This window comes from Pseudoalteromonas sp. SG43-1 (assembly GCF_014164415.1).
GTDB lineage: Bacteria > Pseudomonadota > Gammaproteobacteria > Enterobacterales > Alteromonadaceae > Pseudoalteromonas > Pseudoalteromonas distincta.
The window spans coordinates 346030-403700 of record NZ_JACJFD010000002.1 but is presented as its reverse complement, the minus strand read 5'-3'; the positions used below and the strand labels follow the sequence as shown (position 1 = coordinate 403700).

Annotated in this window: 45 protein-coding genes (2 of these 45 only partly in view); 30 read left to right on the top strand and 15 right to left on the bottom strand. The window is 39.7% G+C overall.

Going from position 1 to position 57671, the window contains the following annotated elements; translation table 11 throughout:
- From H5159_RS03905 to H5159_RS03880, 6 genes are all read left to right on the top strand, one after another.
- Nucleotides 1–522, top strand: the end of a protein-coding gene (locus H5159_RS03905) for a TonB-dependent receptor (RefSeq protein WP_182779755.1). Its footprint begins 2271 nt before the window's first position; the window shows 522 of its 2793 coding nt (coding positions 2272–2793); its start codon lies beyond the left edge, outside the window; it ends in the stop codon at nucleotides 520–522.
- Between the two features lie 104 nt (nucleotides 523–626).
- The gene (locus H5159_RS03900; RefSeq protein ID WP_182779754.1) at nucleotides 627–2120 is read left to right on the top strand and encodes a tryptophan halogenase family protein; all 1494 of its coding nucleotides are present in this window, start codon (nucleotides 627–629) and stop codon (nucleotides 2118–2120) included.
- Nucleotides 2120–3976 (top strand): glycoside hydrolase family 13 protein, encoded by a 1857-nt coding sequence (locus H5159_RS03895; protein ID WP_182779753.1) that lies wholly within the window; start codon nucleotides 2120–2122, stop codon nucleotides 3974–3976. Before H5159_RS03900 ends, H5159_RS03895 begins: the two co-directional genes overlap by 1 nt.
- Before the next feature lie 88 nt (nucleotides 3977–4064).
- Nucleotides 4065–5924 carry an alpha-amylase family protein gene (locus H5159_RS03890; protein WP_182779752.1) on the top strand — a complete coding sequence of 620 codons (1860 nt, stop codon included), beginning with the start codon at nucleotides 4065–4067 and terminating at the stop codon, nucleotides 5922–5924.
- On the top strand, nucleotides 5917–7416 hold the full coding sequence (locus H5159_RS03885; RefSeq protein ID WP_182779751.1) for an MFS transporter: 1500 nt from the start codon (nucleotides 5917–5919) through the stop codon (nucleotides 7414–7416). The genes H5159_RS03890 and H5159_RS03885 overlap by 8 nt, the downstream gene beginning before the upstream one ends.
- A gap of 9 nt (nucleotides 7417–7425) precedes the next feature.
- Nucleotides 7426–9840: a glycoside hydrolase family 15 protein gene (locus tag H5159_RS03880; protein WP_182779750.1), complete on the top strand. Its 2415-nt coding sequence runs from the start codon at nucleotides 7426–7428 to the stop codon at nucleotides 9838–9840.
- 250 nt (nucleotides 9841–10090) lie between these two features.
- Here the strand turns inward: H5159_RS03880 and H5159_RS03875 are convergent, their stop codons facing one another.
- From H5159_RS03875 to H5159_RS03865, 3 genes are all read right to left on the bottom strand, one after another.
- On the bottom strand, nucleotides 10091–11998 hold the full coding sequence (locus H5159_RS03875) for a S9 family peptidase (RefSeq protein WP_182715331.1): 1908 nt from the start codon (nucleotides 11996–11998) through the stop codon (nucleotides 10091–10093).
- A 72-nt stretch (nucleotides 11999–12070) separates the two neighbouring features.
- A complete protein-coding gene (locus H5159_RS03870) occupies nucleotides 12071–15256 on the bottom strand; it encodes a TonB-dependent receptor (protein WP_024596124.1) in 3186 nt (1061 codons plus the stop codon).
- A gap of 274 nt (nucleotides 15257–15530) precedes the next feature.
- Nucleotides 15531–16547: a LacI family DNA-binding transcriptional regulator gene (locus H5159_RS03865; protein WP_024596123.1), complete on the bottom strand. Its 1017-nt coding sequence runs from the start codon at nucleotides 16545–16547 to the stop codon at nucleotides 15531–15533.
- A gap of 290 nt (nucleotides 16548–16837) precedes the next feature.
- Between H5159_RS03865 and glk the strand changes: the two genes are divergently transcribed.
- From glk to H5159_RS03835, 6 genes are all read left to right on the top strand, one after another.
- Nucleotides 16838–17830: a glucokinase gene (gene glk, locus H5159_RS03860; RefSeq protein WP_002959751.1), complete on the top strand. Its 993-nt coding sequence runs from the start codon at nucleotides 16838–16840 to the stop codon at nucleotides 17828–17830.
- Nucleotides 17831–17868: 38 nt separating this feature from the next.
- Complete coding sequence (locus H5159_RS03855) at nucleotides 17869–18882, top strand: LacI family DNA-binding transcriptional regulator (RefSeq protein ID WP_002959752.1); 1014 nt, start codon at nucleotides 17869–17871, stop codon at nucleotides 18880–18882.
- Nucleotides 18883–19218: 336 nt separating this feature from the next.
- Nucleotides 19219–21069 carry a phosphogluconate dehydratase gene (gene edd, locus H5159_RS03850; protein ID WP_002959754.1) on the top strand — a complete coding sequence of 617 codons (1851 nt, stop codon included), beginning with the start codon at nucleotides 19219–19221 and terminating at the stop codon, nucleotides 21067–21069.
- A gap of 33 nt (nucleotides 21070–21102) precedes the next feature.
- On the top strand, nucleotides 21103–21723 hold the full coding sequence (gene eda / locus H5159_RS03845) for a bifunctional 4-hydroxy-2-oxoglutarate aldolase/2-dehydro-3-deoxy-phosphogluconate aldolase (RefSeq protein ID WP_002959756.1): 621 nt from the start codon (nucleotides 21103–21105) through the stop codon (nucleotides 21721–21723).
- Between the two features lie 9 nt (nucleotides 21724–21732).
- On the top strand, nucleotides 21733–22737 hold the full coding sequence (gene gap, locus H5159_RS03840; RefSeq protein ID WP_002959757.1) for a type I glyceraldehyde-3-phosphate dehydrogenase: 1005 nt from the start codon (nucleotides 21733–21735) through the stop codon (nucleotides 22735–22737).
- A gap of 205 nt (nucleotides 22738–22942) precedes the next feature.
- Nucleotides 22943–24067, top strand: coding sequence for a sterol desaturase family protein (locus tag H5159_RS03835; protein ID WP_024597617.1), 1125 nt, complete (start codon nucleotides 22943–22945; stop codon nucleotides 24065–24067).
- A gap of 79 nt (nucleotides 24068–24146) precedes the next feature.
- Here the strand turns inward: H5159_RS03835 and H5159_RS03830 are convergent, their stop codons facing one another.
- From H5159_RS03830 to H5159_RS03815, 4 genes are all read right to left on the bottom strand, one after another.
- On the bottom strand, nucleotides 24147–25469 hold the full coding sequence (locus H5159_RS03830; protein ID WP_259399086.1) for a leucine-rich repeat-containing protein kinase family protein: 1323 nt from the start codon (nucleotides 25467–25469) through the stop codon (nucleotides 24147–24149).
- A 41-nt stretch (nucleotides 25470–25510) separates the two neighbouring features.
- Nucleotides 25511–26224, bottom strand: coding sequence for a YebC/PmpR family DNA-binding transcriptional regulator (locus tag H5159_RS03825; RefSeq protein WP_002959761.1), 714 nt, complete (start codon nucleotides 26222–26224; stop codon nucleotides 25511–25513).
- A 258-nt stretch (nucleotides 26225–26482) separates the two neighbouring features.
- Entirely contained in the window at nucleotides 26483–28561 is a 2079-nt protein-coding gene (locus H5159_RS03820; RefSeq protein WP_182779749.1) for a M13 family metallopeptidase, read from the bottom strand.
- 240 nt (nucleotides 28562–28801) lie between these two features.
- The gene (locus H5159_RS03815) at nucleotides 28802–30580 is read right to left on the bottom strand and encodes an ABC transporter ATP-binding protein/permease (RefSeq protein ID WP_182779748.1); all 1779 of its coding nucleotides are present in this window, start codon (nucleotides 30578–30580) and stop codon (nucleotides 28802–28804) included.
- A gap of 101 nt (nucleotides 30581–30681) precedes the next feature.
- Here H5159_RS03815 and H5159_RS03810 point away from each other — a divergent pair, with 101 nt between their 5' ends.
- The 6 genes from H5159_RS03810 (at nucleotide 30682) to H5159_RS03785 (ending at nucleotide 36517) form a co-directional block, all read left to right on the top strand.
- Nucleotides 30682–31143, top strand: coding sequence for a hypothetical protein (locus H5159_RS03810; protein ID WP_182779747.1), 462 nt, complete (start codon nucleotides 30682–30684; stop codon nucleotides 31141–31143).
- Between the two features lie 108 nt (nucleotides 31144–31251).
- Nucleotides 31252–33090: a protein translocase subunit SecD gene (gene secD / locus H5159_RS03805; protein ID WP_182779746.1), complete on the top strand. Its 1839-nt coding sequence runs from the start codon at nucleotides 31252–31254 to the stop codon at nucleotides 33088–33090.
- Nucleotides 33083–34018 carry a protein translocase subunit SecF gene (gene secF, locus H5159_RS03800; RefSeq protein ID WP_182779745.1) on the top strand — a complete coding sequence of 312 codons (936 nt, stop codon included), beginning with the start codon at nucleotides 33083–33085 and terminating at the stop codon, nucleotides 34016–34018. The genes secD and secF overlap by 8 nt, the downstream gene beginning before the upstream one ends.
- 182 nt (nucleotides 34019–34200) lie before the next feature.
- Nucleotides 34201–34677, top strand: a complete 477-nt coding sequence (locus H5159_RS03795; protein ID WP_010555055.1) for a GreA/GreB family elongation factor — start codon at nucleotides 34201–34203, stop codon at nucleotides 34675–34677.
- A 404-nt stretch (nucleotides 34678–35081) separates the two neighbouring features.
- Nucleotides 35082–35843, top strand: coding sequence for a BRO family protein (locus H5159_RS03790; protein WP_182715336.1), 762 nt, complete (start codon nucleotides 35082–35084; stop codon nucleotides 35841–35843).
- 170 nt (nucleotides 35844–36013) lie between these two features.
- Nucleotides 36014–36517: an REP-associated tyrosine transposase gene (locus H5159_RS03785; RefSeq protein ID WP_182715337.1), complete on the top strand. Its 504-nt coding sequence runs from the start codon at nucleotides 36014–36016 to the stop codon at nucleotides 36515–36517.
- 139 nt (nucleotides 36518–36656) lie between these two features.
- Here H5159_RS03785 and H5159_RS03780 read toward each other — a convergent pair whose 3' ends face one another.
- Nucleotides 36657–37007: a zinc ribbon domain-containing protein YjdM gene (locus tag H5159_RS03780; RefSeq protein WP_182715338.1), complete on the bottom strand. Its 351-nt coding sequence runs from the start codon at nucleotides 37005–37007 to the stop codon at nucleotides 36657–36659.
- 293 nt (nucleotides 37008–37300) lie between these two features.
- Here H5159_RS03780 and H5159_RS03775 point away from each other — a divergent pair, with 293 nt between their 5' ends.
- From H5159_RS03775 to H5159_RS03765, 3 genes are read left to right on the top strand one after another with little or no spacing between them, the layout of a single operon-like run.
- Complete coding sequence (locus H5159_RS03775; RefSeq protein WP_182779744.1) at nucleotides 37301–38695, top strand: RimK family protein; 1395 nt, start codon at nucleotides 37301–37303, stop codon at nucleotides 38693–38695.
- 4 nt (nucleotides 38696–38699) lie between these two features.
- Nucleotides 38700–39812 (top strand): GNAT family N-acetyltransferase/peptidase C39 family protein, encoded by a 1113-nt coding sequence (locus tag H5159_RS03770; protein WP_182694986.1) that lies wholly within the window; start codon nucleotides 38700–38702, stop codon nucleotides 39810–39812.
- Between the two features lie 8 nt (nucleotides 39813–39820).
- Nucleotides 39821–40333, top strand: a complete 513-nt coding sequence (locus H5159_RS03765; RefSeq protein ID WP_182779743.1) for an MgtC/SapB family protein — start codon at nucleotides 39821–39823, stop codon at nucleotides 40331–40333.
- A 16-nt stretch (nucleotides 40334–40349) separates the two neighbouring features.
- Here H5159_RS03765 and H5159_RS03760 read toward each other — a convergent pair whose 3' ends face one another.
- Both H5159_RS03760 and H5159_RS03755 read right to left on the bottom strand, forming a co-directional pair.
- Entirely contained in the window at nucleotides 40350–41576 is a 1227-nt protein-coding gene (locus tag H5159_RS03760; RefSeq protein WP_182715340.1) for an EAL domain-containing protein, read from the bottom strand.
- Between the two features lie 88 nt (nucleotides 41577–41664).
- On the bottom strand, nucleotides 41665–42675 hold the full coding sequence (locus H5159_RS03755) for a GlxA family transcriptional regulator (RefSeq protein ID WP_138488986.1): 1011 nt from the start codon (nucleotides 42673–42675) through the stop codon (nucleotides 41665–41667).
- A 126-nt stretch (nucleotides 42676–42801) separates the two neighbouring features.
- On the opposite strand from H5159_RS03755, the gene H5159_RS03750 reads away from it, so the two are divergent.
- Both H5159_RS03750 and H5159_RS03745 read left to right on the top strand, forming a co-directional pair.
- Complete coding sequence (locus H5159_RS03750; protein ID WP_096792990.1) at nucleotides 42802–44709, top strand: beta-ketoacyl synthase; 1908 nt, start codon at nucleotides 42802–42804, stop codon at nucleotides 44707–44709.
- A 191-nt stretch (nucleotides 44710–44900) separates the two neighbouring features.
- Nucleotides 44901–45926 (top strand): energy transducer TonB, encoded by a 1026-nt coding sequence (locus tag H5159_RS03745; protein ID WP_039489859.1) that lies wholly within the window; start codon nucleotides 44901–44903, stop codon nucleotides 45924–45926.
- A 62-nt stretch (nucleotides 45927–45988) separates the two neighbouring features.
- On the opposite strand, the gene H5159_RS03740 is transcribed toward H5159_RS03745, so the two are convergent.
- Nucleotides 45989–47173: a DUF1624 domain-containing protein gene (locus tag H5159_RS03740; protein WP_182736477.1), complete on the bottom strand. Its 1185-nt coding sequence runs from the start codon at nucleotides 47171–47173 to the stop codon at nucleotides 45989–45991.
- Between the two features lie 148 nt (nucleotides 47174–47321).
- On the bottom strand, nucleotides 47322–47738 hold the full coding sequence (locus H5159_RS03735) for an MgtC/SapB family protein (protein ID WP_002960738.1): 417 nt from the start codon (nucleotides 47736–47738) through the stop codon (nucleotides 47322–47324).
- Between the two features lie 513 nt (nucleotides 47739–48251).
- On the opposite strand from H5159_RS03735, the gene H5159_RS03730 reads away from it, so the two are divergent.
- The gene (locus H5159_RS03730; protein WP_182779742.1) at nucleotides 48252–48626 is read left to right on the top strand and encodes a hypothetical protein; all 375 of its coding nucleotides are present in this window, start codon (nucleotides 48252–48254) and stop codon (nucleotides 48624–48626) included.
- On the opposite strand, the gene fghA is transcribed toward H5159_RS03730, so the two are convergent.
- Together fghA and H5159_RS03720 are read right to left on the bottom strand one after the other, a co-directional pair.
- On the bottom strand, nucleotides 48580–49422 hold the full coding sequence (fghA, locus tag H5159_RS03725) for an S-formylglutathione hydrolase (protein WP_182779741.1): 843 nt from the start codon (nucleotides 49420–49422) through the stop codon (nucleotides 48580–48582). The two genes, H5159_RS03730 and fghA, sit on opposite strands and share 47 nt — an antisense overlap.
- A gap of 72 nt (nucleotides 49423–49494) precedes the next feature.
- A complete protein-coding gene (locus H5159_RS03720) occupies nucleotides 49495–50616 on the bottom strand; it encodes an S-(hydroxymethyl)glutathione dehydrogenase/class III alcohol dehydrogenase (RefSeq protein WP_002960732.1) in 1122 nt (373 codons plus the stop codon).
- Nucleotides 50617–50750: 134 nt separating this feature from the next.
- Here H5159_RS03720 and H5159_RS03715 point away from each other — a divergent pair, with 134 nt between their 5' ends.
- From H5159_RS03715 to hflX, 6 genes are all read left to right on the top strand, one after another.
- Nucleotides 50751–51623 carry a LysR family transcriptional regulator gene (locus H5159_RS03715; protein ID WP_182694990.1) on the top strand — a complete coding sequence of 291 codons (873 nt, stop codon included), beginning with the start codon at nucleotides 50751–50753 and terminating at the stop codon, nucleotides 51621–51623.
- Between the two features lie 147 nt (nucleotides 51624–51770).
- Nucleotides 51771–52988 (top strand): lipoprotein-releasing ABC transporter permease subunit, encoded by a 1218-nt coding sequence (locus H5159_RS03710; protein WP_024595632.1) that lies wholly within the window; start codon nucleotides 51771–51773, stop codon nucleotides 52986–52988.
- Nucleotides 52981–53679 (top strand): lipoprotein-releasing ABC transporter ATP-binding protein LolD, encoded by a 699-nt coding sequence (gene lolD, locus H5159_RS03705; RefSeq protein ID WP_007375330.1) that lies wholly within the window; start codon nucleotides 52981–52983, stop codon nucleotides 53677–53679. The genes H5159_RS03710 and lolD overlap by 8 nt, the downstream gene beginning before the upstream one ends.
- The gene (locus H5159_RS03700; protein ID WP_182692978.1) at nucleotides 53669–54913 is read left to right on the top strand and encodes a lipoprotein-releasing ABC transporter permease subunit; all 1245 of its coding nucleotides are present in this window, start codon (nucleotides 53669–53671) and stop codon (nucleotides 54911–54913) included. The genes lolD and H5159_RS03700 overlap by 11 nt, the downstream gene beginning before the upstream one ends.
- Nucleotides 54914–55030: 117 nt before the next feature.
- Nucleotides 55031–55501, top strand: coding sequence for a DUF1456 family protein (locus H5159_RS03695; RefSeq protein ID WP_182694991.1), 471 nt, complete (start codon nucleotides 55031–55033; stop codon nucleotides 55499–55501).
- Nucleotides 55502–55828: 327 nt separating this feature from the next.
- Nucleotides 55829–57178 (top strand): GTPase HflX, encoded by a 1350-nt coding sequence (gene hflX / locus H5159_RS03690; protein WP_024595635.1) that lies wholly within the window; start codon nucleotides 55829–55831, stop codon nucleotides 57176–57178.
- Between the two features lie 142 nt (nucleotides 57179–57320).
- Here the strand turns inward: hflX and H5159_RS03685 are convergent, their stop codons facing one another.
- Nucleotides 57321–57671, bottom strand: partial view of an AMP-binding protein gene (locus H5159_RS03685; RefSeq protein ID WP_182779740.1) — the end only. The gene runs 1383 nt beyond the window's last position; 351 of the gene's 1734 nt are visible here — the last part of the coding sequence; the start codon falls outside the window, past its right edge — the gene reads right to left on this strand; its stop codon occupies nucleotides 57321–57323.

Here is a 57671-nt window from a genome sequence, read left to right as displayed (position 1 = left end):
GGTACTGGCAGTGGCAAAGTAAATGGCGGCGGCGGTGACCTATACGGTTACGAGATATCTCTAGCGTTACCATTTAAAATTTTCCACCCGTCTCTTGAAGGCTTTGGCTTAATTGCTAGTCATACAGGTATTGAATCTGATATTGAAGATGGAAATGGCAATGAGTACGAACTACCGGGTCTATCAGATAAAATTCAAAGCTTAACGGTTTACTACGAGATGAATGGCATGCAATTACGAACCAGCATGCGTAAGCGTAGTGACTTCAAAGGTGATGTTTACGGATTAGGCTTTAATACAGAGCAAGTGAATATTATCGGCGAAACAATTTGGGATATTCAGGCAGGTTATGACTTCTCTGAAGCAGGGGTTGAGAGCCTTGAAGGTTTATCAATTCAGTTCCAAGTTCAAAACTTAACAGAAGAGCCGTTCACATCGCTTTCTGGCGATAACGCGCTACAAGTTCGCGACTACCAAGATTACGGTCGCACTTACTTGTTAGGCTTTAGCTACCAGCTATAATAAAGGTTGTGTGTAGGAGCCCTTGTAATTTGTTTTACAAGGGCTTTTTTATAGCTACTTTATCAAACTTAACAAAGCTTTAAACTGTAAACGTGGACAATAATATGAAACCAATAAAACACGTCGTAATCGCAGGCGGGGGCACAGCAGGGTGGATAACAGCCGCCTTGCTTAATAAAGTGTTAGGTAAAGTAATCAAAATAACCCTTATTGAGTCAAGTACTATTGGCACTATAGGCGTGGGTGAAGCAACAATTCCGCCTATTATTCAGCTTAATAACGCACTGGGTATAAACGAGCAAGAGTTTATAAACGCTACTAATGCATCTATAAAACTAGGAATTGAGTTCGAAAATTGGAAAACCACCTCTCATAGCTACATGCATGCTTTTGGCTCATTTGGAAAAGACTTCCCCTTTTGCGATTTTTACAATTTTTGGGTAAAAGGGCACATTAGCGGTACAGAAGAAAGCTTATGGGATTTTTCTCTTAACTACCAAGCAGCTAAACAGCATAAGTTTGCACCATTAAATACCATACCTAACACGCAATTACCTGGCTTAAGCTATGCGTACCATTTTGACGCAACTTTATATGCCGAGTTTTTAAAAAAGCTCGCAATGTCACGCGGTGTTGATCATATTGATGCCAAAATAGAGCAGGTTGAACAATGCCCTCTATCAGGGAGTATAAAATCATTAACCCTTGATAACACACAGCAGATAAATGGCGACCTTTTTATAGACGCTACAGGGCAGCGCGCCTTACTCATAGAGCAAACCCTTAATACAGGTTTTGTAGATTGGTCTCATTACTTACCATGCGACAGCGCCGTTGCAGTGCAATCTCAAGGTACTAGCGAGCTAAAACCTTATACGCGTTCAATTGCACACAGCGCAGGCTGGCAGTGGCAAATACCGCTGCAAAGCCGAATAGGTAATGGCTTGGTGTACCGTAGCCGTTATTTATCTGACGATGCAGCAACGCAGTTATTATTAAATAATTTACCCGCTGAGCCCATTACGGCGCCACGTGTTATAAAATTTAAAACAGGACGGCGCTTAAAGCAGTGGCATAAAAACGTGGTGTCGGTTGGTCTTGCTAGTGGCTTTTTAGAGCCGTTAGAGTCAACTAGTATCCACTTAATACAAAGTGCAGTAACCCGTTTAATAAAGCTGTTTCCACACAATGGCATAAGCGAAACTTTAGTTACTGAATTTAATAAGCAAAGCGTGATAGAAATAGAGCACATACGCGATTTTATTATTTTGCATTACAAACTGACGGAGCGAGAAGATTCTGCTTTTTGGCGACAATGCAAGCAAATGGACATTCCTCACTCATTGGCCCACAAGCTCAAATTATTTAAGGAAACTGGCAAAGTAGTGCGCGAAAACGATGAACTATTTGCCGAAGTTGCTTGGCAACAGGTATTTATCGGCCAAGGCCTCATCCCCGATGATTACAACAGTATTGTTGACTCATTAAGCAGTGAACAACTAAACGACTTATTTTCTACATTAAAAACGCTTATTACCTCAACAGTAGATCAATTACCCACTCATAAAGATTTTTTAGCAAAAATTAAAAAGGCCTGATGATGCGATTTTTAAACACACTTTTACTTGTAAGTGCCTGTACTTTACCAACCATTAGCTACGCACTTAACGTTGAGCCTGCTAATTGGTGGGTTGGCATGAACAAAAATACCATAACCATCATGGTGCATAAGCAAAATATTGCAAACGAGCAAATTAAATTAGCTAAATACAATGGTGTTAAGTTAAATAAAGTAACCCGTACAGATAACCCAAATTATGTATTTTTAAATATTACTATTACTGATACCGCTAAAGCAGGAACGCTTGTGTTTAACAGCAGCGAAGCGAGTCAAAATTTTGAGTTTTCACTACTTGAACGTAATAAAAACAGCGCAAACCGCCAAGGGTTTACATTAGCTGATACGCTTTATTTAATTAACCCAGATCGCTTTGCTAATGGTGATGAGCAAAACGATACTGTCCCTAGCATGCTAGAAGTCGCTGATCCTACTACAAAGGGCGGGCGCCACGGTGGTGATATACAAGGCGTTATAAACGCACTTCCATATTTAAACGATTTAGGCGTAACACAGCTTTGGCTAACCCCAGTGCTTGAAAACAATATGCCTAATTATTCTTACCATGGTTATGCAATTACTGATTTTTATAAGGTTGACCCACGTATGGGCTCAAACCAGTTATATAAAACGCTCTCGGTAAAAGCAAAAGAGCAGGGCATAGGCCTGGTAATGGATATGGTTCTTAACCATTTTGGCTCTGAGCATACTTGGGTTAAAGATAAGCCAACTAAAGATTGGATTAACTTTAATGGCGAGTTTAAAAAAGGTAAAAACGCCACAAGCCATGCGCGCCAAACTATACAAGACCCACACGCGAGTGAATACGACAAGCGCCAGTTTAACGATGGTTGGTTTGTAGAAACCATGCCCGATTTAAATCAGCGCCAGCCACTGTTAAGTGAATACTTAATTCAAAATGCTATTTGGTGGATAGAATACGCCGATTTAAGTGGTATTCGTGTTGATACCTACTCTTACTCAGATAAAGCATTTTTGAGTGATTGGACAAAAGCCATAATGCAAGAGTACCCAAATTTTAATATTGTTGGAGAAGAGTGGACGTCTAACCCAGCTATTGCCTCTTACTGGCAACGTGGCAAACATAACCAAGATGGCTATACATCAAGCTTACCAAGCGTGATGGACTTTTCGTTGCAAGAGTCGGTAATTCAAGCACTAAATGAAGATGAAAGCTGGAATACCGGTTGGGTTAAAGTATATGAATCGTTAGCTAATGACTTTTTATACCCAGATACAGATAACATTATGGTATTTGCAGATAACCACGATATGAGCCGTGTTTATACTGAACTTGGCCAAGACGTAGCTAAAACAAAAATGGCGATGACGTTATTTTTAACCACACGTGGTATAGCGCAAATGTATTACGGCACCGAAGTACTATTGGATAACACCCCAAGTAAAGACCATGGTGATATTAGAATCGACTTCCCGGGTGGATTTGAAGGCCAAACACGTAATGCCTTTACCAAAGAGGGCTTAACAAAACAGCAAAAAGACATGCATAACACCATCAGTACGCTGCTTAATTTTAGAAAAAACAGCTCAGCATTAGATAAAGGAAAGCTTGTACATTTTACGCCTCAACAAGGGGTTTATAGTTATGTGCGTATTAGCGACGAGCAAACTGTGTTGGTATTTATGAATAAAAATACACAAACGCTACAAAAAAACATTGAGTATATGCAAGAGGTGATGCCTAACAGCACAACAGCATTTAATTTATTTACTCAAAAAACACAAAAGCTGGGCAAAACCATTGAATTACCAGCGATGAGCGCAACGGTACTCGTTTTAAAAACGCCACAATAGTAACTTGAATACGTATGCAGCAACTGTATGGTTGCTGCAGTAATCTTTAGTATAAAGTTAATAACAATACTGACAAAAAAGACACACAATGAAAAAATCAGTTTATGTATCCGCAGTACTTTGTAGTGCACTTATTGCTACAGGGTGTTCAGAAAATAACAAACCTGAACAACAGCAACCACCTGCACACACGCAAAATGAGCTTACCAAGCCGGTTGTATATCAAGTATTTACTCGCTTGTTTGGTAATACCGAAACAGCCAATGTTTCATGGGGCACTAAAGAGCAAAACGGCGTAGGTAAATTTGCCGACTTTAACGATGCAGCCCTAAAAGGCATTAAAGAGTTAGGCACCACACATGTTTGGTATACCGGTGTGTTACACCATGCGTTAGTGGGCGATTATACCGACTACGGCATTTCGCAAGATGACCCCGATGTAGTAAAGGGCCGTGCAGGTTCACCGTACGCAATTAAGGATTACTACGATGTTAACCCCGACTTAGCCGTTAATGTGACGAACCGCATGGGAGAGTTTAGCCAGCTTATTGAACGTACACATAGCCACGGCATGAAAGTCATTATTGATATAGTGCCTAACCATGTTGCCCGCAATTATCAATCACTTGGAAAGCCTAAAGGCGTTAAAGACTTTGGCGAACAAGACGACACGACTAAAGCGTACGATAAAAACAATAACTTTTTCTACGTACCAGGGCAGTCTTTTCAGGTGCCAACATCGCCAGAGTACAAAGTATTAGGGGGTAATGAAAGCCCATTAGCTGATGGCTTTTTTGATGAAACACCCGCTAAATGGACAGGTAACGGTGCCCGTGCACCAAAACCCGATATAAACGATTGGTACGAAACAGTAAAAGTAAATTATGGCGTAAAGTCTGATGGCAGCTACGATTTTGTTCAATTGCCAAGTGAATACAAAAATAAAGACTACCGTGCTCATTATGCATTTTGGCAAGATAAAGAACTTCCTAACAGCTGGTACAAATTTAGAGACATAGCACTTTTTTGGCTCGATAAAGGCGTTGATGGCTTTAGATACGACATGGCCGAAATGGTGCCAGTAGAGTTTTGGAGTTTTTTAAATTCGTCGATAAAAATGCAAAAAAGCGACGCCTTTTTGTTAGCCGAAGTGTATAACCCGCTAATGTACCGTGCGTATATTCACCAAGGTAAAATGGACTACCTTTACGACAAAGTAGGCTTTTATGACACACTAAAAGCCATTATGCAGGGTAAGCAAGCTGCTAATACTATTTTTGCAGCCCAAAGCCAAGTTACTGATATTGAAGCGCACATGCTGCACTTTTTAGAAAACCACGACGAACAACGCATCGCGAGCCCTGACTTTGCAGGTAACGCTGCGTGGGGTAAACCGGCTATGGTGGTTTCTAACTTAATGAGCCGCGCACCCACGTTATTATATTTTGGTCAAGATGTGGGAGAAGATGGCTCAGAAAACGCAGGATTTGGCACAGCTACACGCACCAGTATTTTTGACTACATTGGCGTGCCAGCGCACCAAGCATGGATGAATAATGGCAAGTTTGACGGTGCTAATTTAACACAAGAGCAAGTAGCACTTCGTGACTACTACAAAGCGATTATGTCACTAAATAGTTTACCTGCTGTGGTAGGCGGTGAAATGACTGAGCTTAGCGTTACAGGAAGTGAGCGAGTTGTAGGTTTTACGCGCAAACTTGGCCAACAAGCGCTGTACGTATTAAGTAACTTTAGTGAACAACCTCAAACAATTACGGTTAATTTATCAAAGGCACAATTAGCGGTACTTAGCGAGCACACTCAATTACATGACTTACTTGAGCAGCACAGCACCGAGATCACATCAGGGTCTCAAGGCGCAAGCTTCACACTCACACTTGATGCATTTAGCAGCGCAGTATTAACAAATAAGGCTAGCAATGAATAATCAAAATAATAATACCGATAAGCCAAATTTAAGTTTTTGGCAAATATGGAACATGTGCTTTGGCTTTTTAGGCATACAGTTTGGTTTTGCCCTGCAAAACGGTAACGTGAGCCGAATATTTCAAACATTAGGCGCACAAGTTGATGATATTCCCATTTTATGGGTTGCAGCACCGCTTACTGGTTTAATCGTACAGCCTATTATTGGTTACTGGAGCGATAAAACATGGGGGCGCTTTGGTCGCCGCCGTCCGTTCTTTTTTATAGGTGCAGTGTTAACAACGCTTTCACTATTTATTATGCCGCATTCACCAACGCTTTGGATTGCCGCTGGTATGTTATGGATCATGGATGCGTCAATCAACGTAACCATGGAACCGTTTAGAGCACTTGTTGGTGATAATTTACCAGAAAAACAACGCGCTACAGGTTACGGGTTACAAAGCTTTTTTATTGGTATTGGTGCGGTACTAGCCTCAGCATTACCATGGATGATGACCAACTGGTTTGATGTAAGTAATACCGCAGCGCCTGGGCAAATTCCTGAATCTGTTAAATACTCATTTTATTGGGGCGGGGTGGTGTTACTTGTTGCCGTGCTTTGGACCGTGGCACGTACTAAAGAATACAGCCCTGAGCAATTAGCGGCTTTTGAAAAGCAAAGCGCTCAACCTACTACCAGCAAACTGGTTGATATTAACTTTAATAAAGGCGCCATTATTTTTGTAGTGCTGGGTTTAGTAACCCTTGCATTAGTAATGGGCTTATCGCTTGAAAAAGAATTATACCTATTAGCTGGTGGTTTATTAGCGTTTGGTATTGTGCAGTGGATTGCAGCAGCGCTTAAAAGTGCTAACAAAACTCAAGGTGGTTTTTACCAAGTAGTACAAGATGTATTTACAATGCCAGAAGCCATGAAGCAGCTTGCCTGGGTGCAGTTTTTTAGCTGGTTTACTTTATTTGCCATGTGGATTTATACCACCGCAGCAGTAACAAGCTTTCATTATGGTAGTAGCGATGCAACCTCTAAAGCATTTAACGATGGTGCTGACTGGGTGGGTATTTTATTTGCCGCCTACAATGGCTTTGCAGCTATTGCCGCTATGTGTATTCCGTTTTTAGTTAAAAAAATGGGCTTAAAAGGCGCGCATTGTTTTAATTTATTGCTGGGCGCGTTAGGTCTTGCAAGCTTTATGTTTATTCGAGACCCTAAAATGTTACTTATACCTATGATAGGCGTAGGGTTTGCGTGGGCGTCTATTTTATCACTCCCGTATGCCATGTTAAGTAACGCACTACCGAGTAACAAAATGGGCGTTTATATGGGGATTTTTAATTTTTTTATAGTTATACCTCAGTTACTTGCCGCCAGCATTTTAGGGCTCATTTTACGCCACGTATTTTCTAATCAGCCTATTTACGCATTGTTAATTGGTGCAGCCTCGTTCGTTGTCGCTGCCGTTGCGGTAATGCGCGTTAAAAATTCAAATTAAGGACACACAATGAAAAAATATAACCTTATAACCGCCTCACTTTTAACGTTAGGTTTAACGGCTTGCGGCGCTCAAAACACAAGCACAACTAACGAAAGTACCACAGCACAGGTTACATCAGCCCCAGGCGCCCCAGGCGCAGAGCCTTTTTGGGCTTATGCGGGTAAAACAGGTATTGGCACGTCATACGAGCAATACCAAAACGGCCAATACAGTGATTCAGCTGCAACGGGCGATGTATCTAAGGTGTGGTTTTCAATTGCTAAAGGTATGATCACCGAAACCATGTTTGGGCTTATTCACCAAGCTCAAATAAAAGACATGCAATTTATAGTAACAGGTAAAGACTTTACCGTTAGTGAAGCTGATGATTTAGATGTCACCATTGATTACTTACATAAAGATGCACAAGGTCGCCCGTTATCGCTGGCTTATAAAGTAACAAGCACTGATAAACAAGGCCGCTTTAGCCTAGAAAAACACATATTTACTGACCCAGGTGGGCAAACCCTGTTTGTACGCAGCGTATTTAATACTGAGCTTGAAGGGTTAAAAGCATATGTGTCTGTTAATCCGTATATTAATAATAACGGGCTAGGTGACTTCGCTAAAACGACTGAGCAAGGCCTTGTCGCATGGGAAGACGATAACTATTTATCACTTCAATCAGCGACCTCATTTAAAGATAAAACAGTGGGCTTTACCGGTGAAAGCGATGGTATTAACGCACTTAAAACTACGCAATCTATAAATACACAATACATAAATACCGGCGATACAGCAGGTAATGTAAGCATGCTTGCAGAGCTTGGCGACATAAGCGCGAATACCACCTTTGATTTAGCACTTAGTTTTGGTAAAACGCAGCAGCAAAGTATAAAGCAAGGCGAAAAAAGCTTAGCAAAAGGGTACCAAGCGGTGCTTGATCACTATAACGGTAAAGGTGAAGCGCTAGGCTGGGAAGATTACCTACAAAGTCTCAAACCGCTCAATAAAATGATTGAACAAACAGCCGATAACGGTAAGCTTTTATACACCAGCGCCATGGTTCTAAAAGCACAAGAAGATAAAACACACGCAGGGGCATTAATTGCTTCTCTATCTAATCCATGGGGCGAAACGGTTTCGGCTAAAGAGGGCTCTACTGGCTATAAAGCAGTATGGGTGCGCGACTTTTATCAAGTAGCCATGGCCTTTATGGCACTCGGCGATACAGCCACAGCAAAAACAGCGTTTGAATACCTTGAAAAAGTGCAAGTAAATAGCAAAACACCAGGTAATAAAGGCGATACAGGCTGGTTTTTACAAAAAACGCACGTAGATGGTGAGCTTGAATGGGTCGGCGTACAGCTTGACCAAACAGCTATGCCTATTATGCTTGCTTGGAAGTTACATAAAGCCAATGTACTTAGTGATGAAGAGCTAAAAAGCTGGTACGGAAAAATGTTAAAACCCGCGGCTGATTTTTTGGTTGATGGCGGCCTTGCTAAAATTTTATGGAACGACACGCAAATTACACCACCGGCAACCCAACAAGAGCGTTGGGAAGAGCAAAGCGGTTATTCGCCTTCGACTACTGCGGCAGTAGTCGCTGGCCTTATTACAGCCAGTGATATTGCAACACTAAGTGGCGATGATACAAACGCAAAGCGCTACTTAGATACAGCTAAAAAATACAGCAGCGATATTGAATCGCAAATGTTTACCACTAAAGGTAACTTAAAAGGCGAGAATAGCGATGGCGAATACTTTATTCGTATAGGCCAAGATACCGATGCAAACTCAAACACTAAAATTAACGCTAATAATGGCCGCGAAGGGTTTAATAAAAAGCAAATTTTAGATGGCGGTTTTTTAGAGCTAGTACGCTATGGCGTACGCGGTGCAAATGATGAAAGCATCGTTAAAACACTACCTGAGTACGATGACGAAACACTAGAAGATAACCTACAAGTTAAATACAGCTTTAGCTTTGACGACGGCAGCGGCACATTTGCAGGCTACCGCCGCTATGGTAATGATGGCTACGGCGAAGATGAAGTAACGGGCACAAACTATGCCGAGGGTGGCAGTAATACACCAGGCCAACGTGGTCGTGTATGGCCGTTTTTCACAGGTGAACGTGGCCACTATGAAATAGCAGCAGCTAACGCAAACAACGCCTTTGATGATGCTAAACAAGCGCAAATTAAAAATAGTTATGTTAAAGGTTTGGAGCAATTTGCCAATAAAGGGCTAATGCTACCAGAGCAAGTATGGGATGGTGTAGGTGTAAATAAAGCTGGTCATGCGTTAGGCGAGGGCACAAACTCAGCAACGCCACTTGCATGGACACATGCAGAATACATTAAGCTTGTACGCTCACTCAGTGATAAACAAGTATGGGATTATTATCCAGTGGTTGGCGAGTCACTTAAAGACTAATATAAAGCAAGCTGCAGTTATTAAAAAGGCTTCTAAATAAATTTAGAAGCCTTTTTTACTATTCAGTTATTCTGTATTTAAACTAATATGAATCAGCAATAATACTTAATTATTTGTTGGTAATAACTAGATAACGAAATTTTTATCTTGTTATCAGTACGATTTTCTTACCTCAAAATAGATCACCTAATTAGGCGATTTGATATGAAGGGTGCTCTTCATATGAAATGAATGCCACCCTTTTATTACATTATTTGAGGCCACATTTATTATCAAACCAAGATAACAACTCTGTATAAAACTCTTTTTTATGATCGTAGAAAAGCGTATCAGAAAAGTGATCAGCATCTTCTAGCTCAATATATTTAAAGTCTTTTTTGTACTTTTCAAGCTCAGATACAAAGTCTCTACTGTGTTTTACTGGAACACGACTGTCGATATCGCCATGTACAACCAGTATAGGAATATTTACTTTATTTACTTGCTCTACAGGAGAGACACCAGTAATAGTAGGGCGTTGTAAGATACTTAAAAAGCGATTTTCGTTAAGAGTTGCATTGATACGACTTAAATCACTTACACCCGCACCGGCAACAACACATTTATATATGTTGTTTTCACGCATAGATGCAGCAAATGCAGCATAACCACCATAACTCCAACCAAATAAAGCAAGCTTATCTTTTGTTGCTAAACCTTTATCTATTAAATATTGTGCGGCGTCATCTAAATCATCTTGTTTTTTCAAGCCCCAGTTATTATCACCGGCTATCCAATGCTCCAAACCGTAACCTGTAGAACCTCGGTAGTTTGGTTGAATAACTACGTAACCATGATAGGCGAGTAACTGTGCCCAGTCATCAAATACAACAGAGTCACGAACCCAAGGACCACCGTGAGGGAGTACTATTGCGGGGTAAGGACCTTTAGTTGCAGGAATAGTTACGTATGCTTTTATTTTACGTCCATCTCTTGCTTTATAAGAGATATATTTAACGGTTCCTAATTTACTTTTATCAATAAACGGAAGGCGATCACCAATCTTAGTTAACTTCTGTTTATTAGTAACAATGTAATAGCTGCCAGGGTTATCGTCAGCAGATACTCTCACTACTAATACATTATCGTTATCAGAGCTACTGATGATTTGTACAAATTTACCTTTAAATAAAGACGCAACAGATTCGTTAAGTGCTTGTAGGTTAGGATCTGTGAAATAAAACTTAGGTTGCTTAGTTGTATAGCGAAAGCCTTGTAAGGTGCCGTCGGTATCAAGTATAACACCATCGGTATCTACAGACTTAAGACCAAATTGACGTTCAGAATACTGACCTGTTTTAATATTATAAATATAAATGCCAGTCGTATTTTCGCCTAAGTTGGCATTAACATAAACTTCGTTAGGGTTACCTTTCGCAAACCCCAAAATCTCAAAGTTTTCACGCTTTTTAGGACTAACTTGCTTAATTACTTTCCAATCATCATTACCTTTATCTCGGGCATAATAATCGATTGCGTTATCAGACTTATTCCAACCTTGGGCTATTCTTATTTCACCGTCGTAGTCAGAAACGAATGAGCCTGATACTTTTTCATTTCCGCGCATTACAGTAACGCTTCGTCCAGTATTAATATTAAAGCGCACTACATCTGGAATGTAGTTATTATTAATATCAACCTCTACTAATACTTCATCTTTTTTGTCAGGAAGTATATTTATTATATTAAATTGAACATTTCGTTTTTTCTTAAATGGTAATAGCCAGTCGCCTTTACCATCTGCATCGGTTATTGCAAACTTATTAACCCAGTATTTGCGACTTCCATCTTCTAATATTTGCCTAAACATAACGCCAAGTTTTTCATCGTTTAACCAGACGATTGAAGATATCAGCATTTTATCAGCGCCTAATCTTACAGGCTCTGCATCTAGGTTATTTGGATCTCTTATCTCAATTATATAGTCACCATTTTTAGTAGTCGCTCTTAAAATAGCAAGCTTCTTACCATCAGGTGATGCTACAACACTGCGTATAGCAGATGACATTGAGAAAGCATCAATACTGCTTACTTGTGCCGCATCTTCAGTTTCGCTATTAGCAAAAGAAGATAGGCCTAGTAGGGTTAATCCTACTAATATTCTTTTTTTAAATTTCATTTTTATTCCCTCAAAAAAAATGGCCTAAAATTTTAGGCCATCTGGATTGAATATTTACTCAGCCAATTCTAATTAAAAAGAAGCTGTAAAACTGATGTATGGGCTACGACCTGAAGTGTCATAACCAACACCTAGAGGGATATTAGTGTTTGAAAAAGAACCACTTGGATCTACTTTAGGAGGAGCTTCATTAAACACGTTACGAACACCAAAGTTCACTTTATAAGCATCGTTAGACCAAGTCATACCGATATTATGTACAAAGTAGTCATCGGTGAAGCCAACTGGGCGACATTTAAGTGCTTCACCGTTAGCATCAGTTAAACCACGACAACCTGCAGTGCCTTCTTCAAATTCACCTAAATCATCCTCATCTTCACGACCTTTACCGATGAAACGCGTTTCCCAGTTAAATCTAAAATCAGAGTATTTAAGTTGTAAGCGAGCGGTACCACGCCATTCCGGAGAATCTGGCTCGCCCATATTGTCATCAATAGTACCAAGCACGTCAAAAACTTGCTCTGTCATGCGAGTAGCTTGAAGATCTAGTGTAATACCTAGGTTTTCTTCTGCGATTACTGTATCTGTTTCAAAGTAGATATTGTAATCAAAACCTTTAGATGAGATTAAACCAATATTGATAAAGCTAGCATCAACTAAATCAATTTGACCATTTTCGTCACGTCCGATACGGCTACAGAAAGCATCATTACCATCAGCAGAATAACACTGACCAATACTGTAACCAGCGCTTGGCTCTGCAATACTATTCGTTACTTCAATATCAAAGCGGGTTAATGACATTGTTAAATCAAATGCATCAGTGAACGGTTGTTCAAAGATAAAACCGTATGTTTTAGCCACTGATGTTTCAGCACTAAGCTCAGTTGTACCGCCAGTTTCAATCTCAGCGCTGTAAGCTGCAGTGTATGAGTCAGTTCCATTTTGACCTAAACCAAGAGTAGTTGGATCAATACCTGATGCTTGACAAGCGTTTAGTACAGCTGTATCACGTGTTTCTTCTGCTGCATTATATGTAGCTGCTGAACCTGGGTTCAATGGGTCGATATTACGAGCATCTTCCGGAACAACACATGGATCGGCAACTGTATTAAAACCAGACGTACCGTTTAAGAAACGCTCGCGTAGGTTAGGTGCTCTGTACGAAGTACCTTTTGTTGCACGTAGAGTAAACCACTCAACAGGACGGTAAATTGTTTTAAGACTATAAGTTGATTCTGCATCGTAGAAAGATTCTTCAGAAACACGGCCAGAAGCTGTAAATGTAAGTTCTTCAGCGCCTTTAACACCTTTAAGTAGAGGGAATTCAACTTCTGTGAATATTTCCTTTAAGTTACGTGAGCCATCAGCGCCTTGGTCAGCAAAATAGCCCCATAGTAAGCCTTGAGATGCAGCAGCATTTGGATTTGATTCAATTTCATCACGACGATATTCAACCCCAACGATACCTGCAACAGTTTCGTTGTTCCATGGTAATGCGAAGAAATCACCACCCATGAATGCATTGAAAACAAACTGGTTTACTTTAGTTTCGATATCGCGGTCGATAAACAAGTAAGCAGCTTCTTCAGGTGAAAGCGTACCGCCACCTTCTTGATAAATACTATCTGCAAATAAATTAACAGGAACACATCCATCAGAACCGGTACCACAGGTAACAGTACCATCATCATTAAGAACAGCGGTTTCTAATGAGTTAATTAAGCGCTCTTCATCAATACCAACACGGTGGTCAGTACCTTTTGATGCGCTGTACGATACAGATGCGTCGTAGTACCAATTGTCTAAGCCGATGTTTTCAAACATACCAAGATTACCAGTAACACCAGTAACTAAGCGATATTGTGAAACTTCAACCTCAGTTTGATCACGGTCACCACGAATATTGATGATTGGCTGAACGGCTTCTGGTCCACCAGGGCCCACACCTAACACGCCAAAACAGTCAATACCGTTTGTTCCACAAGGGTTATATGGGTTTGATGCCGCTACTTGTTGGAATATCTGTGCACCTGGGCTAAAAATTGGTGATTTACGACTAGCGTATAAACCTTCGTAGTAGAAAGTTGTATCGTTATCATCTTGGAAGTTATATTCACCATTAAGCATTAGTGAAATACGTTCATTTTTACTTCTGTAATCACCGCTTTTGTAGTAATCAGATTGTTGGAAAGCGTATAGAGGGTCTTGGAAATCAACGTCACGGAAACCATCGCCGTTACCATCTACAAATACACCATCGTTGATACCATCGCCATCAAAATCGCCCGCTACCCATGAAGGTAAAAATCCTTCAAGACTTGATGGTACAGTTGATTCACTGAAGTTTGGAATACCAGTGTTTGTAAAGTCAGGTGTATAATAAACACTACCAAAGAAAGATGGTACGCTAATACGGTTTGTTAGAGGGAAAATGTCACATGAATCTTCACCGCTTGCTACAGGACCATAGCCACTGTTTCGGGTTACGATACTGCCATCTTCAGCTTCCCAAATACGCTCTTCACACCCTTTAACAAAAGGGTTGCCAGCTAAAGATTGAGATTTCTGTTCTGAATATTCAACACCAACGGTGATAAAACCATTATCCATGGTTTTGCCCCACATACCCGAAAGTACAGTTTCTTCACCGCCTTCACCTTTAGGTTGACGGTAAGATGCATCAAAAATAAAGCCTTCAACATCTTTTTTTAATATTACGTTAGCTACACCCGCTACCGCATCAGAACCATAAACGGTTGATGCGCCATCAAATAAATTCTCTACACGCTCAATCATTACACCTGGTATCAAGTTCAAATCAGGTGAAGTTGGCGCACCACCTACACCTGCGGGAGCCATTCTTCGACCGTTGATAAGTACAAGAGTACGCTCAGCACCTAAACCACGAAATCCGATTGTTGCGGCGCCTGGACCGTTATCTAGTACAAAACCACCAAATGTATTATCTATTTGAGCACCAGCCGCTTGGCTGGTTGACTGGAGCATTGAACCTGCATCAAATAAACCCATTTCACGAGATAAGTCACCGTTGATAATTTGAATTGGCGATGCATTTGAAAATTCAGCTTTTCTTATACGCGAACCTGTTACAACAATTCGCTCTGGCGCTTCTTCTTCTAGTTCAACGTCTGAGTTTAAGTCATTTTCCTGGGCTAGCGCGTTAGGCGCTAAGGCTACAGATCCTAGCAATAAAGAATATCTTATTGCATTTGATAGTGCTTTAGTTTTAAACATATGTAAATCCCTGAGATATTATTGTTATTTAAGCTATAAATCATAAATTAAACAAAGTGAAATATAGCATCACAATAAATTTACATTATTGAAACTAAATAGTAAATGCGGTTAATGGTGAGTAACTACGCAATAGGTGCTGAAACAGTCAGTTTTGGGCCTTAAAAGTGATTTTTTTCGCTAATTTTTTTTTAATTGTCTGTTTTTAAATGGTTTTCTTGTTTGTAAACGAATGTGAATGGATGTAATCGGCATATACATGGAAAGAGAAGGCTCAGCTTGACTTTCTAGGAATGAGAATAGGAGGCAACAGGGTGCTTTGAACTTCTTCACCACGTATCAGTTTTAATAGGTTCTCTACTAACATTTGCCCAGCAATAGTGGTGTTTTGCTCTATTGTAGTTAGTGGTGGGTTTACATAACTTGCAATGGCTATATTATCAAAGCCGACTACCGCAACATCTTTCGGCACGTTAATATTTGCTTCTTTAAGTGCGCGTATAGCCCCTATAGCAATTAAGTCACTTGCAGCAAATAAGGCGTTAAATTTAATATTATTAGCAATTAGTGAGCGTGTGGCGTGATAACCTGATTCTTCAGTAGATATAGCATTAGCCATTTTACGTTCATTTATTTTAACGTTGTTAGCCAATAGCTCATCTTTAAAACCCTGAAAACGACTAAAAAATTCGGGGCTGTGATCAGAAGCATCACCAATAAAAGCGCAATCAGTTCTGCTATGCGCAATAAAGTGCTCAGCGGCGAGCTTACCGCCACCGTAGTTATCACAACAAACAGTTAAATCGGGACGGTTATCTACCGTTGCACCCCAGCAAACAAACTTAGTGTTTTGTTCAAGTAAGGTGTTAAATTTTGGTTGGTAATCAATGTAATCGCCATACCCGAGTAAAATAATGCCATCAGCTCTGTGGCTGTCTTCGTAGTCTGCTTGCCAATCAGCACTGGCCGATTGAAATGAAACTAATAAATCGTAACCTTCTTTAGCGCAAGCACGGGTAATACTGCCAAGCATGGCTAAAAAGAAAGGATTTATTTGGGACTCGTCAGAAGTGGGATCTTCAAACAACAATAATGCAAGCGTACTACTTTGTTGAGTGCGAAGGTTACTCGCATTTTTATCAACTTTATAATTAAGCTTTTTGGCTATATCGAAAACACGCTTGCGTGTTTCTTCATTAACAAGGTGGCTGTTACGTAAAGCGCGAGATACAGTCGATTGAGATACCCCTGCATAGTGGGCAATATCAAATGAGGTAGCTTTACCTTTCATTGTTACAACTTAATTAAATTGATAAATAATTGTGTCATTTTCGTTTATTGATGAATAATTTCAAGCTTTTTGTGAATTAACGTATATTTTTATTGATAAATTCCTGACACCGGTGTCATAATGTCAGTGTTTTATCATTTTGTTGTCAAAACGTATTCGCTGTCTATATCTTTATAGGCAGCATTTTTTACTGTGATAGCTACTTTGAGGTGATAGCTCAAAGTATAAATAACAATGGTACACCATTGTAAAATAATAAGCATGAGTCGCTTAACAAAAGAGATAATACTATGAGCCCAAACGCTTCTGCCCAATTTGATCCCATCTTAGTTGCTGATGTCGGCGGCACTAATGCCCGCTTTGCTTTAATAACTGCTTTTAATGAACAGACTAACCAATTTATAATAGAACACATTAATATTTTTCCTAGTGCCAACTTTGGTTCTCTTGAAAGTGCGCTCGAGCAATACTTACAAACAGTCCCACATATTGCACCCAAACGCGCATGTTTAGCCGTTGCAGGGCCAATAAAAGCCGGGCAAGTGCATTTAACCAATTTAGGTTGGCATTTTAGCGTCAGTGAATTTAAAACTCATTTTGATTTACAGCAACTTGAAGTCATTAATGATTTTGCTGCCTTTGCTTACGCTGCACCTTACTTAGATCCTAAACAAAACGTCATTGTTAAATCAGGTCAAGCTGATGATAACGCAAACATTGGTGTTATAGGTCCAGGTACTGGTTTTGGTGCCGCGTGCTTAGTTAGAACGTCTCAATCTACCGCAGTGCTAAGTTCAGAAGGGGGGCATATATCACTTGCACCTGTTAATGAACTCGATACTTTATTATTGAATGAATTAAGAAAAGATCATCCCCATGTTTCTATCGAAACAGTTTTCTCAGGACCTGGCATAACGCATTTATACAAAGCAATGTCTGCGGTTAAGGGTGTAACAGCTAAAAATTTAGATGCCGCACAAATTAGCAGCCTTGCAAATAGCGGTGAATGTGACGTGTGTGATGCAACCTTAAACCAGTTTTGTGATTGGATTGGCAGTGTTGCTGGTGATTTAGCGGTTGTTTATGGCGCCTTAGGTGGATTATTTATTGGCGGTGGAATACTACCTCGTATGCAAGCGAGACTTCTTGAGAGTCGTTTTGTTGAACGATTTTCGCAAAAGGGTATTATGTCGCAGTACGCAGGACAAATCCCTGTAACACTCGTAACACAAGACAACATACCGCTTATTGGCGCTGCTGCGTGTTTACACAATAGCAAATAGGGCTTTGGTCTTACAGGTTGTATTTGGATAATGGACAGATGAAAAAAGTAACCATAAATAGTGTAGCAAGCCATGCAGGGGTTTCTAAAAAAACCGTCTCACGCGTGTTAAACAATGAGCCTAATGTAAGTGCCGCCACCCGAGAAAAGGTGCTTGCGGTATTTAAAGAGCTTGATTACACCCCAAATCCAATTGCACGAGGTCTTGCTCAAAATCGTAGCTTTATTATTGGCTGTTTATACGATAACCCAAGTAAAAGTTATATTACCCGAGTGCAAACGGGCGCCTTAGAAGCGTGTAAAGAAAATAACTATAATTTATTGATACACCCTTGTGAGTTTCGTGGTGAAGCACTTATAAATAATATTGAGCAATTACTACAAACTTCTCGATTAGATGGCATTGTGCTAACACCTCCTTTTGGTGACTTTGCTGAGCTTGCTTCTTTTTTAAAATCCAAAAAAATTCCTTATGCAAGGGTTGCTTCAGCTTTACTACAAGATGATTCAATTTCAGTGCGTAGTAATGACGAGCAAGGCGCATTTGAGATTACCGAGCATTTAATTAACCTCGGTCATAAGTCTATAGCCTTTATTAAAGGGCATCCAGATCACAGTGCCACGCAACAACGTTTTAAAGGTTACAGGCGTTCACTTGCAAGCCATGGTATAGAATTTGATGAGCGCTTAGTAGAGGAGGGTAACTTTAGTTATCACTCAGGTGTAGATAGTGCACGCAGCATATTAGATTTATCCCCTAGGCCAACAGCTGTATTTGCATCAAACGATTACATGGCGGCTGCCGTACTTAAATTAGCAACTCAGCGCCAATTAAAAGTGCCTGATGACATTTCAATAGCTGGGTTTGATAATGCGCCCATTGCACGTCATATTTGGCCCGGGTTAACAACGATTGCACAGCCCGTTGAAGAGATGACTAAACAAGCCGTAACGCAACTTATTTCACACATAGCTCAGCCACAAGAGCAGCCGTATCAGGTAACGCTTGAGTCGCGCTTGATTACACGCGAGTCTACCTCAGCAATAAAATAGTGAGTTTAAAACACTTTCACAGTAGCCCGAATATGAGTGACGCTTATTCGGGCTTTTTTTTACTCTGAACTTGCTAAAACATGCTTTGTGCCTAAAAATCAATTAGGTCATTATTCGGTCATGTTAAAATATTAAACTATTTTTGTTACCTGGGGTTGACACCGGTGTCATTGCTATGCGTTAATACAGTGACACCGGTGTCAGGGTTGTTGTGAGAGGCTCCCTGGTAGCGTACCTTTGAACGGGTAAATCAAAGATGCTCAGTACAGTTATTTACGTGGAGTCTGTAGTTGCTACTGAGCCTTTATCCTCTAACTAATAGAGATGAGTTAAATTATGTTACATCCTCGTATTCAAGAAGTTACCCAGCGCGTTATCGAACGCAGTAAAAATACCCGTCAAGATTATTTAGATCGCATTTCGCACGCAAAAAAACAAACAAGAGTTCGTGCCGGTTTAGGTTGCGGAAATATAGCCCATGTTATGGCTGCATGTAGCAGTGATGACAAAGCGCGCTTAAAGGCTGATGAGCAGCCAAATCTTGCTATTATCAACTCATATAACGATATGTTATCGGCTCATGTGCCATACAAAGACTACCCAGATTTAATTAAAGACATTGCAACAAAATACGATGCTACAGCTCAAGTTGCTGGTGGCGTTCCTGCAATGTGTGATGGTGTTACGCAAGGGCGTGACGGCATGGAACTTTCACTTTTTTCTCGCGATGTAATTGCTATGTCTACAGCAATTTCTCTTTCGCACGATGTGTTTGATGGCGTTTTTTGTTTAGGCGTTTGTGACAAAATTGTTCCTGGTTTATTAATTGGTGCATTGTCGTTTGGTCATTTACCTGTGTTCTTTTTACCAGCAGGTCCAATGCAATCAGGTATTCCGAATAAAGAAAAAGCACGTATTCGCCAAAAGTTTGCACAAGGTTTAGTGAGCCGCGAAGACTTACTTGAAGCTGAAAGTGCGTCTTATCACAGCGCTGGTACGTGTACGTTCTACGGTACTGCCAATTCAAACCAAATGTTGATGGAAATAATGGGCTTACACCTTCCAGGTAGCTCGTTTATTAACCCTTACACTGAGCTTCGCGATGGCCTTACAGGTAATGCTGTAGAAACTATGCTTAAGCAGCTTACGGATGATAAAGAAAGCCCTTGTTTAGCCGATGTGATCAGCGAAAAAACGATTATAAACGGTTTAGTAGGCCTGCTTTCTACAGGTGGTTCTACTAATCATGCAATCCATATTGTTGCGATAGCAAAAGCTGCCGGCATTCAGGTTACGTGGAAAGATATGTCTGACTTATCAGAAGTTGTACCACTTCTTACACGTATTTACCCTAACGGCTCAGCTGATGTAAACCACTTTCAAGCAGCAGGCGGTATGGGTTTCTTAATGCGAGAACTAGCAAGCGCTGGTTACTTACATACAGACGTTAAAACAATGCTTGGCGATGGTTTAGCACCATACATGACAGAGCCTCGTTTAGATAAAGACGATAGCTTGATCATGAGCGACTCAACTGGCCCAACTAAAGTTAAATGGGTAGATTGCCCAGCAAACTCGCACGATGAAGAAGTACTTCGTCCAGTGAGTAACCCATTTAGTAAGCAAGGTGGTCTGCAACTTCTAACTGGCAACTTAGGTAAAGCTGTTATCAAAGTGTCAGCTGTTGCTGAAGAACATCAAACCGTTACTGCTCCTGCAAAAGTATTTAGTTCACAAAGTGCTCTGCAAGATGCATACACTCGTGGCGAATTAAACCAAGACTTTATTGCCGTGCTAAAAGAGCAAGGCCCTAAAGCGAAAGGTATGCCAGAGCTACACAAGTTAACGCCAGTAATGGCAACGCTTCAAGATGAAGGCTTTAAAGTAGCCATTGTTACTGACGGTCGTATGTCGGGTGCATCAGGTAAAGTACCTGCTGCTATTCACTTAGCACCAGAGGCAGTAGAAGGCGGCATTATTGCTAAAATCCGAGAAGGCGATTTAGTGACGCTTGATGCGCCAAACGGAATATTAAAAGTACACGTTAGCGACGAAGAACTTGCTAAGCGTGAAGCAGAGCTTAGCCTGCCAAGTGCAACATTTGGTACAGGTCGTGAATTATTTACTGGATTTAGAAATATCGTAAGCAGTGCCGATTTAGGCGCGAGTGCTTTTGGACTTGAATAAATATTAGCCATACTGGGTAATGAGGAACAAGTAATGAGTATTGAAAAAATCTTAGCATCGGCACCCGTAGTGCCAGTGGTTGTAATCGAAAAATTAGAAGATGCAGCACCACTTGCAAGAGCTTTATACAACGGTGGCTTAAAAGCCTTAGAAATAACACTACGTACACCCATTGCTGCAGAAGCTGTAAAGCTAATGAAAGCAGAAGTACCTGAAGCCTATGTAGGTACTGGTACGGTAGTAGATAAGGCAAGTTTTGATCTTTCGGTTGCTGCTGGTGCAGATTTTATGGTGAGTCCAGGTGTGAGCGATGAGCTTATTGCTTTAGCTAAAACATCAGATATACCATTTTTACCAGGCGCTGCAACTGCAAGTGAAGTTATGCAACTTGCGTCGCATGGTTTTAAGTATTTAAAATTCTTCCCAGCAGAAGCTGCAGGCGGAACAGCTATGCTTAAATCAATCGGTGGCCCATTACCACATATTACTTTTTGCCCAACTGGCGGCATTAGCCTAGCAACTGCTCCTAATTATTTAGCGCTTAACAACGTTATTTGTGTTGGTGGTACGTGGATGCTAGATAAACAACTAATTGAAAATAAAGACTGGCAAGCAATTGAAGCGCTTGCTCGCCAAGCAAGTGAACTTAAATAGGAGTCTAAAATGATTAATGTAGCAATTAACGGGTACGGCCGTATCGGTAGAAATGTTTTACGTGCACTTTATGAGTCAGCTCAAAACAGCGAAATTAAAATTGTAGCAATTAACGATTTAGCACCAGCTAACGTAAATGCCCATTTAACGCAATATGACTCTGTTCATGGTCAATTTTCAAAAAAAGTAACACTTGAAAACAACACTATGCTAATTGGGGATGACGTAATTACGTTAACGCAAGAGCGTGACCCTGCAAACTTACCGTGGAAAGAGCTAAACGTAGATATCGTTTTAGAATGTACTGGTTTTTTCACTAAACGTGATGACGCCGCTAAGCACATTACTGCAGGCGCTAAAAAAGTAATCGTATCTGCTCCAGGTACTGGTTTAGATGCAACAGTAGTGCATGGTGTAAACAGCGACGTAATTAATGCTGACAGCAATATCATTTCTAACGCTTCTTGTACTACTAACTGTTTAGCGCCAATTGCAAAAGCAATTAACGACACAGTAGGTATTGAGCAAGGTAGCATGACGACTATTCACGCTTACACCAACGATCAAAACTTATCTGACGTTTACCACCCAGATTTATACCGTGCGCGTAGTGCAACTCAATCTATGATCCCAACTAAAACAGGTGCTGCGGCAGCTGTTGGTTTAGTATTACCAGAACTTGCTGGTAAATTAGATGGTATGTCGGTACGTGTACCTACAATCAATGTTTCTTTAGTTGATTTTACGTTTATCACTAAGCGTGATACGACTGCAGAAGAAATCAATGCAATCATGAAAGAAGCATCAACGGGTTCAATGAAGAGTATTTTAGAATATAACGAGCTTCCGCTTGTTTCTATCGACTTTAACCATAACCCAGCGTCGTCTATCTTTGATGCAACGCAAACTAAAGCCAATGGCAAACTAGTTAAAGTAATGGCTTGGTACGACAATGAGTGGGGTTTCTCAAACCGCATGTTAGACCAAGTTAAAGCATTAGGTCAGTACTTATAATTGACCTTGTAAAAGTTTAGCTTTATCCAACCAAGCCACGCATTGCGTGGCTTTTTTGCGTTTAGTTTATCTGTATATTTGCAATTCAAAATTAGAAGGGAACTATTTGTATTTTTTATACCCTAAATTTTGTTAATATGTGGGTGTGTAAATCAATGGAATTTCGTTGTATTTAATCAACTCAACGACGCAAGGAATAATAAAAATGATCAGAGCTCTATCGCGAAAAGTATTTCGCACAAATCATCTTCAGATAGGTGAGGGCAACATAAGTGGCTACATAGCCTGCTTTTTAGCAATACTGAGTTGCTTAGGCGTATTAGCGTTTCACTTTCCTGAATATTTAACCACACCAGAGCTGAGAAAAAGCTACAGCGTCGACTTTTTACGTCAGCTTATGTTTGCATCATTATTGGTCTCGGGCAGTTTAGGATTACTTAACTTTGTACGTAATACCAATAAGCGTTTAGGGGCTACAGCGTGGTTTTTTATTTTACTCGCTATTATGTTTGGCGGACCAAACGTTGAAGTAAACGAATTTGCTTCTGATACACCTTATATAGGGCTTGATTGGTTTATTTTAGATTTACTCGGCTCAACACTTATATTTATTGTGATTGAAAAGTTATTACCTCATCGTAAAGATCAAAAAATATTACGTAGCGAATGGCGAGGCGATTTAAACCACTTTTTTGTAAATCATTTAATTATTGGTTTTGTATTACTCGTTACTAACCACTTTGTGCATTATGGCTTTGGCTGGGCTGTATCATCTACAGTACAAGGTTATATAGAGCAAACACCCTTTATAGTGCAGTTGTTTTTAATAATACTCGTGGCTGATTTAATGCAGTATTGGGTGCATCGTGCCTATCACGAAGTCCCTTTATTATGGCGCTTTCATGGCGTACATCACAGTGCTAAAGAAATGGATTGGTTAGCGGGCTCTCGCCAGCATATTCTTGAAATACTCGTAACGCGCAGCTTAGTGCTCACGCCTATATTTGTACTTGGTTTTTCACAGCAAATAATTAGTTTGTACGTAATAATTGTGGGTTTGCAGGCTGTGTTTAACCATGCAAATGTGCGTGTGAAATTTGGTTGGCTAAAATATTTTATGGTTACACCGCAGTTTCACCATTGGCATCATGCGTCAGATAAAGCCGCGATTGACCGAAATTACGCTGCACATTTTTCGTTTTTAGATTATGTGTTTGGTACTGCTGTTAAAGGCCAAAAAGAGTGGCCACAAGCGTATGGTGTAGTCGGGGATTACATGCCCGTAGGTATGCTTAAACAACAGGTTTACCCGTTTAAGCGCACTAAATAAGTACGGAAAATCCGAATAAACATAAAATAAAAGCGAGTAAGATGTTACATTTTGCTCGCTTATATTATTAATATTAAATTTATTTTAGCTCTGCTAATAACTCAGTAAATGTAGGTCTTTGATTTAATGTAGGTTGCATGGCACATTTTGCCATATCGGACATTTTAACAAAGAGCTCACTTTGTTTATCATCGCCAGTTACCGTGCCTATTAAGTCTTCAATTAAACACCCTAATGCACGTACTTCAATTAACTCGATTTGCTTTTGTTGATAATCACTTAACATGGCTAAGTTTGTGGCTGCACCAAAATCACCAAATAATACATCAGCATCTTTGTTTATCATGGTGTTATGCGCATACACGTCGCCATGGCTTACTTTACAAATATGCAAGTGATGTAAGGTACTTACCATTTGCTGTGCAATTTTTAAAATAGCGTGAGTTGAGTAATGGCAATCATCATTAAAGGTATCACGAGTACAGGTTTCAAGGCTTGGAGGCAGGCCTAAATTAGCAAAGCTTTTATCTATTAGCTCCATTACTAAACCTAGCTGATCACTTTGCTCAATGTAGGCAAGTACTTGAATTAAATTAGCGTGATCGCCTGCTTGTAAGCAGCAATTTACTTCATCAAGCGGGTAGCCGTCGCTGGTAATTGCGCCTTTAAATAATTTAATCGCTACAGCACTTTCAATAGCTTGTGCTAAATGAATAACGCCCGATGCACCTTGGCCAATAACATGACTAAGTGTGTAATCGTTAAGAGACTTATTTTCTAAGCAGCTTTTTGTAAGGCACTGGGCTTTATTAAAATCGTTACCGGCAAACGCAAACCAAGCAAGTTTAGGCAATTCAAACAGCCAGTCGTCTACGTGTGTTAAGTTATTAGCAGAGAGCCTAACAAGCTCAAGGTTTTTACACTGCGCCATGCTACTTGGCAGTTGCTTAAGTTGATTGCCTGCAAGCGCAAGCTTTTTAAGCTGGGTATAATTACCAAAATCTTCAGGCAATTCGCTTAACGTATTATCGGTGAGTATTAGCCACTCAATATTTTTTGGCAGGCTGTTTAAAGCAAATTCAGAAATTTGGTTATCTTTAAACGCGACCATAATTAAAGCAGGGCATTTAGCGAGCACTTTAGGAATATGCTTAAACTGATTAAACGATAAAAACACACGCTTCAGGTTTGTTAAACAGGCAAATTCATCAGGTAGTGTTGATAAGTTATTATTTGATAAATCGAGAACTTCAAGCGTGTCAGCTAAGCTAAAGATTTCTTCAGGAAATGTCGTTAGCTCTTCTACCAATTGCAGGCGAGTAGCACCAACAAGTTTGCCACTTTTAAGCTCTTTAAGGGAGTTCATATTAATACCATGTTCTAAAAATGAAAAAGCCAACATAACTGTTGGCTTAAAGTCGTTCTAACTTACTAAATCGCTCTTTAGAATTGCGCGTTATGGTAAACGTTTTGCACGTCGTCGCAATCTTCTAACATTGCTAAAAAGCGTTCCATAACTTCAACGTCTTCGCCTTCAATCGGCGTTTCAATTTGTGGCACAAAGCTAATTAGGTCTTCGTCAAATTCAGTCACGCCCATTTCTTCAAGCGCTGTACGTGTATTGTTGTACTCTGTGTGAGGAGCAAAAACAGTAACTTTACCGTCATCTACTTCTACGTCAGTTACATCAACATCAGCCATCATAAGAGCTTCAAGTACTGCTTCGTCGTCATCACCGTCAAATACAAAAATAGCAAGGTGATCAAATAAATGTGAAACAGAGTTTTGAGCGCCAATTTTAGCATTTGCTTTGGTAAAACAAACACGTACATCAGCAAAGGTACGCTTGTTGTTGTCTGTTAAACAGTCAACAATAATCATACAGTTACCAGGGCCGTAACCTTCGTAACGTGTTGCTGCGTAGTCTTCACCGCCGCCGCCTTTTGCTTTGTCTATTGCGCGGTCAATTACGTGTGCTGGTACTTGGTCTTTTTTAGCGCGTTCAATTAAACGACGTAATGATAAGTTACCATCTGGATCTACACCGCCGTTTTTTGCACAAATATAAATTTCTTTGCCGTACTTAGAATAAACTTTAGTTTTAGCACCCGCAGTCTTAGCCATTGAATCTTTTTTGTTTTGGTAAGCTCTTCCCATCTGCGTTTCGCCTTAATATATGTAAATAATAGAATAAAATTATAATGCGTATTCTAAAGGTAAATGCATTCAAGGGCTAGTAAGTATTAAAACAGATTAAATCGGTAACGTTTAAAAGCCATGTAAACTGTATTTTATTAATGGGATCATCGAGGGTTCTAGACGTTGGAATTATATCTATTATGTGTAAATTTAATTCAATAAAAAAGCAACCTGTATAACAGGTTGCCTTACTAAGTAATAAAAAGTAAGTGTTACTTACCAAATACGTACACGCTCATCTTCAGGAAGGTATAACGCATCGCCTGGTTTTACATCAAACGCTTTGTACCATGCATCATGGTTACGCGGCGCTTGTGCTCTAAAGCGACCTGGGGCATGTGTGCCACCACGCAGTTGGTTAAGCATGCTTTGCTCAGTACGTTTTTCTTTCCATACTTGTGCCCACGCAAGGAAGAATCGCTGATCGCCAGTAACGCCGTCAATAACAGGCGCTTCTTTACCATTTAAACTGAGCTTGTACGCGTGATAAGCCATTGATAGCCCACCTACATCACCAATGTTTTCGCCAAGGCTATTTCGACCATTAACAAAATTACCTTCGATTGGCTCGTATTTACTGTACTGCGCAGCCAGTTGATCGGCTTTTTTGTCAAATGCAGCGCGGTCAGCATCAGTCCACCAGTTACGTTGCACACCGTTTTCGTCTGATTTTGAACCTTGATCGTCAAATCCATGACCCATTTCGTGACCAATTACAGCGCCAATACCGCCATAGTTTACAGCCGGATCGGCATTTGGATCGAAAAACGGCGGTTGTAATATCGCAGCCGGAAATACAATTTCATTAAACGAGCTATTGTAGTAAGCGTTTACGCGTTGTGGCGTCATGCCCCAGCGGTTACGGTCTGTTTTTTGTAGCTCTTTTTCAACACTTTCTGCATGAAAAAATTCACGCATGTTTTTCACATTACCAATCAAATCGTTTTTAGTAATGCTTAAACCTTCATAAGACTGCCATACATTGGGGTAACCAATTTTTGGTACAAATGCAGCCAGTTTAGCACGCGCATTTACTTTAGTTTCATCGCCCATCCATTCTAGGTTATCAATACGTTCAGCAAGGGCTGTACGAAGGTTTTCAACCAGCTCAGACATTTGTTGTTTTGACGACTCAGGGAAGTAACGCGCTACGTATATCTTACCAATAGCAAAACCAAGCGAACTTGTGCCTGACATTTCACTTATTGCACGTTTCCAACGAGGGCGAGGCTCTTGCTGTCCGTTTAGTTCTTTACCAAAAAAAGCAAAGTTAGTATTAAATACGTCCTCTGATAGTAAACCTGCGTTACCGCTAATAGCGTGATACGTTAGGTAGTCTTTCCATACTGCAATATCTTCTTGATTGATTAGCTCAATCATCGCTTTTATTGGCTCAGGCTGAGATACATTTAACTGAGGTACTTTATAACCTGTTTGCGCAAAATATAAATCCCAGTTAAAGCCAGGATAAGCAGTGCTTAAATCGGCACGTTCAACTTGGTTTAGGGTTAAGTCGCGATTACGGCGCTTTTCACGAGGCCAATGACCTTGTGCAATTTTGGTTTCAAGATCAACTATTGCTTGAGCGCGCTCAGCGGTATTTTCTACTCCTGCAAACTTAAGCATGTCAGCAATGTGAGCAACATAAGCTGTACGGGTTTTTACAAAGCGCTCAGCGTCTTCAAGGTAGTAAGAACGATCTGGTAAACCTAAACCACCAGCACCTAGTGACATTTCATATTTATTAGGGTCTAGGCGATTAAACCACATGCCGCCGCCAAAAGGGGCTTTATTACCGGTTAACCAAGACTTACCAAACATCTCAGCTAAATCGTCAGTTGACGCTATATCACTAATTTCACTTAACAATGGCTTAATAGGCGCTACACCGAGTTTATTAAGTGTTTCGGTATCCATATACGCATTGTAAAAATCAGCAACGAGTTTTTCTTCTGCGTTTAAATCTTTACGTGCGGCTATTTCTTCAATAATAGCTTTAACATCGCCTTCGCTGCGCTCAGCTAATCCAGAAAATGCACCATAGCGGGTTTTATCTGCAGGCATTTCGTAGTTGTCATACCAAGTGCCGCTGGCATACATAAAAAAGTCATCGCCTGGTTTCACGGCTTCGTTACGAGCTGTTAGATCAACACCAAAACTACCTAACTCTGCTTTTTCTGTCACTTTTGCTGTAGTTACTTTAGGTTGTTGCTCGTCTATTTTTGTTGTTTGCGGCTCTGAACAACCTGTAATAAATGTGGCAGCTAATGCTGCGGCAATTAAACTCTTTTTCATTACTTACTCCTGAGTATCACTGATTGAATTAAAGCAGCAGTGAATCATTTTTATTGTTACGAATATTTAACTTATCGATTGTTATTGATATTAATCAGACAAACAAATCTTTTGAGGTGAATCACCACAGTGCTCGATAAAGCTAATATAGGAGAAAAGAGAAAGGCTAATAGGTTCTATAAACGCTTTATTTAGCTCGAATACTTAAAAGTATCCGAGCTAAGAGGGGGCACACACTATTTATTTTTTATGCTGAAGCTCCCACATACGGGCGTATTCTCCGGCGAGTGTAAGTAACTCATCGTGCTTACCTTGCTCAATAATTTGTCCGGCTTTGAGCACAATAATGGTGTCTGCATCGGTAATAGTAGATAACCGATGAGCAATAACAATACTCGTATGGTTACTGGCAACCTCACGCATTGCAGCAAGTATTGCTTGCTCAGAATGAGAGTCGAGTGCAGATGTTGCTTCATCAAAAATTAAAATAGGGGACTTTTTCAAAATGGCGCGGGCAATGGCAATACGCTGTTTTTCGCCGCCGGATACTTTTAAACCGCGCTCGCCAACCAGTGTTTTATCGCCTTTATCAAGTGTGCCTATAAAGTCTTTTAAATGCGCCATAGCAATGGCTTCGTCAATTTCAGCATCGCTTGCTGATGGTCTACCGTAAGCGATATTTTCACGAATGGTGGTGTTAAACAGCACGGTGTCTTGCGGCACTATTGCAATGGCTTTTCGTAAACTATTAAGTGTTACTGAGTTTATTGCTTGATTATCAATACTAATTTCACCGGCGCTTACATCATAAAAACGATAAAGCAGTCGCGCCAATGAGCTTTTACCAGCCCCACTGGCACCAACAATAGCTACTTTGCTGCCTGCTTTAACACTAAAGCTAAGATTATTAAGAATAGGGCGATGCGCATCGTAACTAAAACTTACATTATTAAATGTTATTTCACCTTGGCTAATATTGAGCTCTTTAGCATTAAGTGCATCGGTTATTTGTGGTTTTTTGTTAAGTAGCCCAAGCATGTTTTCAAGGTCGGTTAGCGCGCGTCTTATTTCGCGGTACACAAAGCCTAAAAAGTTAAGCGGTAAAAATAGCTGAATCATATATGCGTTAATCATCACAAGTTCACCAATAGAGAGTGTACCTGAAACTACTTCTGTTGAGCCCAACCACATTAACGCGGTAATAGCACAGGCAATAATAAGTGCTTGGCCTGAGTTGAGTGCGAGCAACGACATTCTATTTTTTAAACGGGCTTTTTCCCAGTTTGCTAAAAAGGTGTCGTACGTTTTTGCTTCAAACTGCTCATTATTAAAATACTTTACAGTTTCATAATTAAGTAGGCTGTCTATGGCGCGGGTATTACTTTGATTGTCGGCAGCATTTGCTTCTCTAATAAATCGGTTTCTCCACTGGGTAACCACCACAGTAAAGGTAATATAAATAGCGACTGCAAGTAATGTAATAAGCGCAAACCAAACAGAAAACAACGTGCCAAAAATAATCGCAACGGTCAGTATTTCAAACAAAGTAGGTACAATGTTAAACATTAAAAAACGCATTAAAAAGCTTAACCCACTTGTACCGCGTTCTATATCGCGGCTAATGCCACCGGTTTGCCTATCTAAATGAAAAGCCAGTTCAAGCGAGTGTAAATGCTTAAATACTTTTAAACCAATATCACGCATGGCGTGCTCGGTTACGCGAGAAAATACAGCATCTCTTATTTCACCTAAAAATACGCTAGCAAAACGCAGTGCACCGTACATCAATAACAATAAAGCGGGAATAACTATCAGTGGGTTAATCGACTTATCTACAGAGTCTATTATTTCTTTAAGCGCCCAAGGCATTAAAAGCGTAGCACCTTTTGCGCCTATAAGCGCCATAAGTGCAATAAAAACACGGCCTTTAAATTTTGTAAGGTAGGGCCAAAGCGTTTTTACACTTTGGCGTAGGTTCATGGCGTCTGGTCGTTTTTCACTGCTTTGTCTGGGGCGCATTAGTGATCTCTGTTAAAACTAAATACTTAATTAATAAGCATTGTATTTTAAATGCTTGCCCTTATATACTACGCATCCCTTATTTTAGTTTTAAAACGTGAATGTTTAAATTTAGAGTGTTTTTAACTGCCTTTTTGCTACTTGCTGCACTTTTTAGTGTGCGGAGCAATGCTATGGGCGCCTCACAAAATTTAAATATTACTGTTAGTACGCAGGTTTCGCTTACTGATATTGCCGATTTAACTAAAATACAGCCTATTAGTAAGTCTGTAGATACTGCGCAGCATAAAAAAACGCATCAAACCGATTTTGACGCGCACCAACCAAGGTTAACTGCCAATAATTCATCATTGTTTTTGCACACTGTTCAAAGTGAGCCAGAATACGATGTGGTTTTTGAATTTTTTGCTCAAAATCTTGTTAGGCATATATTCTTACGACCAAGAGCGATTAATCCTATACAGCCTTGGTATACGCTTGTAACTAATAGTAAAAAGTCGCGCTTGAGTGGCTGGAAAGACGTTAATTTACTCTACAGAGCTGTAACTACCTACCACGCTTAATTTTCCTTATTTAATTTTATTAGGTTTTAACTTTTAAAGTTTTAGCCTGCAGATTAATTGTGCTTTTAAAAAGTACGTTGCTAGCTTTGCTGGCAATAAGGATTCAACATGTTAAGTTTTAAAAAAGACAAAAAACCGTCTACGGCTAAGTTCAAATTAAGCTATATAGCCATGCTAATAGTATTGGTTTTATTAGCTATCAGCGCATTACCAAATTTATACCCAAATAAATCGTGGTTGCACATCAGTGCTGCTCCGCACAGTGAAACGCAATCTTTACCGAGCACTAAAACGCTAGTTACTTTTTTAAATAACCAAGGGTTAGAGGTTGAGCAGGGTTTAGATAAGCAATCAACTATTAATGTACTTTTAAACGAGCCAACTAAAAGCGCTCAGGCACAAGCGGCTATAAAAGCGCAATATCCAAACACGCAAGTTAAAATTGTTGAGCATGCAACCAGCCCTACATGGTTACAAAATTTTGGTTTATCACCAATAAAGCTGGGCCTTGATTTAAATGGCGGTGTGCTATTTGTATTAGACGTAGATTTAGATAAAGCCGTTGATGAGCAGTTAGTCAGTGCGTATCAACAAGCTAAATCAATCATTATTAAGCAAAAAGCACATGGCGTAAAAGCGCAGCAAACTCAGCACGGGTTTGAAATAAACGCATTGCCTAATGCAACAGACAAGTTAACCCCCGTTATTGAAGAGCTACAAAGCCGGTTTGCTAATTTTGCCGTTGTAACAAGCAATAATGGCAGCGTTAAAACTGCCAAATTTAGTTATTCAGAGCAAGGCCGCAGCAGCTTTGATAAAGAAGTAATGGGCCAAACACTTACAACCCTTCGTTCACGTATTGAAGAGTTAGGCATTACTGAAGCGGTAACACTGCAACAAGGCAAACATCGCATTCGTATAGAGCTTCCTGGCGTGCAAGATCCAACCGAAGCTAAGCGTATTATTGGTGCAACAGCATCGCTTGGTTTTTATCAATTAAAAGAAATTGGCGGGCAAACATTTAATATGCAATCGGGCGGAAAGATAAAGCTCGATCCTGTGCCAATTTTTACAGGCGATCATATTAATAATGCAAACATAGGCCGCGACGATTGGGGTAAACCATTGGTACAGCTAAGCCTAGACGGCCAAGGAGGGGATGCAATGTCGGCGTTTTCAAAAGCCAATATTGGTAAGCCAATGGCGACGGTTTACTCTGAGTATTCTCAAAATGCTAAAGGTGAAGTAGTTAAAAAAAGCGAAGTTATTAATGTTGCCAATATTGCTCAGCATTTAAGTTCGCGTTTTAGTATTACCAATATGAAAAGCCAACAAGCGGCAGCCGATCTAGCATTGTTATTACGTGCAGGCTCGCTTACAGCACCCGTTACAATTGTGCACGAACAAACAATAGGGCCAAGCCTCGGCAGCGAAAATATTAGTAATGGCTTAGCCGCGCTTATGTTAGGCATGGGTATTACGCTTGCATTTATGGCGCTTTGGTATCGCCGTTTAGGTCTTATTGCAAACGTAGCACTTATATTAAATTTAACGTCGCTTGTGGGCTTAATGTCATTATTACCAGGGGTTGTGTTAACGCTTCCGGGTATTGCAGGTCTGGTGCTAACCATAGGTATGGCGGTAGACACTAACGTAATAATATTTGAACGCATTAAAGAAGAACGTCGCCAAGGCCGTGCACCATATCAAGCTATTCAAGAGGGGTATAAACAAGCCGCAAATACAATATTTGATGCCAATATAACCACCATGATCACCGCACTTATCTTATACGGCATAGGCTATGGGCCCGTTAAAGGTTTTGCCATTACACTCGCACTGGGGCTTTTAACGTCTGTATTTACAGGTGTGTACGTATCAAAAATATTAAGCCAAACGTTGTATTTAAAAATGGGTAAAAAAGTAGGAGAAAAAGCACATGCTTAACACTTTTTTGAAAGGTGAAAAGGGCACTCGTTTACGTTTTATGGGCATGCTTTTAAGCGCCATGTTAGTGTTGCTATCCGTATTTACGCTTACGCAAAAAGGTTTAAATTTCGGCCTAGACTTTACCGGCGGTTATTTAACTGAGTTTACAACCAGCCAAAGCGTTGAGCTAAAAGAGCTTCAATCGTTTATTGCTAAAAATCACAACGGTGAGTTTGAGCTAACCGCGCAAGGTAATAGCCATTTTCAATTAAGAGAAGCGCCAAGTGCATCAGCCACAGCTAATAGCCTTGATTGGCAAAGCGCTGTTACACAAAACGATGATATAAACGCACAAGTATTATCGTCAGCTTATATTGGCTCACAAGTGGGCGATGAGTTATTTGATCAGGGTTGTTTAGCCATGTTTGCTGCAATGATTGCGGTAATGATTTACCTTGCAGTGCGTTTTGAATGGCGATTAGCGGTAGGCTCTGTGGTTGCGCTAGTGCACGATTTAATACTCGTTCTTGGGTTATTTTCACTATTACAAATTGAGTTTAACCTGACCGTGCTGGCCAGCTTACTGGCTATTATTGGTTACTCACTTAACGACTCAATAATAGTGGGGGATAGAGTGCGTGAGCTTTTACGTGTTCAATCAAATAATGTACTTAGCCCAGCGACTATTATTAATAATGCGATTAAAAGCACACTAACGCGCACCTTAATAACGTCGGGTACCACACTTGCGACGGTTGCGAGCGTTTGGTTACTTGCAGGCGCACCACTGCAAGGCTTTGCTATAGCATTATTTACCGGCATTGTAGTGGGTACGTTCTCGTCTATTTGTATAGCGGCAACCTTGCCAGAGCTATTGGGCTTAAGCGCTAAAAACTACGAAGTTAAAGTAGATGCCCACACGCAAACATTATTAGATATGCCATAAGGTTTTTAATAAAGCACAAGCAAAGAGCTGCACCAACCAACAGCTCTTTACTTGTTTAATGCTAATTTAAGCCCCGCTAGTATTCCCACCAAACTTACGGGGGTTTAAAACAATGGTTTTAAGCCTAGCAAAAATGTTAAACTAACTGCCTTATTTTTACTGCCAGTATTGTATTAATCCCCATGAATAAAACCCACGTTATCGAACATCTTCGTTTTGCGCTAGAAGCGCAGCTTACAACAGCAAAAGTAGCGGCAAAAACCGCGCACGACACCGCCACACATGAAGAAAACATAGCCGAAAACAAATACGATACCCTAGGGCTCGAAGCCGCTTATTTAGCACAAGGCCAAGCCCAGCGCGTAAACGATTGCTATAAAAGCATAGAATTGTTCGAACCTGCCTTTAATGAAAAACCAACCGACAAAATAGCTATCGGTTCGTTGGTGTGTTTAGAAGATGATAACGCAGCCCAAAAATGGTTTTATTTAGGCCCTGCAGCTGGTGGTTTAACAGTAAACGTTAAAAAGCACGCAATTGCTGTTGTAACACCCGGCGCACCAATGGGTAAGCAGTTACTAAATAAACAGATTGATGATGAAATTACGTTAACAATTGCAGGTAAAGCCCACGAATATGTAGTGGTAGAGATTTTATAAAGCTTTGGTTTTTAAGAGAGAAACGTTTACTGGCAGAGCCATACCAAAGTAATAAACGCTTTTTTATAAATTAATTGTCGGATGGCATGGCTTCGCCACTTATCCGACCTACGTCAATGCTTTAATACCTGACGTGGTGAATATGTAATCTTTAAATGTAGGTCGGATAAGCGAAGCGCCATCCGACAAAGGTAATTTTGTCTCATAACACTATTAAAAGTCGTTTTGGTGCAAAACAACAGAGCCTATTTTATAACATGGCTAATCATTTGTTTACATTGAAGTTATTTAGTGGAATTACTGGGCTAAGTAATACACGTCGTTTTGGGATGTTATAAAACCCCAAAGTGGTGTTCGGTAAGTTGCTAGTTCACTACATCAATTTAGGAGTTCATTTAAAGCACATGAATAATAATTTAGTCAAAGTTTGCTATACAGGTGAAACTGGTTCTAGCGATATAAGAACATTTCATAGAGATGATATTTTATATGTTTCTTTAAGAGACGTACTTATTACGTTAAATAAAGAAAATCGTGAAATTAATGAAAATCATGTCGCTAAATCTATGGTGAACGTGCTTAAAGGGCAATTGAATGCGCTTGATTCAGATGAATATATTATGGAACCAGTCATAGGTGGCAAGTATTCTGATGATGAAGAAATTTTTGTTACACAACCTGGGTTATATCGAGTTTTATCTAGTGATAAAACTATTGCAGGTAAAACTTTCCAAAGATGGTTGTTTCATGAGGTTGTACCTTCATTAACCAAATATGGTGAATACCCACCACCGTTAGTTTCTCAAGACTCTGATGTTAAAAGGCTAGCTACTACTCTTTTAATGGAAATTGAACAAAGAGAAGAGTTGGAACGTAAAACTCAGGAACAATTTAATACACATGAAAAAATGCTAAATCATCTTGGCAATAAATTACAAAATATAGAATCGAACAATCAACAAATTGATTTTATGTGTGTTATGGATTTTTGTAATTTACACGGAATTGACAAAACAGAGGAGCAGCTTGTTCTTGGGTGGTGTATAAAAATCTGTGCAGAAAAAGGAGAACCATCAAGAAGAGTCATAGTTAAATCGCAGGAAGTTCTTCAATTCCCTATGTATGTATTAGTTGCTGCAGCTAAAGAATTACAAATAGATAAATAATTAGGGGACACCCAGCCTAATTACCAACACGATAAACTATTACCTTTGTTCATAAATCTATTGTCGGATGGCATGGCTTTGCCATTTATCCGACCTACGCCAATGTTGTATATATCCTAAATTTACGCTTTATTTATCTAATAGGTATCTAATAATATAGTGGACATACAATGCAATATCGTCGGAATTATGTAAAAGGAGGGTCATATTTTTTTACTGTTAATTTGCTCGACCGTAATAAATCGTTGTTAGTTGAGCATATTGATTTATTAAGAGAGTCTATCCGCGTTGTTAAATTCCAAAGGCCATTTTATATAGATGCATGGGTTGTGCTACCCGATCACCTTCATGCGGTTTTAACCTTGCCAGACAACGATACGGATTATTCTGGGCGCTGGCGAGAAATTAAAAAGCGATTTTCAAAATCACTCCCAAAAACAGAGTTTTTAACTCAAACAAGAAAACGTAAAAATGAGCGAGGAATTTGGCAACGCCGTTTTTGGGAACATACCATCAGGGATGATAATGATTATTGGCACCATGTTAACTATGTTCATTTTAATCCGTTAAAGCATGGTCTAGTTAGTCGAATAGTTGATTGGCCTTATTCAAGTTTTCACAGAGCCGTAAAGCGAGGGATTTATACGAATAACTGGTGTGGCGAAAAGATATAAATTATTTGTAGGTCGGATAAGCGAAGCGCCATCCGACAAAGCCATAGCAACATAATACACTTTAGCTTTGTACAAAAGTTTGTTGTTGAATGAAATAACTTTGGCCTTTATTACGCGTCGGATGGCATGGCTTCGCCATTTATCCGACCTGCGAATTAGCTTTTTTCACAAATTTCGCTGTTACCATCATTTCGCCAATGCCTTCTACTTTACAATCAAGTTCGTGATCTTTTTTATCAAGCACTCTTCTAACGACCGCTTTGGTGCCAATTTTAATTACTTGCGAGCTGCCTTTAATTTTTAAATCTTTGGCTACGGTCACTTTATCGCCATCATTAAGTAAAGTGCCGTTGGCATCTTTTACTAAAATTGCGTCTTCATCATTTGTAGTATTTGGGTTCCACTCATGGGCGCACTCGGGGCAAATAAGCAGTTGTTGGTCTTCGTAAACATATTCACATTGGCATTTTGGGCAAGCAGGCAGCGACATTTTTAACTCTCATAAGGTGTTGTTTTGCGTATTTTAATCTGCATTATTAGTTAATCAATATTTTTCATCTTCACGCTAAAAATATCTCGTTTGTGCGTTTTTAAAAAAGGGCATATAAAGCACATGTCGCTTAAGCAATTTAAGCGCTAACTCGTACAGTAGGTACCTGTTAAAGCACCCATCATATTAAGTGATTCGCGCAATGCCCACTTAGTACGATGGGTGTTTCTATTTATAATGCTTAGTATTTTACTAAGCATGCTTTTTATATTTTGACTTAACTAGGAAAAGTCGTGTTTAAAACCTTAATTGTGGTTGATAACAACGAGCAAACGCTTGCTCAATCGTTCGAAAATGTAATTACGTTTAATACCTACTTACGTGATTACCCAAAACATAACGAACCAAAAACACGCATTATTAATCTGTGCGACTCAAGCCAATACTTGAGCAAAGGTTACTATTGCTCATTACTTGCAGAGGCGCGCAAGCACCAAGTTTTACCCAGTGTAAAAACCATTAATGCTCTTCGTAGTGGCCAAGCTCCTATGTTAAATGTGGGCCAAATAGATGGCACACTTTACTTTGGTAATGCCCAAAACGATTTACAATCAAAAGCGGCAAAGTCGGTATTTAAACAATACCCAGCGCCTATTTTATTTGTTGATGAACAAGGATTATTGCAACAAGGCTCGATGTCGTCTTTAAGCGAGCAGCAGTACAGCGAATTTATAGCCAAGCTAGATAACTTTACTAAAACGCAGTGGCGTATTAGTTCTGTGCAACGTCGTTTTAGATGGGACATGGCAATACTTGTTGATCATAACGAAAAAGTACCACCGAGTGACAAAGACGCCATTGCACGTTTTATTAAAGCAGCTGCTAAACACGGTATTTATGCACAAGCATTAAGCTTTGACGAAATTGATAACATTGCCCAGTTTGATGCGTTATTTATTCGCCAAACTACAGCGATTGATCACCCAACGTATCGCCTTGCAAGCAAAGCGCAAAGCCTGGGTTTAGTGGTTATTGACGATGCTGAGTCTATTTTACGTTGTTGTAATAAAGTGTATTTACACGATGCATTTAATTATCAAAAAGTGCCAAGTTTAAAAACGGTTGTAGTGGCTGATCAAGCAAATGAAACGCTTGAGCAATTAGAAGAAGCGTTTACGTATCCGCTTGTTTTAAAAATGCCTGAAGGGTCGTTCTCAAAAGGTGTGTTTAAAGTTTCAAACCGTGATGAGCTTGCCGCTAAGCTTACAGAGCTGTTTGAATATAGCGCATTAGTGCTTGCACAAGAGTACATGTATACCGAATATGATTGGCGAGTGGGTGTGTTAAATGGCCGTGCAATTTATGCATGCCGCTATTTAATGGCGCGTAACCATTGGCAAATTTATAACCACGACGCTAAACGGTTTTTCTCTGGCGGCTTTGAAACTCTACCAACCTTTGAGTTACCAAAAGCGGTGTTAGATGCAGCATTAAAAGCATGTAAAACAGTGGGTAGGGGTTTATATGGCGTAGATGTTAAAGAGCATCAAGGCAAAGCATATGTACTTGAAGTAAACGACAACCCAAGTATTGATCACAAGGTAGAAGACGGCTATTTAGGCGACGAGCTATACATGATCATTATGGATGAGTTTAAACAACGCTTAGAAGCACGAGGCCGTGGGTAATAACATGAGCAACCTTGTTATTCGAAAGGCGCTTAGTAGTGATTTAAATGCACTGATTGACGTTGAAAACGCTTGCTTTAATAACGATAAATTAAGTCCGCGTAGTTTAAAACGCTGGCTTAGTGCAAAACACGGTATTTTACTCGTTGCCCAAAATGGCGAGCAAGTATGTGGATATGGATTAGTGTGGTGCCATAAAGGGACTCGTTTAGCGCGTTTATATTCGCTTGCTGTAAAACCCACAATGCAAGGTAAGGGCGTTGCAAAGACATTGCTTACTAGCCTTGAAAAAGAAACGTATGAGCGAGGGCGTATTTACCTTCGTTTAGAAGTGGCTGTAAATAACGAAGGTGCGATAGGGCTTTATAAAAGCTTAGGTTACAGAGTGTTTGGTCAATATAGCGATTATTACGATGACCACAGTGACGCACTACGAATGCAAAAAAACATTCGACAAACGAGTGAGTTAAAAGTGGCGCGTTTAACGCCGTGGTATCAGCAAACTACTGAGTTTACGTGCGGACCTGCTGCACTATTAATGGCAATGGGCGCACTTGAGCCAACAACTGAGCTTACCCAATCGCATGAGCTGGCACTTTGGCGTGAAGGTACCACCATTTTTATGACATCGGGTCATGGTGGTTGCCATCCGTTTGGTTTGGCACTTGGGGCTAATAAGCGTGGTTTCAAAAGCGAGGTAATGGTTAATACCACAGAGCCTTTGTTTTTAGATGGCGTACGTAACGAAAACAAAAAAGTGGTACTTGCCACCGTGCATCAACAATTTGTAGATGGTATTGCACAAGCAAATATACCGCTTACGTATAAAGATGTAGAGCTTGAGCATATTGAGCAGTGGTTAAGTAAAGGCTTTAGTGTGCTGTTATTAATTAGTACATACAGTTTTGATGGTAAAAAATCGCCACACTGGGTGTGTGTTACGCACCTTGATGAGCACTGCGTGTATGTTCACGATCCGTTTTGTGAGCCCGGTAACGATAAACAGCTCGCAATAGATTGCCAATATGTACCTATTGCACGAAGTGATTTTAGCAAAATGTCAGCGTTTGGTAGCCAACGTTTAAGAACGGCGGTGGCTATAGCTAATAAAATATAAGGTTAACAGTGACTTTTTTAGATTTAATTGATGTAGCCCCGTATTCATGGGCAGCTATTGGTACTGCGGCTTTTTGTGGTGCTATTATTGGAATAGAGCGCCAATTGCGCGGCAAGCCTGTAGGTATTCGTACATCAGCCCTAATAACGTTGGGTACGTATTTGTTTTTATCCACTGCGTTTAATTTACAAGGGGATGTAATAGATCATTCTCGTGTAGTTGGGCAAATAATTACAGGTATTGGCTTTTTAGGGGCAGGCGTTATGCTCGCAAAAGATGGTGCGGTAGTTGGCGTAACCTCTGCTGCAACCATTTGGGTGCTTGCATCAATAGGCGTGATGATAGCGACAGAAAACCTTGGGGCTGCAATAAAACTCTCGGTGCTGGTGGTCGGTATTTTATACGGTGTAGACGTACTTGAGGCTAAATTTAAAAGCTTAAGCAAAGGCGTACACACTAAAGTAAAAAACTATCAAAAGCGCTATTATCGAAAAGAATTTAAAGAATCAGAACGCCACTAAAAGTGGCGTTTATTAATTATAGCGTAATTGTTTGATATTGGATGGCATCTTCAATAGGAGCTGGGCGCCCAATAAAATAGCCTTGTACGTTATCAACGCCTAGTTTTCTTAGTGTGTTTAATTCATCTTGATTTTCTATACCCTCAGCTACAATTGAGCAATTAATAGCTTTGGCAAATCCGCATAGTGCTTTAGCTAATAAAAACTTTCTACTGTCTTTATTTATATTTTGAGTGAGGCTTATATCTAACTTAATGATATCTGCCTCTAATTCTAAAATATGTTGAAAAGACGAATAGCCAGCTCCAACATCATCTATAGCTAATCTTACGCCTTTGCTTCTTAATGGTTGAAGTGCAGTTCGCATCGCTTGGTAGTCTAAAATAGGTGAATGTTCAGTCACTTCTAAAATTATTCTATTACAATCGATGCTTTGTAATACTTTGTCTATTGAGCCTGATAAAATATGCTGAGGTGAAGTATTTATAGTGATATAAGCTTTTTCATCAAATTGATCTAAGCAATGTAATGTATTTTGTATAGCAAGTATTTCTAATGCTTCTCCTAAACCCAGTTTTTCAGCATCTTTAAACCAAATATCAGGTGTTTTATAGGGTTCAATAAAAAAGCGTGACAGAGATTCATAACCCGAAAGTTGGTTGGTTGATAAATTAAATATGGGCTGAAAATAAATCGTAATATCGTTTGTTTTTATAATATTTTCAATAAGCGACTTTGACTCATTATTTAAAATGTCAGACTGAACTTTTTTTTCGATTAACTCAGTAGCTATTTCAGAAATGAGCCTAAGAAATGACAAATCTTTGTCGTTCAGGGCATTGTCTAATACGGTTTTATAACAGCAAAAAGTTCCATAAACTTTTCCGGTGGATAAAATAATGGGTACACCAATATAAGAGCCAATATTTAGCTTTTCTGTGACTGGCATGTTGCGGGTTATTGGGTGCTCAAGAGTATTAGGGATTATTTGTTCTAGCTCGTTATCAGATATTTTTTTACAGTAAGTTTCGCAAATTGGATCTGAATTACCTACTGATACGCATGTATTTGTAGTTTGGTTATCTACCACTTTAAAAACGCGCTCAGTATTGGTGAATTTTGAAATAAACGCGACTTCCATACTTAAATGTTTTCGTACAAGTGAAAGTAACTTTAATAACTTTGATTCAATAGAAGCATCGCTTTGTGGATCAAAAAGGTGCTTACTAAGTTTATCTCTCATGCAGTTACCTTGGTATGGCGTAAATTATATTATTGATAAGAGTATAATTTATGTATAAAAAAATGCCAATTTAGAGTGTCGTCGCTGGTTAGCCAAACAACTTTCTCCTAACTACTTTTCTGTAGCCACTGGGTGTTTGGCTTAATACTTTTTTAAACACGCGGGTTAAATGCCCTTGGTCGTTATATCCCACTTCTAAAGCCACTTCTTGAATTGATAAATTTGATGATGCTAATAACTCTTTCGCACCTTCTACGCGTAATTGTTGCCAATACTCAATAGGGCTTTGGTTCGTTGCGGCTCTAAAGCGGCGGGTAAAAGTACGATAGCTTAAGCTAAATTGGGCAGCGACTTCTTGCAAGTTTAGCTCGGTGGCTAAATTCGTTTTTAGCCAAAATTGAATTTGCGCAATTAGCTCATCGGGGTGGCGGTCTACTGCACCTTCTAAATAGCGTTGATCTTCGTAGGGTTTGCGTATTTCGTGCGAAAAATTACGCTCTACATGCTGCGCGGCGGCTTTTGTGTAGTACTGGCTGATAATATGTACGATAACATCTGCAAGGGCATTAAGGCTTGCTACGGTATACATGCGCTCTGATTGGGTTATAAAAAAGTCGGGCTTTAAGCGCACCTGCGGGTAGTCATGGCTAAATTGTTTGGCGTAATGCCAATGGGTGGTAGCAGGGTGGCCATCAAGTAAGCCAGCCTCAGCTAATAAACAGTTGCCAGTACCGACACCAATTATATGGCTGCCTGCGCTAAAGCTTTCACTTAGCCAATCAACTATTTCTTGATTTGTTCGCACCACTGGGCGTGGGTTTCGCCAAATACCCGGCACTATAATCAAATCGCTGTAGGGCGCGTTAGTTGTTATGCAATCAGGATTTATAGCAAGGCCTGCACGGGTGGGTATAGATTCAGCACTTTTAGCCACTAAATTTATAGCAAGTGGCCTAAAGCTTTGCTTATCAAGATGCCCTTTAGCAAAGGCCTCGCCGGCTCTTAGCATTTCTATAGGCAGCGTTAAACTAGTCACTAATAAATGCGGATATACCGCTATAGCAATGTTTAGTGGTGGATTAGTGTGTTTATCAGTCATATAAATGCTCCGACCAGTACATTTTGGCCTTTTGTGCTGAATATTTGGCTATTAAAGCACAATGCGTGGTGCATAATCCATTTAAACTGCCTCTTCTCCTTATAACACGTTTCTAAAAGGTAAATTATGACAGCATTACCCGTTATAGTAGGCATGGGTGGCATTAACGCCGCTGGCCGTACTTCTTTTCATCAAGGTTATCGCCGTATCGTGTTAGATAGTTTAAATGCTCAAGATCGCAGTGAAACATTTTTAGGCCTCGCCACACTGATGAATCTAGTAAGCGTTGTAAACGGCCAATTACAAGATACACAAGGTAATAATGTTGAGCAAAGCGACATAGAAGCACGCTTTGGTGAGCAAATTATTGCTGGTACACTTATTCGTAAAATTGAAAAAGAACACTTTGATGCCGATGCCACACCGTGGCAGCAAAAAATGACACTAACCGCATCAAGCGATAACGCAATTGTGTTTGAAACGCGCGCTCGCGACTTACCTGCACCAGTTCCTGCTAGCTGGCAAGTTGAAGAGCTTGAAGGCAAAAAAGTTAAAGTAACTATTGCAGCCGACTTAGACGTAAAGCACGACTCAACACGCGATAACCCAATTAAATCTGCAGGGCAGTTTCCTACAGGGTTTGATCCGTCTGTTATGTATAACAGCCGCTATCAGCCTCGTGGTTTGCAAGCCACTATTTTTGCAGCAACTGATGCTATTAAATCAACAGGGCTTGATTGGCAGCATATTATGAATAGCGTAGAGCCAGATAAAATTGGTACCTATTCAGCATCGGTAATTGGCCAAATGGACGACAAAGGCCTAGGCGGTTTAGTAAAGGCGCGCCAACAAGGCGACCGTGTTAGCACTAAGCAGTTAGCACTGGGCTTAAATACAATGTCGACCGATTTTATAAACGCCTATGTTACGGGCAATGTAGGGACTACATTTTCGACCTCGGGCGCATGTGCAACGTTTTTATATAATTTACGTGCAGCGGTTAATGACATACAAGCAGGGCGTACACGCGTTGCGGTTGTCGCAAGTGTTGAGTGCGCTATTACACCAGAAGTTGTAGAAGGCTTTGGTAACATGAGCGCACTTGCAAACGTTGAAGGGCTGCGTCGTTTAGATAACTTATCAAATGATGAAGAACCAGACTACCGTAATAGCAGCCGCCCATTTGGCGATAACTGTGGCTTTACATTAGGTGAAGGCGCGCAAGTTGCTATTTTAATGGATGATGCTTTAGCCCTTGAGTTGGGCGCTGATATTATGGGCAGTGTGCCGGATGTGTTTGTAAATGCAGATGGCGTTAAAAAATCAATTACGTCACCTGGACCTGGTAACTATATTACAATGGCAAAATCAGCCGCACTTGCTAGCAGCTTATTAGGTAAAGAAGCCCTGCAAGAACGTAGCTTTATTTTAGCCCATGGTTCTAGTACACCGCAAAATCGTGTAACAGAGTCTTTGATTTATCATAAAGTAGCGCAAACGTTTGCTATTGATAACTGGAAAGTAACAGCGCCAAAAGCGTATGTTGGCCATACTATTGCACCTGCAAGCGGTGACCAGTTAGCGATTGCGTTAGGCATATTTAGTCATAATATTATGCCGGGTATTACCACAATTGATAAAGTGGCTGATGATGTTTATAGCGACCATCTTGATATTCGTAATAGCCATTACGAGTGCGCTGATATGGATATTGCTTTTATAAATTCAAAAGGCTTTGGCGGAAACAATGCAACAGCGACTGTACTTTCACCAAAAGTAACAATGCAAATGCTTGCTAAGCGCCATGGCGATGATGTTATGACTAGTTACACACAGAAAAATAGTGTGGTTAGCGCTTCGCAGAAAACGTATCAAACGCAAGCAGATTTAGGCCAGTACGAGCTTATTTATCGCTTTGGCGACGGACTTATTGACGACAACGACATTGTAATAGACGAGCAAAGTATTCAGTTACCAGGCTTTGAAAAAGCAATTACGTTTAGCACAACAAACTCCTATCAAGATATGTTTTAAGCACACATACTTGTTAGCAAGGCGCTTTTTAAGCGCCTTTTTTAATGCCTAAAATATATGTAGCTATTAGATTATTTTTGTTACCCCCCAAATTTAGCTTATTAATTGAACTTATTTTTTGTGTTTATACTTGCTTTTATGTTGATCGTTTGTTTCTATTATATAAACACTATCTAGGATGGATAAAACCGATGAAAAAACTCATATTAGCGCTTTCTTTAACTTCTGCTTTTACTCAACTCCCTGCGTTTGCTGACGACTTTGTCCCTGCAGAGGTGATTAATAAAAATTACGATCAACTTACTAATACCTCACCGCGTGCGTCTCGATTAGAAGGAATTAATTTAAGTAGTTATCTTGTTGATGAAAACGGCCAAGTGAGCGATATCGAAATTGTAGCTACAGCTGGTCAAAAAAAGTATCAAAGAGAAGTAATGGATTACGTGTCTAAGCTCAACTACAAAAGTGCAAAATTAAATGGCGAGACTATACCTGTAGCAAAAACTATTACTGTAAGTTCGCAAAATTTACATGCTGGATTTTCAAATGATAAAGCGTCTCGCGGCTTTTTTAATGATTATGAACAAGCTAGTAAGTTAATCGATGAAAAGAAATACGATGAAGCTAAAAGCCGTATTAATGAGTTAGAAAACGAACATACGAAAAATACGGTTGAGATTGTTTTGCTTGCATGGCTTAAAAGCCAGCACAGTTATTTTGTACAAGACTGGAAGAGCTTTGATCAGCACATCAACGAAGCGTTTTTATTTAGAGGTAACCTACCAGATCAAATCCAAAAGCGTGTGATAAAAAATGCATTACAATGGTTTATATCAAAACAAGATTATGTACGTGCCTATGACGCAATAGATGCGTTAGGCAATATTGAATCCATCACTTTTACACAGCAAAATAAAGAACAGTTATTAGCTCAAGTTAATGATATTTATAAAAGTTCTGGCGATATAAAACAACAAATAGAGCTATTGCCTAAGCAGGCGGTATTACCTTTATTGTCAAAAAGTGAAGTAGCGCTTGAAGCGCAAATGCCGCTAACTAAAGTTCAGTTACGCTGCGAGAACAAAGTAGTAAATTACGATACAAGTACAATTGATAAAATTGTAATTTCACAAAACGATGTGCGTTGTGGGTTATTAATTAAAAGCGCTCAAGCACAAACCGTAACGCTAAAGCAAAGTGGTGATAGCTTTTTATAAGTTTTACGTATTGGTTAATGATATAAAACCCCGCAAATATTATGCGGGGTTTGTGTTTTTACTTATATATATTTAGCAATTAAGCTATGTTTGTGGCTTCGTTTCCAAACAATGTATCGCTTAGCGAGTAGGGTTGTTAGCCCTATTACAACGGCTATAAATAAAAGTGTTGCTGTGTAACTCATGCCATAACCTTCAGGCAAACCTACGAGAGTATCTGCGTAGGTCATATCGCTAAAATTAAAGCCAAGAATAGGTATAAGTAACCAAGCGATAGCATGTAATAAATACAAATGCACAAGGTATGAAAACATACTTGTTTTACCCAGGACTTGTAAAAAGTTATGCGAAAAATCGGTTTTTAAACCACTTAATGCCTTTAAAGAAATAAGCCCAAGGCCAACTGTAAGTAACATGAACTGAAGCGAAAGCGGATACTTTGTTGGGTTTAGAAACGACATAACAGTGAGTAATGAGCTTGTATGTATAGCAAACTGTGACATGTCACCGTATAAGTTAAACCCACGTAAAATGCCATAAAGCGCAAGGCAAGTAACCCCTAATAACAATGCGTGATTCATCACTTTTTTACTGTATTGTTGCGCTTTGTAATAAACACCAGCGCAATATGCCAATGCCATTAAGCCAACAATAGGGGCAACTGGGTAGGTTGTTCTAATTTGAAAATCAAAAGGGAGATCAAGTACATTTTTTTGATGTGCAATAGACCAAGCAGTATGTGCAAATGTATTAGGCTCAAAGCTTGTTCCATCAAATAAATTATGCCCAAACACGAGTAATAAGCCTGCTACAAAAATGGCATAAATGCCCAGGAAACGCAGCAGTCCTAAAATAACAAAGCCCCAGCCGATAGCCCAAATAACTTGTGCGTATAGCATTGGGTATAATGGGTTAAAGCTCCAAGACCACGAAACAATAGTAAATTCAAACAAAATTAGCACTAAACCACGAATAATCAAGCTCTGTGAAAATGCTTTAGTGGATACATATTTATGCTCTGTTATTGCCGCAGATAGACCTGCTAAGAATACGAAGAGTGGTGCGCAAAAGTGAGAAACAAAACGCGTAAAAAAGGTAACGGGATCAGTCCCTGGAATAGTCATCGGATCGGTAACTGAGTAATTAAGGCAATAATACATACCATGGTCAATAACCATAAATATAATTATAATGCCCCGTAATATATCAATATGATGTAAGCGGTTATCGGTTGAAGGTAGCGGCATAAGAGAGCTATATAGAGTGATTTAAAACTGTATTTATTATATGTTATATTGTATCAAATTGAAATCGTGTATTTATATTTTACCAGTGATTATTACAAGTAATACGACCAATATTTGCTCGCATTACTTGTAATAATACAGCCAATTATCACTTAAACTTTTTTACATACCTTAGCGTTATAAAATTAATAATGGCAAGCAAAATGGCTATTTCGTAACGGCTATAGGCCACAGCTATACCAATTAAGCCCATATTCCAAATACTGGCTGCGGTTGCTGTACCGGAGGTTGATTTGTTATTTTTCAAAATTGCGCCACCGCCAATAAAACCAATGCCAGTAATGATGCCTTGCAACATTTTAGATTGAGCTTCTGCGCCATCTAAAACCGACATCGCTATTAATGCATACCCACACGATGCAACAGCAACAAGAGGAAAGGTACGAAGGCCTGCACCATCATGGCTACGCTCTCTGTCGTAAGCCATAGGTAGCGCAAGTAGGTAGGCAATACCTAAATGTATTAAGTTATCGATGATTTCATTCCACTGTAAATCAATTTCCATTATTGAGCCTATGCGGGTTAATTTTGTTAATAATAAGCAAACAGTGGGCCATTGCATAAATAACTAATAATCAATGGTTTATTGTAGGAAGCTGAGTTTAATAAAAATTATTGAGGAAACTTTTACATGTTTTTATTACTATTTTACGCGATAGTTAATTTGATCTGAGTTTTAAAGCCCCGTATTCTTTTATCATACCTAAAAGACACCTATGTGAACCTTTTGCCTTTAAATAAAACATTAATCACACCCACTAAACTTGAAAAAACAGCGTTACTATTTTGCGCTGGGTTATCTGTTTTTGCTTTTTTATTTCCTGAACTTCTCACAGAACACTTACAACCTACCATTAATAAAATTTTAGGTTATTTAGGGTCGCCATTTTTTATATTGCAGCTGGTGGGTGTTACAAGAAAGTTTATAAATGATTTTAGGTAGTAATACTTACATTTTTTTACAGAGTTACAATAAAAAACGTATACAATTTAGGTAATATTTTGTTAAGGATGAATGATGAAAACAATTATTGTACTTTTGTTTTTTTATTGCCTTTCTGGCTGTTCAGTTGCGGGCGCTATTATTGATGGGCAAGCACAATCTCAGGCGCGTAATGATAAAAATAGTATTAGCCCGGCGCAGTCAACACCTTATAAAAACCCACTAGAGCCAGTACCTACAGATAAAAACGGATTTAACTTTACTGATATGGGATTAAAGATAGATTCGGCTCTTGTTAGCCTAGTTAAAGGGGAAAGCACTACTACGCAAGTATGTAGGCAGGTCACTAAAAGTCTAAAAGAGTGTGTAGAGGTAGAAAAGTCATCTCTACACACTAATGAGGCTAAGCAGTTAAAAACTGATGATGAAATAATAAGTGTTGGTCAATAAAGCTGCTTATAAAAAAGTAGCTATGATCGTAGCCTGCTTGCATTTCAAGTGTAAGCGGGTAGCTTTTTTTATCAGCAATAGCGACTAAGTTTTCTGGCTTAAGTTGCTCTTGTAAAAAACCATCGGCATCACCTTGACTCACTAACATGGGTAAGTAATGAGCTTGCTCTGCGTTTTTCATCAGCTCGCAGCTGTCGTATTGCTTCCAAAGCGCTTTATCATTTCCTAAATAACCAGTAAATGCTTTTACACCCCAAGGGCATTCAATCGGATTTACAATAGGGCTAAAAGCCGAGGCACTTACAAAAGCAGTCGGGTTTTTAAGTGCGACCATTAATGCACCGTGCCCGCCCATAGAGTGACCACTAATTGCTTTTGTACTTGTTACCGGAAAATGTTGTTCTATCAATGCTGGTAATTCCCTAACAACATAATCGTACATATTAAAATGGGTGTTGTAAGGAGCTTGCGTGGCATTTACGTAAAAGCCTGCGCCTTGTGCAAAGTCGTAGCTGTCTTCATTGGGTACGTTTTCGCCACGCGGGCTAGTGTCAGGCGCTACAATAGCAATACCCAGCTCTGCTGCTTTTTTAAATGCACCGGCTTTTTGCATAAAATTTTCGTCGGTACAGGTTAATCCCGATAACCAATAAAGTACCGGTACTTTATTTGCTTCACTTGCGCCAGGTGGTAAAAATACGGCAAAGCGCATAGTGCAATGTGTACTTTGCGAGCTGTGAGTATATTGCTTATGCCAACCGCCAGACACTTTTACACTTGAGATATTTTCTAACATACTTAATCCTTAAAAGCCGTAAACTTAAAAGTATTACGGCTTATTAATAAGCTATTTTACGAATGCAGTTTATTAGTAATGAATGACTGTACGAATACTTTTGCCTTCGTGCATTAAATCAAACGCTTCGTTAATATCTTCAAGGCTCATTGTGTGAGTAATAAAGTCGCTAAGAGCAAATTCACCTGCCATGTAACGCTCAACAATTTCAGGGAGTTGTGAACGGCCTTTAACGCCACCAAATGCACTACCACGCCATACACGCCCAGTTACCAGCTGAAACGGACGGGTTGATATTTCTTGGCCTGCACCTGCCACACCAATAATGACCGACTCACCCCAACCTTTGTGGCAACACTCAAGCGCTGAGCGCATTACGTCAACATTACCGATACATTCAAACGAGTAGTCAACGCCGCCATCTGTCATTTCAACAATAACTTCTTGAATTGGCTTGTCGAAATCTTTTGGGTTAATTAAATCAGTAGCACCTAGTTTTGTAGCTAAATCGAATTTAGTGGTGTTTATATCAACACCGATAATACGACCTGCACCAGCCATTTTTGCGCCAATAATCGCAGACAAACCAATACCGCCTAAGCCAAATATAGCAACAGTGTCGCCAGGCTTTACTTTAGCTGTGTTGGTAACTGCGCCCATGCCCGTTGTTACACCACAGCCTAGTAAGCAAATCTCTTCTAGTGATGCTTCTTTATTTACTTTAGCAAGTGAGATTTCTGGCAATACAGTGTACTCAGAGAACGTTGATGTACCCATGTAGTGATAAATTGGTTGGCCATCTTTAAAAAAGCGTGTAGTGCCGTCTGGCATTAGGCCTTTACCTTGTGTTTCGCGCACGGCTGAACACAGGTTAGTTTTACCTGAAGTACACATTTTACATACGCCACATTCTGCAGTGTATAAAGGAATAACATGATCCCCCACTTCAACACTCGTTACGCCTTCGCCAACTGCATAGACAACACCAGCGCCTTCGTGACCTAAAATAGCAGGAAATATGCCTTCAGGATCTTGTCCTGATAATGTAAATGCATCAGTATGACACACACCTGTAGCGGTAATTTTTACCATAACTTCGCCTTTTTTAGGCATCATCACATCAACTTCTTCAACACTAAGTGGTTGATTAGGACCCCAAGCAATGGCAGCTTTTGATTTAATAAATTCAGACATGTGTTTTATTTCCTTTAACTGGCTATTAAAAAATAATTGTAGACCCAATTTGCTTGGGTGATGGGCTTATTGTATTTGTTTCTCAAATAATGATAATCTCAATTTTATTAAAACACTTTTACAGTATGGTAATAATGGCACGTTGGGATGGAATTGATGAGTTTATAGCGGTTGGTGAAGAGGGCAGCTTTACTGCGGCTGCAAAAATGCTTGGGCTTTCGGTTGCGCATATTAGCCGCCATGTTACGGCGCTTGAGCAACGTTTAAATACCCAGCTTTTAACTCGTACTACTCGTAAAGTGGTTTTAACTAAAGAAGGTGAAGTGTACTTACATCAAATAAAGCACTTACAACACGCTATGGACGAGGCAACTCAAGGCCTTGCTCAGCAACAAAGTACGCCTAAAGGTAAAATAAAGCTCACAGCACCAGTTATGTACGGAGAGAGCTTTATTATGCCCATAGTGCATAATTTTATGAAGGAGCATCCCGAGGTAGAAGTTGTTGCCACACTAAGTAACGAGCAAGAAAACTTATTAGAGGGCGGATTTGATTTAGCCATAAGGTTAGGGCATTTAAAAGATTCGAGCTTAAAAGCGCGTAGGTTAAGTGCGCGGCGTTTTATTATGTGCGCTGCACCGCAGTATTTAACGCGATTTGGTGAGCCGCATACTTTAGGCGAGCTAAACAGCCATGAATGTTTAATTGGGAATAGTAGCTACTGGCGCGTAAACGAAAATGGGCGCGATAAACACATTAAAATAGCAGGGCGGCTACAGTGTAATAGTGGTTGGGCGCTGGTGGATGGCGCAAAAAAGGGGCTCGGTATTGTACAACTCCCAGACTACTACATTGAAAACGAAATTAACTCAGGGCAATTGGTGCCTATTTTAACACCCTATCAACCACAGCAAGAAGGGGTATGGGGCGTATATCCACCAAGGCAGTTTGTGGCGACTAATGTACGGGTATTGCTCGATTATTTAGTTAAAGGGCTGAAAGCTTAATCGCGAATTAATGGTTAAGCATGTATTGCTGTAAATATAGCCAAGTATCAGATTTTTAAATTATTTCTTACATTTTACGCCATACCCAAAGGCACTTTTTTCGTGCTACTATTGCTCAATACTTTTACGATAAGTGTTAAAAATAATATGTTTCAACCGGTTAGCTTATTTATAGGGCTTAGATATAGTCGCTCCTCTAAAGGAAATGCGTTTATATCGTTTATTTCGTTTTTTTCTATTGCCGGTATCGCTATTGGTTTAATGGCATTATTTACGGTAAGCAGTGTAATGAACGGGTTTGAAAATAGCCTAAAAACCAATATGCTTGGACTTATTCCGCATGTTGAAGTTAGCGCAGGTAAACACACTGCCACCCAAATGGGCACCCTTAAAACCGACCTCGAACAATCTCCTTATGTTGATCATGTAAGCTTATATCGCCACGGCGAAGCTATTTTGCAAACGAATAAAGACTTGCACGGCGTTTTACTACAAGGCCTTTATAACGACAGCGGGTCTTTGTATAAAATTACCGATAAAATAGTGCAAGGCGATTGGAAAACTGTATTAAACAAAAATTACAACATTGCTATAAGCCGTTATTTGAGTCGTAAATTAGGCGTTAGCGTGGGTGATAAGCTTCGCGTTATTATGCCTAATGCTTCAACATATACACCTCTTGGGCGAGTACCCAGCCAGCGTTTATTTAAAGTGGCCGCAATATACGAAACCGGATCTGAGATAGATATGGCACTTGCGTTTACAAGTGGCGCTTCACTACAACGGGTATTAAAGCTGGATAAAAACACTGCCCCAAATTTAAGTGTTTCATTGCACGAACCTTTCGAACTAGATGAGTTTATTGAAGCAAGCCAGCGTATTTTACAAGATCATAATTATAGTGATTGGCGCAGTACCCAAGGTACTCTATTTGCAGCCGTTGCTATGGAAAAGCGCATTATGTCTATGTTGCTTGCCCTCATTGTATTGGTGGCTGTATTTAATATTGTATCGGCATTAACCATGATGGTAAGCGAAAAACAAGGTGAAGTGGCCATACTACAAACGTTAGGTTTAACGCCTTCGCAAGTGCAAAAAGTGTTTATGGTGCAAGGCTTATATAACGGCGTAATTGGTACAGCAATAGGCGCATTTTTAGGTGTAATATTTAGTTTATATATAAATGAGCTACTTGCATTAGTGGGCTTAAACTTATTGGCAGGTATAGAGCTTCCGGTAAAATTTGATATTTTGAGTTTAGTAATAATAGCGTTTGCCAGTATTGCTATGAGCTTTTTAGCTACCTTATATCCTGCGCGTAAAGCCGCAAAAGTAAAACCAGCAGAGGTATTACGTTATGAATGATTTAGTAATTAGTTGTGAAAATTTAAGTAAAGTTTATCAAGATGGCAGCAACCAAGTTGAAGTATTAAAAGGTGTTGATTTAGCGCTGCAGCAAGGTGAAATGCTCGCTATTGTAGGGAGTTCTGGCTCTGGTAAAAGTACGCTTTTACACATACTTGGCACATTAGATACCGCAAGCTCAGGTAGCGCTAAAATTAAAAACCAAGAAGTTGCAAAACTTTCGCGAACAGAGCAAGCCGCATTTAGAAACCAAAACTTGGGCTTTATCTATCAATTTCATCACTTATTAATGGAGTTTAGCGCAGTCGAAAACGTGGCTATGCCATTATTAATTAAAGGCTTGAGTGCAAAAGAAGCCAAAGCTCAAGCGCTCGATATGCTCGAAAAAGTAGGCCTTGCACATCGCAGCTCGCATAAACCGTCTGCGCTTTCTGGTGGAGAGCGCCAACGCGTGGCTATTGCCCGTGCACTGGTTACAAAACCTGCGCTTGTGCTTGCTGATGAACCAACCGGTAATTTAGATAAACAAAATGCGATTAAAATTTACGATTTAATTAATGAGCTTAACCAAAGCTTAAACACCAGTTTTGTGGTAGTTACACACGATTTAGAACTTGCCGATAAGCTGGGCAAAATAGCTTATTTAGACGATGGAAAACTAGCTATTAAAGAGTCGCAGCATGTTGCTTAGTGCATTTTTAAGTAAACGTTTTAGAGCCTATTCAGGCCACAAAGATGAAAAAAACGGCTTTGTTAGTTTTATCGCTAAAGCGTCCACTATTGGTATTTTATTAGGTGTCGCGGTTTTAATTGTGGCGCTGTCGGTAATTAATGGTTTTGAGCAGCAACTAGTACATAGATTACTAAGTGTTGTGCCACAGGTTGAATATGTAGCACCAAGTAGACCCATCGCGAATTGGTCGCAAAAAATTGAGGATTTACAAACACAACCGCATGTAACAGGGGCTGCGCCATTTATTGCAGTGAATGGGATGGCGCAATATAAAAGCCAGCTAAAAGCGATAGAAATTCGAGGTGTAGAGCCATCGCTAGAGAGTAATGTATCGGCGGTAAATCAGTTTACCAGTGGTAAATTAGTCAGCCAGCTAGGCCTTGACGATGTAATTTTAGGTAAACAAATAGTAAAACAGTTAGACGCCAAAGTAGGCGATAACATTACATTACTTATTCCGCAAATTAGTCAAAAAGGTCAATCATTATTAGCGCCTAAACGCGTAACACTTAACCTTGCAGGTGTTATAGAAATGGGCGGACCGATTGATAGTACCGCTGCATTTATACATCTTAACAAAGCACAGCAAACATTGGGTTACGATGAAACCCAAGTAACAGGGCTGCGTTTAAGTGTTGATGATGTGTTTTCGGCGCATCAAATAGCGCTAAGAGTGGGCCAAACTATTGACGACTACGTGTATATTTCTAGTTGGTTTAGAACCCAAGGCAGCCTTTATCAAGATATTCAAATGGTGCGTACCATTGTTTATATTGTGGTGTTTTTAATTATAGCGGTAGCCAGTTTTAATATTGTATCGTCCTTGGTGATGGAAGTACGCGAAAAACAAGGCAATATCGCAATTTTAAAAACCATGGGCGCGAAAGACAGTACTATTTTAGCCACCTTTGTAATGCAAGGCTTAATGCAAGCATTTGTAGGCGTGGCACTAGGGACACTAATTGGCGTGGTATTAGCGCTTAATATAAGTGAGCTTTTTACGTGGATAAGCCAATTATTTGGAGCCAATCCGCTTGAGGGCGTTTATTTTATAGAGTTTTTACCAAGTAAATTAGTACTTGAAGACATTGGTATTACAGTGATTGTTACGTTTGTGCTTGCGATACTTGCCACTATTTATCCTGCATGGCAAGCAACGCGCGTAGATCCTGCCAAGGTGCTTGGTAACTAGGTATAAGAAGCTCAGATAAAAATTAATAGGGTGGTATTAGTAAACCTGTTAAACTAGGTGCTTATATAAAATTAAGCAATAACTGCTTGGTTGCTATACCTCACTTTGGGATTTACTTTGACTAATAACGATATTTTACGCCGCATTCGCTACACTTTTAACTTAACTGATACTGCTATGGTCAATGTTTTTGCATCAGCAGAGCATACGGTCACCAAAGAGCAAGTAATTGCATGGTTAACTAAAGAAGGTGAAGAGGCTTTTACCCCAATAAGTGATACTGAGTTTGCAAGCTTTTTAAATGGGTTTATTAATACCCAACGTGGCAAACGCGAAGGTGAGCAACCAGAGCCAGAGAAAAAGCTAAACAACAATATTATCTTTATGAAGCTACGTATTGCTTTAAATATGAAAGCAGAAGATGTTATAGCAACACTTGCACTTGTTGATTTTGATTTAAGTAAGCATGAGTTAAGCGCATTTTCTCGTAAAGTAGATAACAAACATTACCGTGTTTGTAACGATCAAATATTACGTTTGTTTTTAACCGGCGTACAAAAGCAGCATCGTCCAGAAGAGTCTGCTTAGTAACTGGTTTTAGCTAATTAGCTTTTAGTTAATGGGCTTGTGTATGTGCAATGCTACATAAAGCCTATTATCAATGGTAAACCCCAACACTTAATAATTAAATACATTTATAACAACACCAAGTTACTTATTGGTTTACTTGCGTGTAAAAATTATATTGCCCCCGCACAAATAGTTCACAGATTAACGCTAATTTTGGCAAAATAAAGATAATAATTGCATTCGTAAGCTATAACGCTGTAAAGCTCGGTCATAACAGCGTAGGATCAAGTTACTTTCGAATGAAAATTAGGTTTGCACTTTAGGTGCATTAACATATAAAAAATTATGCAACTAACTGCAAAACCATCACTTCCTAATGCGTTACTTATTTCTATTAGTACACCACAATTTAAAGGCGACGAAGCAACAGAATCGCTTGCAGAGCTTGCTCGTTTGGTAACTACATTAGGCTTTAAAGTAGTAGGTACACAATCGCAAAAGCAAAGTTCTACCCAAAAAGTTAATGTACTGGGCTCAGGAAAACTAGCTGAAATAGCACACCTTACCGGCAATAAAGGGATGGTTGAAAACGAGCAAGAAGATGATTTACTTGATGAAGACCCTTTAACCGAAATATCCTCAGAAATTCCATCAAACGATTTAGAGTTTGCATGTGCCGATGTAGTGGTATTTGACTGCGATCTAACGCCTTCTCAACTGCGTAATGTTGAGAACCAATTAGGTGTAGAAGTATTTGATCGCACTGGTATTATCATTGAAATATTTAGCCGTCATGCGCGTACTAAAACAGCAAAATTACAAGTTGAAATTGCTCGCCTTAATTATGTCGCGCCACGGCTTCGTGAAACATCAACAGGTGATAAAGAACGCCAAATGGGTAAAGGTGCGGGTGAAACCACACTTGAGCTAAATCGCCGTAAGGTGCGCGATCAGTTAGCAGAATTAAAGCGCGAACTTGTTAGTGTTCAAGATGTAATGATGGACAGACGTACGCAGCGCTCTGAGCTATTCTCAGTGGCTTTAATTGGTTATACCAATGCGGGCAAGTCATCAATGATGCGCGCAATTACAGGTAGTGATGTAGAAGGCGAAAACAAACTTTTTGCAACGCTAGATACCACTGTTCGCGCGCTGTATCCGATTACCCAGCCTCGTATATTGGTTTCAGATACGGTTGGTTTTATTAAAAAATTACCTCATGATTTGGTTGCTTCATTTCATTCAACGCTCGCTGAGGCACATGATGCGTCGTTACTGTTATATGTTGTAGATGCTTCAGATCCTTCTTTTCGCTCACAACTTGAAGTAGTACATAAAGTACTGGCAGAAGTTGGGGTAGAAGGTAGCAAAAAATTATTAGTACTGAATAAGTCAGACCAATTAAGTACTGATCAACAGCAGTCGCTAATGGATGAGTTTCCTGATGCGATGATGACTTCTACACGTAATCCAGATGATATTAGTAAACTGCACAAATACATTATTGGCATTGCTCAAGAGGACATGATTGAAGAAGAGATTGTTATACCGTACACAGCTAAAGGTATTGTGGGCGAAATTCGATCGAGTATGAGTGTTGTTAAAGAAGAATATGAATACAGCCATATTAAATTAACAGTGCGTTCGAGTGCGATTGATTTAGAACGTTTAAAAAAGAGAATGTTGAATTTATAATAAATTCAGTACATAAAAAGCACAGCCAATTGGCTGTGCTTTTTAGTATTAGTCCTAACATACGTAAATTTAACGCTGCTAGCTCTGAACATAGCTCTGAGATAAATTCCCTACCCAGAGCCTCAGTTACTTAAAGACGAAACTAGGAAAAAGCGTTGTCGCTTAGCTCTTCTTGCATTTGCTCGCGCATTTTAAATTTTTGCAGTTTACCTGTTACTGTCATTGGGTAGTTTTCTACGAAACGGATATGTCGTGGCATTTTAAAGTAGGCTAGTTTGTCTTTTAAAAACTCACGAATTGCTTGCTCATCAAGTACAGCATCTTCTTTTGGTTGGATCCAAGCGCACACTTCTTCGCCATACTTTTCATCGGTTATACCAAATATGGCAGCATCTTGAATGCCAGGGTAGGTGTAAAGTACTTCTTCTATTTCTCGAGGGTAAATGTTTTCGCCGCCGCGAATAATCATATCTTTTATACGCCCAACAATCGT

Coding starts and splice junctions, on each gene's coding strand:
- fghA (WP_182779741.1), bottom strand. CDS start 49,422: ATGTTAGAAAATATCTCAAGTGTAAAAGTGTCTGGCGGTTGGCATAAG.
- H5159_RS03735 (WP_002960738.1), bottom strand. CDS start 47,738: ATGGAAATTGATTTACAGTGGAATGAAATCATCGATAACTTAATACAT.
- H5159_RS03755 (WP_138488986.1), bottom strand. CDS start 42,675: ATGACTGATAAACACACTAATCCACCACTAAACATTGCTATAGCGGTA.
- edd (WP_002959754.1), top strand. CDS start 19,219: ATGTTACATCCTCGTATTCAAGAAGTTACCCAGCGCGTTATCGAACGC.
- H5159_RS03790 (WP_182715336.1), top strand. CDS start 35,082: ATGAATAATAATTTAGTCAAAGTTTGCTATACAGGTGAAACTGGTTCT.
- H5159_RS03880 (WP_182779750.1), top strand. CDS start 7,426: ATGAAAAAATATAACCTTATAACCGCCTCACTTTTAACGTTAGGTTTA.
- gap (WP_002959757.1), top strand. CDS start 21,733: ATGATTAATGTAGCAATTAACGGGTACGGCCGTATCGGTAGAAATGTT.
- H5159_RS03700 (WP_182692978.1), top strand. CDS start 53,669: ATGTTGCTTAGTGCATTTTTAAGTAAACGTTTTAGAGCCTATTCAGGC.
- H5159_RS03900 (WP_182779754.1), top strand. CDS start 627: ATGAAACCAATAAAACACGTCGTAATCGCAGGCGGGGGCACAGCAGGG.
- hflX (WP_024595635.1), top strand. CDS start 55,829: ATGCAACTAACTGCAAAACCATCACTTCCTAATGCGTTACTTATTTCT.
- H5159_RS03780 (WP_182715338.1), bottom strand. CDS start 37,007: ATGTCGCTGCCTGCTTGCCCAAAATGCCAATGTGAATATGTTTACGAA.
- H5159_RS03890 (WP_182779752.1), top strand. CDS start 4,065: ATGAAAAAATCAGTTTATGTATCCGCAGTACTTTGTAGTGCACTTATT.
- H5159_RS03815 (WP_182779748.1), bottom strand. CDS start 30,580: ATGCGCCCCAGACAAAGCAGTGAAAAACGACCAGACGCCATGAACCTA.
- H5159_RS03745 (WP_039489859.1), top strand. CDS start 44,901: ATGAAAAAACTCATATTAGCGCTTTCTTTAACTTCTGCTTTTACTCAA.
- secD (WP_182779746.1), top strand. CDS start 31,252: ATGTTAAGTTTTAAAAAAGACAAAAAACCGTCTACGGCTAAGTTCAAA.
- H5159_RS03895 (WP_182779753.1), top strand. CDS start 2,120: ATGATGCGATTTTTAAACACACTTTTACTTGTAAGTGCCTGTACTTTA.
- H5159_RS03770 (WP_182694986.1), top strand. CDS start 38,700: ATGAGCAACCTTGTTATTCGAAAGGCGCTTAGTAGTGATTTAAATGCA.
- secF (WP_182779745.1), top strand. CDS start 33,083: ATGCTTAACACTTTTTTGAAAGGTGAAAAGGGCACTCGTTTACGTTTT.
- H5159_RS03730 (WP_182779742.1), top strand. CDS start 48,252: ATGAAAACAATTATTGTACTTTTGTTTTTTTATTGCCTTTCTGGCTGT.
- H5159_RS03810 (WP_182779747.1), top strand. CDS start 30,682: ATGTTTAAATTTAGAGTGTTTTTAACTGCCTTTTTGCTACTTGCTGCA.
- eda (WP_002959756.1), top strand. CDS start 21,103: ATGAGTATTGAAAAAATCTTAGCATCGGCACCCGTAGTGCCAGTGGTT.
- H5159_RS03785 (WP_182715337.1), top strand. CDS start 36,014: ATGCAATATCGTCGGAATTATGTAAAAGGAGGGTCATATTTTTTTACT.
- H5159_RS03720 (WP_002960732.1), bottom strand. CDS start 50,616: ATGTCTGAATTTATTAAATCAAAAGCTGCCATTGCTTGGGGTCCTAAT.
- H5159_RS03710 (WP_024595632.1), top strand. CDS start 51,771: ATGTTTCAACCGGTTAGCTTATTTATAGGGCTTAGATATAGTCGCTCC.
- H5159_RS03760 (WP_182715340.1), bottom strand. CDS start 41,576: ATGAGAGATAAACTTAGTAAGCACCTTTTTGATCCACAAAGCGATGCT.
- H5159_RS03835 (WP_024597617.1), top strand. CDS start 22,943: ATGATCAGAGCTCTATCGCGAAAAGTATTTCGCACAAATCATCTTCAG.
- H5159_RS03795 (WP_010555055.1), top strand. CDS start 34,201: ATGAATAAAACCCACGTTATCGAACATCTTCGTTTTGCGCTAGAAGCG.
- glk (WP_002959751.1), top strand. CDS start 16,838: ATGAGCCCAAACGCTTCTGCCCAATTTGATCCCATCTTAGTTGCTGAT.
- H5159_RS03875 (WP_182715331.1), bottom strand. CDS start 11,998: ATGAAATTTAAAAAAAGAATATTAGTAGGATTAACCCTACTAGGCCTA.
- H5159_RS03855 (WP_002959752.1), top strand. CDS start 17,869: ATGAAAAAAGTAACCATAAATAGTGTAGCAAGCCATGCAGGGGTTTCT.
- lolD (WP_007375330.1), top strand. CDS start 52,981: ATGAATGATTTAGTAATTAGTTGTGAAAATTTAAGTAAAGTTTATCAA.
- H5159_RS03740 (WP_182736477.1), bottom strand. CDS start 47,173: ATGCCGCTACCTTCAACCGATAACCGCTTACATCATATTGATATATTA.
- H5159_RS03715 (WP_182694990.1), top strand. CDS start 50,751: ATGGCACGTTGGGATGGAATTGATGAGTTTATAGCGGTTGGTGAAGAG.
- H5159_RS03750 (WP_096792990.1), top strand. CDS start 42,802: ATGACAGCATTACCCGTTATAGTAGGCATGGGTGGCATTAACGCCGCT.
- H5159_RS03885 (WP_182779751.1), top strand. CDS start 5,917: ATGAATAATCAAAATAATAATACCGATAAGCCAAATTTAAGTTTTTGG.
- H5159_RS03865 (WP_024596123.1), bottom strand. CDS start 16,547: ATGAAAGGTAAAGCTACCTCATTTGATATTGCCCACTATGCAGGGGTA.
- H5159_RS03870 (WP_024596124.1), bottom strand. CDS start 15,256: ATGTTTAAAACTAAAGCACTATCAAATGCAATAAGATATTCTTTATTG.
- H5159_RS03825 (WP_002959761.1), bottom strand. CDS start 26,224: ATGGGAAGAGCTTACCAAAACAAAAAAGATTCAATGGCTAAGACTGCG.
- H5159_RS03830 (WP_259399086.1), bottom strand. CDS start 25,469: ATGTTGGCTTTTTCATTTTTAGAACATGGTATTAATATGAACTCCCTT.
- H5159_RS03820 (WP_182779749.1), bottom strand. CDS start 28,561: ATGAAAAAGAGTTTAATTGCCGCAGCATTAGCTGCCACATTTATTACA.